This window comes from Streptomyces sp. NPDC001922 (assembly GCF_042891165.1).
In the GTDB taxonomy this organism is placed as follows: domain Bacteria; phylum Actinomycetota; class Actinomycetes; order Streptomycetales; family Streptomycetaceae; genus Streptomyces.
Map to the genome: position 1 here is coordinate 297,741 of NZ_JBIASV010000007.1, position 54,534 is coordinate 352,274.

Annotated in this window: 54 protein-coding genes and 1 pseudogene (1 of these 55 cut by a window edge); 22 read left to right on the plus strand and 33 right to left on the minus strand. The window is 73.7% G+C overall.

The window, feature by feature from the left end:
- The 4 genes from ACFYYR_RS15200 to ACFYYR_RS15215 all read right to left on the minus strand — a co-directional run.
- Positions 1–130 carry the 5' portion of a toxin Doc gene (locus ACFYYR_RS15200; protein ID WP_388852150.1) on the minus strand. The gene continues 242 nt to the left of window position 1, outside the view, so the window shows 130 of its 372 coding nt (coding positions 1–130); it begins with the start codon at positions 128–130; its stop codon lies off the left edge, out of view.
- Between the two features lie 3 nt (positions 131–133).
- A complete protein-coding gene (locus tag ACFYYR_RS15205) occupies positions 134–382 on the minus strand; it encodes a hypothetical protein (RefSeq protein ID WP_351510841.1) in 249 nt (82 codons plus the stop codon).
- Positions 383–553: 171 nt separating this feature from the next.
- Entirely contained in the window at positions 554–2,239 is a 1,686-nt protein-coding gene (locus tag ACFYYR_RS15210) for a DUF885 domain-containing protein (protein WP_388852153.1), read from the minus strand.
- 191 nt (positions 2,240–2,430) lie between these two features.
- Positions 2,431–2,913, minus strand: coding sequence for an Lrp/AsnC family transcriptional regulator (locus ACFYYR_RS15215; protein ID WP_388852156.1), 483 nt, complete (start codon positions 2,911–2,913; stop codon positions 2,431–2,433).
- A gap of 59 nt (positions 2,914–2,972) precedes the next feature.
- Here ACFYYR_RS15215 and ACFYYR_RS15220 point away from each other — a divergent pair, with 59 nt between their 5' ends.
- Positions 2,973–4,178, plus strand: a complete 1,206-nt coding sequence (locus ACFYYR_RS15220) for a trans-sulfuration enzyme family protein (RefSeq protein ID WP_388852159.1) — start codon at positions 2,973–2,975, stop codon at positions 4,176–4,178.
- Here the strand turns inward: ACFYYR_RS15220 and ACFYYR_RS15225 are convergent.
- Positions 4,114–5,505, minus strand: a complete 1,392-nt coding sequence (locus ACFYYR_RS15225; RefSeq protein WP_388852162.1) for a GNAT family N-acetyltransferase — start codon at positions 5,503–5,505, stop codon at positions 4,114–4,116. The two genes, ACFYYR_RS15220 and ACFYYR_RS15225, sit on opposite strands and share 65 nt — an antisense overlap.
- A gap of 257 nt (positions 5,506–5,762) precedes the next feature.
- Positions 5,763–7,361, minus strand: a complete 1,599-nt coding sequence (locus tag ACFYYR_RS15230) for an alkaline phosphatase D family protein (RefSeq protein ID WP_388852165.1) — start codon at positions 7,359–7,361, stop codon at positions 5,763–5,765.
- Positions 7,362–7,714: 353 nt separating this feature from the next.
- Between ACFYYR_RS15230 and ACFYYR_RS15235 the strand changes: the two genes are divergently transcribed.
- Positions 7,715–8,125, plus strand: coding sequence for a VOC family protein (locus tag ACFYYR_RS15235; protein ID WP_388852168.1), 411 nt, complete (start codon positions 7,715–7,717; stop codon positions 8,123–8,125).
- Between the two features lie 21 nt (positions 8,126–8,146).
- Here ACFYYR_RS15235 and ACFYYR_RS15240 read toward each other — a convergent pair whose 3' ends face one another.
- The 3 genes from ACFYYR_RS15240 to ACFYYR_RS15250 form a co-directional block, all read right to left on the minus strand.
- The gene (locus ACFYYR_RS15240) at positions 8,147–8,647 is read right to left on the minus strand and encodes a hypothetical protein (RefSeq protein ID WP_388852170.1); all 501 of its coding nucleotides are present in this window, start codon (positions 8,645–8,647) and stop codon (positions 8,147–8,149) included.
- A 170-nt stretch (positions 8,648–8,817) separates the two neighbouring features.
- The gene (locus tag ACFYYR_RS15245; protein ID WP_388852173.1) at positions 8,818–9,720 is read right to left on the minus strand and encodes an alpha/beta fold hydrolase; all 903 of its coding nucleotides are present in this window, start codon (positions 9,718–9,720) and stop codon (positions 8,818–8,820) included.
- A 77-nt stretch (positions 9,721–9,797) separates the two neighbouring features.
- Entirely contained in the window at positions 9,798–10,457 is a 660-nt protein-coding gene (locus ACFYYR_RS15250) for an NADPH-dependent F420 reductase (RefSeq protein WP_388852176.1), read from the minus strand.
- 109 nt (positions 10,458–10,566) lie between these two features.
- Between ACFYYR_RS15250 and ACFYYR_RS15255 the strand changes: the two genes are divergently transcribed.
- A complete protein-coding gene (locus ACFYYR_RS15255) occupies positions 10,567–11,451 on the plus strand; it encodes an RNA polymerase sigma-70 factor (protein WP_388852179.1) in 885 nt (294 codons plus the stop codon).
- A 251-nt stretch (positions 11,452–11,702) separates the two neighbouring features.
- The gene (locus tag ACFYYR_RS15260) at positions 11,703–12,470 is read left to right on the plus strand and encodes a GntR family transcriptional regulator (RefSeq protein WP_388852182.1); all 768 of its coding nucleotides are present in this window, start codon (positions 11,703–11,705) and stop codon (positions 12,468–12,470) included.
- Between the two features lie 55 nt (positions 12,471–12,525).
- On the opposite strand, the gene ACFYYR_RS15265 is transcribed toward ACFYYR_RS15260, so the two are convergent.
- From ACFYYR_RS15265 to ACFYYR_RS15275, 3 genes are all read right to left on the minus strand, one after another.
- Positions 12,526–13,683 (minus strand): ROK family transcriptional regulator, encoded by a 1,158-nt coding sequence (locus ACFYYR_RS15265; RefSeq protein WP_388852185.1) that lies wholly within the window; start codon positions 13,681–13,683, stop codon positions 12,526–12,528.
- Between the two features lie 231 nt (positions 13,684–13,914).
- Positions 13,915–14,565, minus strand: a complete 651-nt coding sequence (locus ACFYYR_RS15270) for a response regulator (protein ID WP_388852188.1) — start codon at positions 14,563–14,565, stop codon at positions 13,915–13,917.
- 4 nt (positions 14,566–14,569) lie between these two features.
- Complete coding sequence (locus ACFYYR_RS15275) at positions 14,570–15,847, minus strand: sensor histidine kinase (RefSeq protein ID WP_388852191.1); 1,278 nt, start codon at positions 15,845–15,847, stop codon at positions 14,570–14,572.
- A 108-nt stretch (positions 15,848–15,955) separates the two neighbouring features.
- Here ACFYYR_RS15275 and ACFYYR_RS15280 point away from each other — a divergent pair, with 108 nt between their 5' ends.
- From ACFYYR_RS15280 to ACFYYR_RS15290, 3 genes are all read left to right on the plus strand, one after another.
- The gene (locus ACFYYR_RS15280) at positions 15,956–16,918 is read left to right on the plus strand and encodes an ATP-binding cassette domain-containing protein (protein ID WP_388852194.1); all 963 of its coding nucleotides are present in this window, start codon (positions 15,956–15,958) and stop codon (positions 16,916–16,918) included.
- A gap of 3 nt (positions 16,919–16,921) precedes the next feature.
- Complete coding sequence (locus ACFYYR_RS15285) at positions 16,922–17,662, plus strand: ABC transporter permease (protein ID WP_388852197.1); 741 nt, start codon at positions 16,922–16,924, stop codon at positions 17,660–17,662.
- Positions 17,663–17,737: 75 nt separating this feature from the next.
- A complete protein-coding gene (locus ACFYYR_RS15290; RefSeq protein WP_388852200.1) occupies positions 17,738–18,202 on the plus strand; it encodes a hypothetical protein in 465 nt (154 codons plus the stop codon).
- A gap of 98 nt (positions 18,203–18,300) precedes the next feature.
- Here the strand turns inward: ACFYYR_RS15290 and mug are convergent, their stop codons facing one another.
- The 4 genes from mug to ACFYYR_RS15310 form a co-directional block, all read right to left on the minus strand.
- Positions 18,301–18,870 (minus strand): G/U mismatch-specific DNA glycosylase, encoded by a 570-nt coding sequence (gene mug / locus ACFYYR_RS15295; RefSeq protein WP_388852203.1) that lies wholly within the window; start codon positions 18,868–18,870, stop codon positions 18,301–18,303.
- Positions 18,871–18,877: 7 nt separating this feature from the next.
- On the minus strand, positions 18,878–20,311 hold the full coding sequence (gene purB / locus ACFYYR_RS15300; protein WP_388852206.1) for an adenylosuccinate lyase: 1,434 nt from the start codon (positions 20,309–20,311) through the stop codon (positions 18,878–18,880).
- 188 nt (positions 20,312–20,499) lie between these two features.
- A complete protein-coding gene (locus ACFYYR_RS15305; protein WP_388852209.1) occupies positions 20,500–21,270 on the minus strand; it encodes an SGNH/GDSL hydrolase family protein in 771 nt (256 codons plus the stop codon).
- A 229-nt stretch (positions 21,271–21,499) separates the two neighbouring features.
- Positions 21,500–22,132, minus strand: a complete 633-nt coding sequence (locus tag ACFYYR_RS15310) for a TetR/AcrR family transcriptional regulator (protein ID WP_388852212.1) — start codon at positions 22,130–22,132, stop codon at positions 21,500–21,502.
- Positions 22,133–22,291: 159 nt separating this feature from the next.
- Here ACFYYR_RS15310 and ACFYYR_RS15315 point away from each other — a divergent pair, with 159 nt between their 5' ends.
- On the plus strand, positions 22,292–22,750 hold the full coding sequence (locus tag ACFYYR_RS15315; protein WP_388852215.1) for an ATP-binding protein: 459 nt from the start codon (positions 22,292–22,294) through the stop codon (positions 22,748–22,750).
- 170 nt (positions 22,751–22,920) lie between these two features.
- Here ACFYYR_RS15315 and ACFYYR_RS15320 read toward each other — a convergent pair whose 3' ends face one another.
- From ACFYYR_RS15320 to ACFYYR_RS15340, 5 genes are all read right to left on the minus strand, one after another.
- Positions 22,921–23,940, minus strand: coding sequence for a hemolysin family protein (locus ACFYYR_RS15320; RefSeq protein WP_388852218.1), 1,020 nt, complete (start codon positions 23,938–23,940; stop codon positions 22,921–22,923).
- Positions 23,937–25,280 carry a hemolysin family protein gene (locus ACFYYR_RS15325; protein WP_388852221.1) on the minus strand — a complete coding sequence of 448 codons (1,344 nt, stop codon included), beginning with the start codon at positions 25,278–25,280 and terminating at the stop codon, positions 23,937–23,939. The genes ACFYYR_RS15320 and ACFYYR_RS15325 overlap by 4 nt, the downstream gene beginning before the upstream one ends.
- A 202-nt stretch (positions 25,281–25,482) precedes the next feature.
- Positions 25,483–25,908, minus strand: coding sequence for a GNAT family N-acetyltransferase (locus ACFYYR_RS15330; RefSeq protein WP_388852224.1), 426 nt, complete (start codon positions 25,906–25,908; stop codon positions 25,483–25,485).
- Positions 25,909–26,068: 160 nt separating this feature from the next.
- The gene (locus tag ACFYYR_RS15335) at positions 26,069–28,639 is read right to left on the minus strand and encodes an ABC transporter permease (protein WP_388852227.1); all 2,571 of its coding nucleotides are present in this window, start codon (positions 28,637–28,639) and stop codon (positions 26,069–26,071) included.
- Positions 28,640–28,646: 7 nt separating this feature from the next.
- Positions 28,647–29,438, minus strand: a complete 792-nt coding sequence (locus tag ACFYYR_RS15340; protein ID WP_388852230.1) for an ABC transporter ATP-binding protein — start codon at positions 29,436–29,438, stop codon at positions 28,647–28,649.
- Between the two features lie 220 nt (positions 29,439–29,658).
- On the opposite strand from ACFYYR_RS15340, the gene ACFYYR_RS15345 reads away from it, so the two are divergent.
- Positions 29,659–29,922: an antitoxin gene (locus ACFYYR_RS15345; protein WP_388852233.1), complete on the plus strand. Its 264-nt coding sequence runs from the start codon at positions 29,659–29,661 to the stop codon at positions 29,920–29,922.
- Positions 29,919–30,290, plus strand: a complete 372-nt coding sequence (locus tag ACFYYR_RS15350; protein ID WP_388852235.1) for a fic family toxin-antitoxin system, toxin component — start codon at positions 29,919–29,921, stop codon at positions 30,288–30,290. Before ACFYYR_RS15345 ends, ACFYYR_RS15350 begins: the two co-directional genes overlap by 4 nt.
- A 46-nt stretch (positions 30,291–30,336) precedes the next feature.
- Here the strand turns inward: ACFYYR_RS15350 and ACFYYR_RS15355 are convergent, their stop codons facing one another.
- The 5 genes from ACFYYR_RS15355 to bioB form a co-directional block, all read right to left on the minus strand.
- The gene (locus ACFYYR_RS15355; RefSeq protein WP_388852238.1) at positions 30,337–30,750 is read right to left on the minus strand and encodes a PaaI family thioesterase; all 414 of its coding nucleotides are present in this window, start codon (positions 30,748–30,750) and stop codon (positions 30,337–30,339) included.
- A 199-nt stretch (positions 30,751–30,949) separates the two neighbouring features.
- Positions 30,950–31,621 carry a class I SAM-dependent methyltransferase gene (locus ACFYYR_RS15360; RefSeq protein ID WP_388852241.1) on the minus strand — a complete coding sequence of 224 codons (672 nt, stop codon included), beginning with the start codon at positions 31,619–31,621 and terminating at the stop codon, positions 30,950–30,952.
- Positions 31,622–31,849: 228 nt separating this feature from the next.
- Positions 31,850–32,569, minus strand: a complete 720-nt coding sequence (gene bioD, locus ACFYYR_RS15365; RefSeq protein WP_388852244.1) for a dethiobiotin synthase — start codon at positions 32,567–32,569, stop codon at positions 31,850–31,852.
- 82 nt (positions 32,570–32,651) lie between these two features.
- A complete protein-coding gene (locus ACFYYR_RS15370) occupies positions 32,652–33,956 on the minus strand; it encodes an adenosylmethionine--8-amino-7-oxononanoate transaminase (protein ID WP_388852247.1) in 1,305 nt (434 codons plus the stop codon).
- Positions 33,949–35,187: a biotin synthase BioB gene (gene bioB / locus ACFYYR_RS15375; RefSeq protein ID WP_388852250.1), complete on the minus strand. Its 1,239-nt coding sequence runs from the start codon at positions 35,185–35,187 to the stop codon at positions 33,949–33,951. Before bioB ends, ACFYYR_RS15370 begins: the two co-directional genes overlap by 8 nt.
- Positions 35,188–35,332: 145 nt before the next feature.
- On the opposite strand from bioB, the gene ACFYYR_RS15380 reads away from it, so the two are divergent.
- Both ACFYYR_RS15380 and ACFYYR_RS15385 read left to right on the plus strand, forming a co-directional pair.
- Positions 35,333–36,487: an 8-amino-7-oxononanoate synthase gene (locus ACFYYR_RS15380; protein WP_388852253.1), complete on the plus strand. Its 1,155-nt coding sequence runs from the start codon at positions 35,333–35,335 to the stop codon at positions 36,485–36,487.
- 284 nt (positions 36,488–36,771) lie between these two features.
- Complete coding sequence (locus tag ACFYYR_RS15385; RefSeq protein ID WP_388852256.1) at positions 36,772–37,200, plus strand: ATP-binding protein; 429 nt, start codon at positions 36,772–36,774, stop codon at positions 37,198–37,200.
- A 203-nt stretch (positions 37,201–37,403) separates the two neighbouring features.
- Here ACFYYR_RS15385 and ACFYYR_RS15390 read toward each other — a convergent pair whose 3' ends face one another.
- The 4 genes and pseudogenes from ACFYYR_RS15390 to ACFYYR_RS15405 all read right to left on the minus strand — a co-directional run bounded on the left by ACFYYR_RS15390 (position 37,404) and on the right by ACFYYR_RS15405 (position 40,416).
- Positions 37,404–37,796, minus strand: a complete 393-nt coding sequence (locus ACFYYR_RS15390; RefSeq protein WP_388852259.1) for a VOC family protein — start codon at positions 37,794–37,796, stop codon at positions 37,404–37,406.
- Positions 37,797–37,957: 161 nt separating this feature from the next.
- A pseudogene (locus ACFYYR_RS15395) lies at positions 37,958–38,308 on the minus strand (C40 family peptidase); the annotation flags it as partial.
- A 1,160-nt stretch (positions 38,309–39,468) separates the two neighbouring features.
- Positions 39,469–39,780, minus strand: coding sequence for a hypothetical protein (locus ACFYYR_RS15400; protein ID WP_388852262.1), 312 nt, complete (start codon positions 39,778–39,780; stop codon positions 39,469–39,471).
- A gap of 3 nt (positions 39,781–39,783) precedes the next feature.
- Entirely contained in the window at positions 39,784–40,416 is a 633-nt protein-coding gene (locus ACFYYR_RS15405) for an ATP-dependent Clp protease proteolytic subunit (RefSeq protein WP_388852265.1), read from the minus strand.
- 84 nt (positions 40,417–40,500) lie between these two features.
- On the opposite strand from ACFYYR_RS15405, the gene ACFYYR_RS15410 reads away from it, so the two are divergent.
- The 8 genes from ACFYYR_RS15410 to ACFYYR_RS15445 all read left to right on the plus strand — a co-directional run bounded on the left by ACFYYR_RS15410 (position 40,501) and on the right by ACFYYR_RS15445 (position 48,250).
- A complete protein-coding gene (locus ACFYYR_RS15410) occupies positions 40,501–40,797 on the plus strand; it encodes a type II toxin-antitoxin system Phd/YefM family antitoxin (RefSeq protein ID WP_388852268.1) in 297 nt (98 codons plus the stop codon).
- Positions 40,798–41,389: 592 nt separating this feature from the next.
- Positions 41,390–41,692 (plus strand): urease subunit gamma, encoded by a 303-nt coding sequence (locus ACFYYR_RS15415; protein WP_388852271.1) that lies wholly within the window; start codon positions 41,390–41,392, stop codon positions 41,690–41,692.
- A gap of 13 nt (positions 41,693–41,705) precedes the next feature.
- Complete coding sequence (locus ACFYYR_RS15420; RefSeq protein ID WP_351511385.1) at positions 41,706–42,011, plus strand: urease subunit beta; 306 nt, start codon at positions 41,706–41,708, stop codon at positions 42,009–42,011.
- Positions 42,012–42,131: 120 nt separating this feature from the next.
- On the plus strand, positions 42,132–43,853 hold the full coding sequence (locus ACFYYR_RS15425; RefSeq protein ID WP_388852275.1) for an urease subunit alpha: 1,722 nt from the start codon (positions 42,132–42,134) through the stop codon (positions 43,851–43,853).
- A 272-nt stretch (positions 43,854–44,125) separates the two neighbouring features.
- Entirely contained in the window at positions 44,126–44,785 is a 660-nt protein-coding gene (locus ACFYYR_RS15430; protein ID WP_388852545.1) for an urease accessory protein UreF, read from the plus strand.
- A gap of 20 nt (positions 44,786–44,805) precedes the next feature.
- The gene (ureG, locus tag ACFYYR_RS15435) at positions 44,806–45,510 is read left to right on the plus strand and encodes an urease accessory protein UreG (protein ID WP_388852548.1); all 705 of its coding nucleotides are present in this window, start codon (positions 44,806–44,808) and stop codon (positions 45,508–45,510) included.
- Positions 45,507–46,352, plus strand: coding sequence for an urease accessory protein UreD (locus ACFYYR_RS15440; RefSeq protein ID WP_388852278.1), 846 nt, complete (start codon positions 45,507–45,509; stop codon positions 46,350–46,352). Before ureG ends, ACFYYR_RS15440 begins: the two co-directional genes overlap by 4 nt.
- 251 nt (positions 46,353–46,603) lie before the next feature.
- On the plus strand, positions 46,604–48,250 hold the full coding sequence (locus tag ACFYYR_RS15445; RefSeq protein WP_388852281.1) for an alpha/beta hydrolase: 1,647 nt from the start codon (positions 46,604–46,606) through the stop codon (positions 48,248–48,250).
- 230 nt (positions 48,251–48,480) lie between these two features.
- On the opposite strand, the gene ACFYYR_RS15450 is transcribed toward ACFYYR_RS15445, so the two are convergent.
- A complete protein-coding gene (locus ACFYYR_RS15450) occupies positions 48,481–49,197 on the minus strand; it encodes a lysophospholipid acyltransferase family protein (RefSeq protein WP_388852284.1) in 717 nt (238 codons plus the stop codon).
- A gap of 315 nt (positions 49,198–49,512) precedes the next feature.
- A complete protein-coding gene (locus ACFYYR_RS15455) occupies positions 49,513–50,385 on the minus strand; it encodes a helix-turn-helix transcriptional regulator (RefSeq protein WP_388852287.1) in 873 nt (290 codons plus the stop codon).
- 152 nt (positions 50,386–50,537) lie between these two features.
- On the opposite strand from ACFYYR_RS15455, the gene ACFYYR_RS15460 reads away from it, so the two are divergent.
- Together ACFYYR_RS15460 and ACFYYR_RS15465 are read left to right on the plus strand one after the other, a co-directional pair.
- Positions 50,538–51,935, plus strand: coding sequence for an MFS transporter (locus tag ACFYYR_RS15460; protein WP_388852291.1), 1,398 nt, complete (start codon positions 50,538–50,540; stop codon positions 51,933–51,935).
- Positions 51,936–52,238: 303 nt separating this feature from the next.
- Positions 52,239–53,222 carry a helix-turn-helix domain-containing protein gene (locus ACFYYR_RS15465; protein WP_388852294.1) on the plus strand — a complete coding sequence of 328 codons (984 nt, stop codon included), beginning with the start codon at positions 52,239–52,241 and terminating at the stop codon, positions 53,220–53,222.
- Positions 53,223–53,353: 131 nt separating this feature from the next.
- Here the strand turns inward: ACFYYR_RS15465 and ACFYYR_RS15470 are convergent, their stop codons facing one another.
- On the minus strand, positions 53,354–54,205 hold the full coding sequence (locus ACFYYR_RS15470) for a hypothetical protein (RefSeq protein WP_388852297.1): 852 nt from the start codon (positions 54,203–54,205) through the stop codon (positions 53,354–53,356).
- Positions 54,206–54,534 lie beyond the last annotated feature (329 nt).

The window sequence follows — 54,534 nt, forward strand, 5'->3', positions numbered from 1 at the left end:
ACCGGGGCGTGTTCACCCGGTGCCGGGCCACGGCCGCCACCAGGGAGGAGTAGTCGTCGACTCCGGGGTCGCCGGGCAGGATCTCCGTCTGGCGGGCCAGCAGCCAGCGGATGTCGATGTGCAGATCCACCTGTCAGACGCTCCCGCTCCGGTTCCGCCGCTCCGCCGGGGCGTCGTCCGGGAACGCCGCGTCGAACGCGTCGGCGTTCTCCCGGACGAAGGACCGGAACACCTGGGACGCCTCGGCCATGGCACGTCGCTGGGCGAGGTCGTCGGTGACGGCCTCGCGCACCAGGGCCTTGAGCGTGACCCCTCGCTCCTTCGCCGCCTCGCGGAGCTCGCTCAGCTCTTCGTCGCTGAAATCAATGTTCAGAGCGGGCATGGCGCTACGGTACTGCTCCGGTACCGGCTCGCGCAGCGATGCAGGTGGGAAAGGTTTCCCCGGGTACCGGAGGCGTCGTGCGGTCGCCCGGGGAGACGGGGAGACGGGGAGCGCCGCGGTCCCGGGCACACACGCCCGGGACCGGCCGCCGACAGGGCCGGGCTCCGGTGATCAGAGCCGGGACAGCTCGTCCACCAGGTCGTCCAGGCCCAGCGAGCCCAGCGACAGCGCCGCCATGTGCCACTGCTTGGCGTCGAAGGCATCGCCGTGCGCCGCCCGGGCGGCCTCGCGGCCGGTGAGCCAGGCGCGCTCGCCGAGCTTGTAGCCGATGGCCTGGCCCGGCATGCCCAGGTAGCGGATGAGCTCGCTGTCCAGGAAGTCCGCCGGGCGGCCGTTGTGCAGACCGAAAAACTCCCGTGCCAGCTCGGGCGTCCAGCGCTCACCGGGGTGGAACGGGGAGTCCGCGGGAATCTCCAGCTCCAGGTGCATACCGATGTCGACGATCACCCGCAGGGCCCTCATCATCTGGGCGTCCAGATAGCCCAGCCGCTGCTCGGCGTCGCGGAGGAAGCCCAGCTCGTCCATGAGCCGTTCCGCGTAGAGCGCCCAGCCCTCGGCGTTCGCGCTCACCATGCCGACCGTCGCCTGGTACCGGGAGAGCCGGTCGGCGACATGGGCCCACTGGGCGAGCTGGAGGTGATGCCCCGGGACGCCCTCGTGGTACCAGGTGGACACCAGGTCGTAGACCGGGAACCGGGTCTCGCCCAGGGTGGGCAGCCAGGTGATGCCCGGCCGGGAGAAGTCGACCGACGGCTGCGTGTAGTACGGCGCGGCGGCGCTGCCGGGCGGGGCGATGCGCGACTCCACCTTCCGGACCCGCTCGGCGAGTTCGAAGTGGGTGCCGTCCAGCTGGTCGATGGCCTCGTCCATCAGCCCCTGGAGCCAGACCCGGACCTCCTCGACGCCCTCGATGTGCGTGCCGTGCTCGTCGAGGTGGGCGATGGCCGCCCACGGCGTGGTCGCGCCCGGCAGGACCTTCTCCGCCTCGGCGCGCATCTCGGCGAGCAGCCGGTGGTACTCCGACCAGCCGTACGCGTAGGCCTCGTCGAGGTCGAGGTCGGTGCCGTTCCAGTACCGCGACCAGCGGGCGTAGCGCTCCCGGCCCACCGTGTCCGGGCTGCCCTCGACCGCCGGGGCGTAGCTGTCCCGCAGCCAGTCCCGCAGGTCCGCGAAGGCCGCGGTCGCCGTGGCGGCCGCCATGTCGAGCTCGGTGCGCAGCTCCTTCGGGCCGTCGGCGGTGAACTCCGCGAACCAGCTGCGGTCCTTGCCGACCCAGTCGTCCAGCTGCTCGATGAAGGTCGCCACCTGACGCGGCCCGGCGGGCAGCTTGCGGTCGAGCCCCTCGGCGAGCGAGGCGCGGTAGCCGTCCAGGGCGGCGGGCACCGCCTGCAGCCGCTGGACGACGGCGGCCCACTCCTCGGTGGTCCCGGTCGGTGTCACGGTCAGCACCGTGCGCAGGGCGTGCACGGGGGAGTGGATGTTGCTGACGGCGCGCAGTCCCTCCTGGGCGTCGTGCACCGCGAGTTCGGCGGTCAGCCGCTCCCGCAGCAGCCGGGCGCAGCGGCGCTCGGCGTCGGTGTCGGCGCCCGGCCGGGCCTCCGCCTCGGTCAGCCGCTCCAGGGTGTCGCGGGCCAGGTCGGCGAGTGCCTGCTGCCCCGCGGGGGAGAAGTCGGGGAGCCTGCCGGACGATGCGGCCACACCCAGGTAGGTGCCGGTGATCGGGTCGAGTTCGATGAGGGCGTCGACGTAGGCGTCGGCGACCTGACGCGGCAACGGGCTGCTGTTGATGTCGGACATGGGCTCCATCCTCGTACGCGGTCGGGCGCCGCGTCACTACCGGTCGGGGTCATGATCCGCCTTCCCGCGGCGGTCTCGCGGACACTCCGGGCGGCCCGGTCCGGTGCCTCGGCCCGCCCTGTGCGGAGAGGCACGCGTGGCTGCGCACCCGGGCCCCGGGCCGGGCGGGTGGAGCGGACTCCAGTGGTGGGTCACGCCTGCGGTGCCGGAGGCAGCAGTGGCCCGCACTCCCACTGCTGGAAGATCAGCCGCGTCTCGACCCGGGCGACCTCGCGCCGGGAGGTGAACTCGTCCAGGACCAGCCGCTGGAGGTCGGCGGTGCCGGTGACCGCCACGTGGACCAGGTAGTCGTCCGGTCCGGTCAGGTGGAACAGCGCGCGGGACTCGGGCAGTGCCCGCACCCGTTCGACGAAGGGGCCGATCAGTTCCCGGCGGTGCGGGCGGACCTGCACCAGCAGCAGGGCCTCCAGCCCCCGGCCCAGCTTCGCGGGGTCGAGCCGGAGCTCGTTCCGGAGGATCACCCCGGACCGCCGCAGCCGGGTCACCCGGTCCAGACAGGTCGACGGCGCTACGCCCACTTCTGTGGCGAGGTCCCGGTAGGTGGTCCGGGCGTCGTTCTGCAGGAGCCGCAGAATTTGCAGATCCACCGGATCCAAAGGGATGGAATCGGCCATCTGCCGAACATAGCACGGCGATTTTCTGCCAGATCCCGGTCAGCGTTCAGCATCGGGTCATGGAGACGACTGCCGCGACACCACCCCGTTCGCTCAGCACCGAGGCCGTGCACGCCGGCCGTGAGGACCTCGCGGACCTCGGTCTGCACGCGCCGCCGCTGGACCTGTCCACGACATACCCGTCCCGGGACAGCCGGGCGGAGGCCGCGCGGATCGACGCGTTCGCCGCCACCGGGGCGCAGCCGGACGGCCCGCCCGTCTACTCCCGGCTCGACAACCCCACCACCGCACGCTTCGAGACGGCCCTCGCCCGCCTGGAGGGCACCGAGAGCGCGGTCGCCTTCGCCAGTGGCATGGCCGCGCTCACCGCCTGTCTGCTGGTCCGGAGCAGCATGGGGCTCCGGCACGTCGTCGCCGTCCGCCCGCTCTACGGGTGCAGCGACCATCTGCTCACCGCGGGCCTGCTCGGCAGCGAGGTCACCTGGGTGGACCCGGACGGCATCGCCGGCGCCATACGCCCCGACACCGGTCTGGTCATGGTGGAGTCCCCGGCCAACCCCACCCTCGCCGAGGTCGACCTCGGGGCCGTCGCCCGCGCCTGCGGCGAGGTGCCGCTGCTGGCCGACAACACCTTCGCCACCCCGGTGCTCCAGCGGCCGGCCGAGCACGGGGCGCGGATCGTGCTGCACAGCGCGACGAAGTACCTCGGCGGCCACGGGGACGTGCTCGGCGGTGTCGTGGCCTGCGACGAGGAGTTCGCCCGGAAGCTGCGGCAGGTCCGCTTCGCCACCGGCGGAGTGCTCCACCCGCTCGCGGGCTATCTCCTGCTCCGTGGGCTCGCCACCCTGCCGGTACGGGTGCGGGCCGCCTCGGCGACCGCGGCCCTGCTCGCCGAGCGGCTGGCCGGTGACCCGCGGGTGACCCGGGTCCACTACCCGAAGCTGGGCGGCGCGATGGTGGCCTTCGAGGTCGAGGGGGATCCGCACGAGGTGATCGCCGGGGTACGGCTGATCACCCCCGCGGTCAGCCTCGGCAGCGTCGACAGCCTGATCCAGCACCCGGCGTCCATCAGCCACCGGATCGTGGACGCGGACGACCGCCGGTCCTCCGGAGTCTCCGACCGGCTGCTGCGGATGTCGGTGGGCCTGGAGGACGTCGAGGACCTGTGGCAGGACCTCGACGCCGCTCTGGGCGCGCCGCTCAGCGCTCGGCCGGCTCCTGCACGGGGCGCGGACGCACCGGTGCCGGATCCAGCCGTGCGGTGATCACCAGCGTGCCCTCCTCGATCTGGTAGTCGAGGGGGAGGCCGAGACCGCGCATGGCGGCGACCATTCCGGTGTTCGCCGCCTGCGTGACGGCGTAGACGCTGTCGCAGCCCGCCTCTCCGGCGAGCGCGACCAGCCGGCGCAGCAGCTCCGCGCCGATGCCGCGGCGCTGCCAGTCGTCCTCGACGAGCAGCGCCACCTCGGTCTCGTCGCCGTCCCAGAGCAGGTGTCCGAGGGCGACCAGCCGGCCGGACGCGGTCCGGGCCGCCAGGGTGCGGCCGTACCGGGGGCTGAGCAGGTGGTCGAGATACCGGTCCGCGTCGCCGACCGGACCGTGGTAGCGCAGGCTCAGGGTCCGCTGCGAGCAGCGGTCGTGCATCTCGCGGGCGGCGGCCAGATCGGTGCTCCCGGCCCGCCGCACGGTGATCTCGTTGCCCTCCGGAAGGGTCAGCACGTCCCGGCTGCCGGGCACCCGCGGGCCGAGCCGGGCGTCCAGCTCCACCAGGGCCCGGGCGCGGGCGAACTCGGTGGGTGTGAACGGCAGATACGGCCGCTCGACGGTGATGGACCCGCCGGAGGGGTCACGGAGCCGCAGCACGGTGTCCTCCAGGACGCCCTCCTCGGGCACCGGGTCGGCGAGACGCTGCCCGGTCAGTGTCCGGGCGGGCAGCGAGTGGATGGTGCAGCGGCCCAGCAACTGCCGCAGCGCGAGCGGCAGCTCGGCCGCGTCCAGGGCGGTGCGGGTGGCGAGGTTGAGCACCCGGGTCGGCGTGTCGACCAGGTCGTGGGCGTCCGCCCGCTCGACCCAGGTGCCGCTGCCGCCGGCCGCGGCGATCTCCCGGGTGAGCTCCGCGGGCGGCAGCGCCGCCGGGGCGCGCAGCAGGAACTCGTCGACCGTGCCGTCGGACAGCGGGTGGGTCTGGAGCGTCAGGATGTCAACCCGGTGCCGGGCCAGAGCGGTGCACAGCTCGGCGAGGCTGCCCGGCTCGTCCCGTACGGTCGTGCGCACGCGCCACAGGGCCGTGGCGCCGGACCCGGGCTCCGGCGCCGCGGCGCCGGGGGGCGTCGCGGCACCGGTATCGCTCCGCGTCCCGGTGCCGGGCGGGGCATGGCTGTGCCGGCGTGCCCACCAGGTGTGGAAGCCCGCCGTGGCGGCCAGGGCCACGGCCGAGGCGACCAGCAGGACCGGGCCCCTGGGGGCGTGGGCGACCGTATTGGCGACCGCGTCGGCAACCGCGACGGCGGTGAAGAGGGCGGCCAGTTCGACGAGGTCCCGCCGCCAGTGGTGCGGGCGGCGGGTGTGCTTCGCGGGATTCACGTCAGTCATGCAGCCACCCTGCCGGACCGGTGTTGCGTGATCACGAACGCTTTGTGACCGATGGGTTAAGGGCACAATTGATCGACTACTGCCTGGTTTCAGCCATTTCTTGATGGTTCACCGAGGGGGGTGAGGTGCCCCCGACGAGCCGTGACCCCTTCGGCCGGGACGCGGAACCGCCCGGCGCCGGGCCCGCGACCGCCGGGCCCGCGACCGCCGGGCCCGCGACGGACGGCCCCGGCCGGCCGCCCGCGCGGACCGCCGGATCACTGCCCCACGCGCCCCGGCCGGAGCACCTTGGTGAACAGCACCGTGCCGCCCTCCTCGCACAGCCGCACCGTCAGCTCCCCGCTGTCCCCGTCGATCTCGGCCTCGCCGTAGTACTGCCCGCCGTCCAGCGGTGAGACGTTCGCCCGCGTCGGCGCCTTCACGAAGGCCTGCTCCGGACCGAACGTGCCGTCCAGCTTCAGCGCGGGGAAGCCGCCCGCGTTGAGCGGACCCGACACGAACTCCCAGAACGGCGCGAAGTCCTGGAACGCCGCCCGGGACGGGGCGTAGTGCTGGGCCGAGGTGTAGTGCACGTCCGCCGTCAGCCAGACCGTGCCGGTGATCCGCCGCGCCTTGATGTACCGCAGCAGCTCGGCGATCTGCAGCTCCCGCCCCAGCGGTGCGCCGGGGTCGGCCTGCGCGACCGCCTCGTAGTCCGTCCGGCCGTCCGGGACCACCAGGCCCAGCGGCATGTCGGCGGCGATCACCTTCCACACCGCCCGGGAGCGGGAGAGCTCCCGCTTCAGCCAGGCCAGCTGTTCCGCGCCGAGGATCCCCCGGTCGTCCGCCGGCTGTCGGCCGGGCGAATTGGCGTTCCGGTACGTCCGCATGTCCAGCACGAACACATCCAGCAGCGGTCCGTGCCGCACCACCCGGTGGACCCGGCCCTCGCCGTTCGCCCGCAGCGTCCGGACCGGGGTGTACTCGCCGAACGCCCGCAGCGCGCGGGCCGCCAGCACATCGACCCGCTTCTCGGTGTAGCGGGCGTCGTCCAGGATCTCGCCCGGGTACCAGTTGTTGAGCACCTCGTGGTCGTCCCACTGCACGATGCCCGGCACCTGGGCGTGGAAGCGGCGCAGCTGCTCGTCGAGCAGGTTGTAGCGGAAGTTCCCGCGGAACTCCGCCAGCGTCTCGGCGACCTTCGCCTTCTCCTCGGTGGTGACATTCCGCCAGGTCCGGCCGTCCGGCAGGGTGACGCTCGGGGCGATCGGACCGTCGGCGTAGATGGAGTCGCCGCTGCACAGGAAGAAGTCCGGATTCCGGCGGCGCATCTCCTCGAAGATCGGGAAGCCGCCGCGGTCCGGGTTGATCCCCCACCCCTGCCCGGCGAGATCGCCGGACCACAGGAACCGCACCCCGTCCCGCCGCCGCACGGGCGCCGTACGGAAGGTGCCGTACACCGGCTCACCGGTGCGCCGCGGGTCGTCCGGATCGGCCAGCACCACGCGGTAGTGCACCTGCTCGCCCGGCGGCAGCCCGTGCAGCGCCGTGGTTCCGGTGCAGTCCGTGTCCGGACCGACCAACGGCCCGGGGTACCGCCGCACCGAGCGGAACGTTTCGGTGGCCGAGGCCTCCACGATCATCCGGGCCGGGCGGTCGGAGCGCACCCAGACCAGGCCCGAGGAGGTGGTGACGTCCCCGGTCTGCACGCCCCACCGCGCGGCCGGCCGGCCGCCGAGGGACTGGGCGGGCGCGGTCCGGGGCACGGCCCGCGCCGTCCCCGCCCCGGCCGCCGCCAGGGACGGCAGGGCGAGCGCCGCGGCTCCGCCCCGCAGCAGCGACCGCCGCCCGACGCCGTGCCCGGATACCTGTGCCATGGAGGACCTCCCGTTGCTCACGTTGCCCGACTGACCGCAGTGTCGTCCGTTGTCACCGGTGCGAGGTGCCGCCGAACCGAACGCCCAGTGAATTACTCACCCCCCTGTCACCGGAAGGGCCATGACGCACCGCCCGTTCACCGGAAGGGCCGCGAGCCCGGCGGTCGCAGGTCCGCGGACGGAGCCCGGCCCCCGTCTCCCGGTCTCCGTCTTCCGGCCCCGGACGCCGGTCCGCCGGCCGATCGCGCCCGGTGATCACCGGGGCTACCGTCACCAGGGGAGTCCGCGGCGCCCGCGGACCCGTACCACTCGCGCATCCGTATCACCCGCGGACCCGTACCAGAGGAGCACCGATGACCCCGGACGCACACATCCGCATCGCCCGGCCGACGCTGGGCCTCGCCGCCGCGGAGCGCTTCTGGTGCGGCGGACTGGGCCTGACGGTCCTCTTCCGCCACGAGCCCGCCCCCGGCGCGCCGCCCGGGGAGCACGCCCTGCTGATGGTCGGCCGGCCGGAGGCCGCCTGGCACCTGGAGCTGGTGCACGACGCCCACGACCCGGTGGTCCCCCGGCCGACGGCCGAGGACCTGCTGGTGATCTACCTGGGCACGAAGGTCCCCGGCGAGCTCGTCGAACGGCTGGAGGCCCACGGAGGCCGCCGGGTGCTGGCCCGCAATCCGTACTGGGAGGAGTGGGGCGTCACCGTCGAGGACCCCGACGGCTACCGCCTGGTGCTCTCCACCCGGACCTGGTCGAACGTCTGACGCCGCATCCGGGCGCCCCGCTCAGGCCCCGGCCCGCCGCGCCTGCCCCGCTGCGGGGTCGCGCGGCCGCCGGTAGCCGCTGATCGCGCCCCAGACCACGGAGACCAGGATCACGGCCGTTCCCACGGCGGCCAGCGACCCCTCGAACCGTGCCCAGCCGCTGTCCTGCAGATAGGGCGGGGCCGCTGACACCAGGTGGCTGTGGAGGAGCTCGGCCACGGCCAGGGCGGCGAGGAGCTGCCCCAGCAGGGCACCGGACAGAAAGCCGTTCCCGGCCCGCAGCCACCTCCCGGCCAGGACTGCCGCGGGCAGAGCGGCGACGAAGGCCGGCCCGGTCGCGAACTCGTTCTCGAACCGCATCAGCAGGCCCCCGCACCAGCCCCCCACCGTGATGCCGCACGCCGCGACCACGAGCACCACGGCCGCACGCCACGCGACGCCCCGGGGGGTGCGCGGAGGCAGGGTGGCGGATGTGCCGCCGTCGCTGTCCGGCCGGGATGCGGCGGGCGTGGTCTGCGTCATGGCGGGGTCGGTCCTCGGGTCCGGGTGCGCGGGGTCGGTGCGCCGCGGCCCGCACTGGCGCGCCGACGGCATCCGCCACTTCATCAGGAACGCCTGCGCCACCGCCACTCGTGGGGATCAGCGGCCGGCACCGCCTCGGACACGGTGCCCCGGGAACGGCCTCACGCGCCTCAGTCGGCCACCCGCTCCACGGGCTCCGTCCGCTCCGCGGGCCGCTGCCCGGCATCGGCGACGGGGAGGCTGCCGTCCAGCACGACCCGGGCGACCAGCGCCGGATCGTCGCTCATCGGGACGTGGCCGCAGCCCGGAAGACGGATCAGGCGCGCGCCGGGGATGGCGTGCTTGGCCCGGATGCCCTGCCGGCGCAGCAGCATCAGGTCGCGGGTGCCCCAGGCGACGGTGACGGGCAGACCGGGGATGTCGTCGTCGAACAGCACATGGCGGCCGGCCTCGAGGGTGGGGCGGAAGCCGGTCGACTCCCGCAGCGCCCGGGTCTCGGCCGCCGCGCCCTGCGGGGAACGCCGTCCGGGGCGGGCGTAGATGGAGCTGACCAGCAGGGCCCGTCCGGCGGTCGTGCGGGACAGCCGCTCGACGGCCGGCGTCGGGAGCGCCCGTGCCCCCAGGCGCATGCCGCGCAGCAGGCCGAACGCGTAGCGGCGCTCGGCCTCCGTCCAGAATCCGCCGGGGGAGAGCGCGGTCACCGAGCGGACCAGCTTCTCGCGGCCCATGCACAGGGCCAGCAGTCCGCCGAGGGAGTTCCCCGCCACGTGCGGCCGGTCCAGGCCCAGCGCCTCGCAGAGCGCGCCGAGGACGGGGACCACGGTCTCCAGGTCGTACGGCACGCCCTCCGGCAGTGCCGGGGACTCCCCGAACCCGGGCAGGTCCACCGCGAAGACGTCCCGTTCCGTGGCGAGGACGTCCAGCACCGGGTCCCACGCCTGGCGGTGGTGGCCGATGCCGTGCAGGAGCAGCAGCGGCTCGCCGCTGCCGCGCCGCTCGTAGACGACGGGCACCCGGTGCCCTCCGAGGGAGGGGGCGAGCGGGACGGAGACCGTGGCCGCCGTTGTGGGCATGGGGGAGCTCCTCGTCAACGGACGTCGATGCGATGAGACGCGGTGTCAGCAAGGATTACCGGCCAGTAGCCGGGAGTTCAAGAGGGAACGCCCTGCCGGATCTCGTAGTTGAACTGCGCATGCCCGAACTGCTGCATCAGGGTGATCCAGAACGGCATCAGCATCTCGGTGCAGCGCGCCGCCTCGATCCCGCCCAGGTCGATCACCCGCTCCGGCGGCCAGCCGAACTCGCCCACCAGCGCCACGGCCCGCGCCTTCGCGTCCGTGTCGTCCCCGCAGATGAAGAGCTGGTGGTCGCCCGGCACCAGGCCGGGGTCCACCATCACCTGGCAGTTGACGGTGTTGAGCGCCTTGACGACCCGCGCGCCGGGGAAGGCCCGCTGGATCTGGGCGCCGACGCTGTCGTTCTCCACCGGGGACAGCCGCAGCCGGCCCTCCTCGAAGGCCAGCGGATTGCACACGTCGACCAGCAGCTTGCCGTCGAGGTTCCGCACCCCCGCGGCGTCGAGCGCGGGGAGCGCCGCCCGCCCGTTGACCCCGTTCAGCACCGCCTCGCCGAAAGCCGCGGCGTCCGCGAAGGTCCCGGCGGCGGCCCGCGGACCGGCCTCCGCGGCCCAGGCCAGGGCCCGTTCGTTGTCCGGGCTGCGGGAGCCGAGGACCACCTCGTGGCCGAGCTCCACGAGCCTGCCCGCGAGGGTGCGGCCCACGTCGCCCGTGCCCAGTACGCCGTACTTCACAGCACCTCCCGTCACCGGCCGCCGCCCGCCGGCGGCCCGGGCCCATTGTGCTGGGCCGCACACCGATCACCGCTGGACACGGCCGCGTTCGTTCGGGTGGGATGAACGGGTGGGCACCGATGGCGCGACCGATGTTTTCGAGGAGCACCGGCCCGTCCTGACCGGTGTCGCCTACCGCATGCTCGGCCGGGTGGCCGATGCCGAGGACGTGGTCCAGGAGGCGTGGCTGCGCTGGTCCGGCGCCGACCGGGGGGACGTGCGCGAACCGCGCGCGTACCTCGTCCGGATCACCACCCGGCTCGCCGTCGACCGGCTGCGCCAGGTGAAGGCCCGGAGCGAGACGTATGTGGGGCCGTGGCTGCCGGAGCCGGTCGCCACCGACTACGCGGGCACCGTTCCGGACGCGGCCGAACGGGCGGTGCTCACCGATTCCGTGTCGCTGGCGGTGCTCGTCGTCCTGGAGTCCCTGTCCCCGCTCGAACGCGCCGTGTTCGTGCTGCGCGAGGCCTTCGGCTTCCCCTTCGCCGAGATCGCCCGGATCCTCGAACGCGGCGAGCCGGCCGTCCGCCGGATGGCGGTGAGGGCCCGCCGGCACGTGGCGGAACGGCCGCCGCGCTACCCCGTGGACCCGGCCGAGCAGCGCGACCTCACCGAGCGGTTCATCGCCGCCGCCGCGGGCGGGGACCTGGAGGCGCTGCTGGCGCTGCTGACCCCCGACGCCCGGCTGGTGGGCGACAGCGGCGGCAAGGCCAAGGCGCCGCTGCGCGTCATCGAATCCGCCGACAAGATCGGCCGCTTCCTGGTCGCCGTCACCCGGCAGCCGCCCCCGGAGACGGAGGTACGGATCCGGGAGATCAACGGCGTGCCCGCGCTGGTGGTCCTCTCGGCCGGGCGGCCGGACACCGTCATCTCGCTGGACGTCACCGAGGACGGCCGGATCTCCTGTGTCTACATCGTGCGCAACCCCGACAAGCTGTCCGCCGTGACCCCTTGAGCCGCCCGGGCCGGGTGTCCCGGCGGCGGTCCCGGCCCGGTTCCGCGCATGCCCCGCCCGGCCTGCGCGAACACCGTGGGATGGCTGTGCGGTTGCCCCGGCAGGAGGGTGTCCCGGGATCGAGGATTGGTCTTGACCAAGGGTGGGGTCCGCCCTATGGTCGCACGGTTAGTGCAGGAACCTTTCATAAAGAAGGGCGCACAACTTCCCCCGGGGACACCGGGATTGCGACAGGAATGGCGGAGGACAGGGTGGGGACGACGCAGCTCGCATCCGTGCCGGAGCCGAAGTACTGGCACCTGAGGACGGTGCTCAGCGAGGCGCTGGACTCGGAGTTCGCGGTGGGCGAGGTGCTGCCCAACGAGCGGGAGCTGGCGGCCCGGTTCGGTGTCGCACGGGCCACCCTGCGCCAGGCGCTGGAACAGCTCGAACTCGACGGCCGGCTGCAGCGGAGGCGCGGCGTCGGCACCACCGTGGCACCGCCCCGGGTGGGAGTCGCGGTCGGCACCGAGGAGCACACCTGGCCGGGTGCGGATTCCGATGACGCCTGGCGGCCCGTCGACTGCACGGACGCCGCACCGCCGTCCGCCGTGGCCCGGATGCTCGGCACCGGCCCCGGGGAGCAGGTGCACATCGTCCGGCGCAACCGGGTGACGCAGGGGCAGCCGGTCGCGGCCGAACTCCTCTACGTCCCGGCCGGGTCGGTGCAGGGGCACACCGCCACCGGCGGCCTCACCGGAGCGGCCCGGGCCCGCGCGGTCCTGCGGGACCTGCGGAGCCACGCCCTCGAGGGCCAGGAACGGGCGGTGGAGCTGGGCTCGGCCGGGGCAGAGGAGGCGAAGGTGCTGGACCGGCTGCCGGGCGCGCCCGTACTCGTCCTCACCACCCGCTGCTTCGCGGCCGGCCGCACCGTCGCGGTGGCCGTGGCGACGTACCGGGCCGACACCTGCCGGCTCACCTTCGGCCGGACCGGAGCGGTGGAGATCGCCGACGCGGACGAGGACCGCCGCGCGTCCTGACGGCCGTGCGGGTGTCCTGACGACTGTTCCCGGCCGGGCGGGCGTCCCCGCGGGGTCAGGACTCCGCGGGCACCGGTGCCTGCACCGCGAAGAGCTGTTCCTCGACATGGTCCAGGGCCAGCCGCAGTGCGCCCGTCGCCACCGCCGCCTCACCCAGTCGCGACAGTGCGACCTGCGGGGGCCGCAGGCAGTAGCGGCCCAGTTCGCGGCGGAGCGGCTCCAGCACGCCGTCGAGCCCGGCCGCCCAGCCGCCGACGACCACCCGCTCCGGGTCGAGCGCCAGGACCAGCGCCGCCACATCGTGGACCAGGCGCCGGAGGAACCGTTCCACGGCCTCCCGGGCCCGCGCGTCACCCGCCGCGGCACGCTCGAACACCCGCGCCACCGCGCCCTCGTCGAGCGGGGGGAGCGGCGTGCCGGTGGTCGACAGCATCTCCTCCGGAGCGGCCTCCCGGCCGAGCAGGTGCAGCGCCCCGATCTCTCCCGCCGCACCTCCGTGGCCGCGGTGCAGCCGCCCGCCGATGAGCGACCCCGCGCCGGGGCTGAGCCCGGCGAGCACGAACACCAGGTCGTCGGTGCCGGTACCGGCCCCCTGCCAGTGCTCGGCGACCGCGGCCGCGTTGGCGTCGTTCTCCACCAGCACCGGGCAGCGGAAGGACCGCCGCAGCCGCCGCCCGAGCGGCAGCCCCGTCCAGCCGGGGAGCGCCGTGCACAGCCGCACACCGCCGCCGGTCTCCACGATGCCGGGCGAGCCCACGCCCACCGCCCGCAGGGAGCCACGGGGCACTCCGGCGCGGCGCAGCAGACCGGACACGGTCGCCCGCACCTGCGCCAGGCGCTCCTCGGCCGGTGCGGAGACCGGCACCTCGCGCGCCGCGGAGCCGGTCACCCGGCCGCTCAGATCCGCCAGCAGCGCCGCGACCCGGCGCGGACCGATCTCGATGCCGAGCAGATGTCCGGCCTCCGCGTGGAAGCGGAAGCGCCGGGCGGGCCGCCCCTGACGGCGCACCGGCTCCTCCGGGGGAGCCGCCTCCGTCACCAGGCCGGTGCCGGTGAGCCCGTCGACCACCCCTTCGACGGTCGGCCGGGACAGACCGGTGAGCCGGGCCAGGTCGGCGAGGGTGGCCGGCTCGCCGTTCCGCAGCGCGTGCAGTACCACCGCGGAGTTGATGCGGCGCAGCAGGGAAGGATCACCGCCGGTGAGGCGCCCCAACGCGGGCCTCCCTCCTGTGGGTTGTGGCACGTATATGCAAGGCCGAGTCCGTGCGGGACCGGGCCTGTGCACGGTCGGGCCTGTGCGAGGTGCTGGACCTGTGGGATGTGCCGGGATCGTAGCCGCTGCTCAGTGGCGCGGCGAGCGTCCTGACCCGTACGGGACCGACGGGAGCCGCTCCGATGCGCGTTCCGCCCCCGGCGTCGCCGCGGCCGGGAGCGCGGCCGGGCGTCATCCGGGGGACACGAAGCCCGATTCGTACGCGGCGATCACCGCCTGGGTGCGGTCCCGGGCCCCCAACTTCGCCAGAACGGCGCTGACATGGGACTTGACCGTCTCCGTGCCCAGCACCAACTCCGCGGCGATCTCGGCGTTCGACAGCCCCCGGGCCATCAGCCGCAGCACCTCGCCCTCCCGCCCGGTCAGCGCGGCCCGCTCCATCGCCTCCCGGGCCCGCGGGTTGCCGTGGGACGCCGCCATGGCGCGCAGCGCGGTGGGGAAGAGCAGCGACTCGCCCTGCGCCACCAGCCGTACCGCGTGCACGATTTCCGACGGGTGTGCCCGCTTGAGCAGGAAGCCGTCGGCGCCGGCGCGCAGGGCGTCGTAGACGTACTCGTCGTTCTCGAAGGTCGTGACGACCAGGATCTTCGGCGGCGCGGGCACGCCGCGCAGCACGGAGCGGGTCGCCTCGATCCCGTCGAGCAGCGGCATCCGCACGTCCATCGCGACCACGTCGGGCCCAAGGCTGCGCACCAGCGGCAGCACCGCCGCTCCGTCGGCGGCCTCGCCCACCACCTCGATGTCGGGCTGGGCCTCGAGGATCGCGCGCAACCCGGCCCGTACGAGCGGCTCGTCGTCAACGAGCAGGACAGTGATGGGCATGGGGTCACCCTACGTGGTCGAAAGGCAGCCGGGCGCGCACCCGCCAGCCGTCAGCGCAGGGGCCGGTCTCCGCCGAACCGCCCAGCAGCGCGGCCCGTTCGCGGATTCCACGCAGGCCCCGGCCCGCGGTGCCGCCCTGTCCCGCGGCCGCTTCCCGGCCGGTGATCCCCGCGGCGTCCCGGCCGGACGCTCCGGAGTCGACCGGATTGCGCACCTCCAGTTCCACCTGCCGCCCGGACACGGCGATCCGTACCGACATCCGCACCGAAGACCCCCCGTGCCGCAGCGCGTTGGTCAGCGCCTCCTGCACGATCCGGTAGCCCTCCCGGGAGACCGGGCCCGGGACGTCCGCCGCCGCGCCCGTCACCTCGCAGGTCACCGCGGCACCCGAGGCCCGGGCCGACTCCAGGAGCCGTCCCGCGTCGGCCAGCGTGGGCCGGTCCGCCGCGCGCCGTCCGGAGTCCTCCCGCAGCAGCCGCAGTACCCGCTCCAGGTCCTCCAGCGCGTGCCGCCCGGTCTCCTCGACGGCGGCAAGCGCGCGGTCGGTGAACTCCGGGGACCCCGCGGCCCGGGCGGCACCGGCCTGCACCACGGCCACGGTCAGCGCGTGCCCGATGGAGTCGTGCAACTCGCGGGCGAGGCGGTTGTGCTCCAGCAGCCGTTCCGTGCGCTCCTCCAGCGCGGCCAGCCGTTCGGCGGGCGAGGGGCCGAGCAGCCGCCGGGCGGCGGCCGTCATCAGACCGCCCAGCGCCACGACGCACACCGCGAGGACGGCGAGCGGCAGCGGTGCCAGCAGCGCGTACCACCAGTGGTGCCCGGCCACCGCCGGGACCGGACCGCTGCCGCCCCCGTCCCCGCCCGCCGCCGACGTGAGCAGAGCGATCGTCAGCCCCGGCAACTGCACGGACCCGAAGGCCACCAGGAGGCCCGCTTCGAGCCGCAGCACCAGCCAGAGAGCGGTCCGCCCCCGGTCGCCCCAGGACGCGGACGGCGCGGCGGCGACGGCCGGCGCCGCTCCGGCCTCGCGGTGCCGCGCGTGCGGCCCCGGCAGCAGCATCACCTTGGCCTGCACCCCCTCGGCCAGCCGGGTCGCCGGTACCAGGGACGCCAGGGCCAGCAGCGGCACCGGCACCAGCGGGAGCAGCAGCCACTGGTGCGGATGGACGCCGTTCAGCCCCGGGTACACGAAGCCGACCACCGCCGCGAACAGCGCGCCCACCAGCAGGTGCAGCCAACGGGTGTAGGTGACCGTGCGGGTGAGGGGCAGCAGAAGGGCGGGCATGTGCCACATCGTGCCAAGCGGGGGCCGCCCGCACTTCCCCCGCGAGGGGGATCCGGAACGCTCCGGCGGGGGAACCGGCGCCCTCGGCCGGACGGCAGCGTGGTGGCCATGACCTCCATCGACGTACACGAGCTGACCAAGGAGTACCGGACGACCCGGGCCGTGGACCGGCTGAGCTTCACCGTCGCCCCGGGGCGCGTGACCGGCTTCCTCGGCCCCAACGGGGCGGGGAAGTCCACCACGATGCGGCTGGTGCTCGGACTGGACCGGCCCACGTCCGGAACCGCCACCCTCGGCGGCCGGCGCTATCAGGAGTTCGACGAGCCGTTGCGGCAGGTCGGGGCGCTGCTCGACGCCACGGTCGCCCACCCGGCGCGCACCGCCCGCGACCATCTGCTCGTCCTCGCCCGCAGCAACCGCATCCCGGACCGCCGGGCGGACGAGGTGCTGGAGGACGCCGGGCTGACCACGGCGGCGAAGCGCCGGGTGCGGACGTTCTCCCTCGGGATGCGGCAGCGCCTGGGGATCGCGGCCACCCTGCTCGGCGACCCCCCGGTGCTGATGCTGGACGAACCGTCCAACGGCCTCGACCCGGAAGGCATCATCTGGCTGCGGAACCTCCTGCGCCGCCTCGCGGACGAGGGCCGGACCGTGCTCGTCTCCAGCCACCTGATGACCGAGACGGCCCTGAGCGCCGACCATCTGGTCGTCCTCGGGCACGGGCGGCTGCTCGCCGACACCGGGACGCAGGAGTTCGTCGACGCCCGGGTCCGGCCCCGGGTGCGGGTCCGCACCGGCGACCCGGAGCTGCTCCGCGCGGCACTCGCCCGAGAGGGGATCGGCCCGGTCCGGGAGGCCGACGGCCGGTGGACGGTGGAGGGCGCGCGTGCCGAGGAGATCGGTCTGCTGGCCGCCCGGGAGGGCGCCACCGTTCTCGAACTCGTCGATGAGCAGGGCTCGTTGGAGGAGGCGTACCTCCGGCTCACCGCGGACTCCACCGAGTTCGCCGCATCCGCATCCGCATCCGCTTCCGCTTCCGCATCCGTACCCGTCCCCGCTCCGGAGGTCTGACCCGTGTTCACCGCCGTGCTCCGCTCCGAGTGGACGAAGATCCGCTCGGTCCGCTCGCTCGTCGTCTGCCTCGCCTCGATCCTCGTGGTCACCGTCGCCATCACCGTGCTGGTGTGTGCCCTCAGCGGCGCGGAGGACGCCACCGAACCGGACTTCGAACCCGTCTCGTTCGTCTTCTACGGCCTCAACTTCGGCCAGGTCACGGCCATCTGCTTCGGCGTCCTCGGCACGGCGGGGGAGTACGGCACCGGTTCCGTCCGGATCTCCCTCACCGCGGTGCCCCGCCGGGGGCGTCTCTACGCCGGCAAGCTGGGGGTGGCCGGGGGACTGGCGCTCGCCGTCGGCCTGCTCACCGGATTCTGCTGTCTGCTCGGCGGCCAGGCGCTGCTGGGCGAGCACGGAGTGGGGCCGGGCGCGCCCGGGGCCCTGCGCGCGGCCGTCGGCTGCGGTCTCTACCTCGCGCTGCTGACCGTGCTGTCCGCCGGGGTCGCGACGGTTCTGCGCAGCTCGGTGGGGGCGCTCGGCCTGCTCGCCCCGCTCTTCCTCGTCGTCTCGCCGGTCCTGGGCAGCCTCTCGGCGACCCGTGACGCCGCCCAGTTCCTGCCGGACCGGGCGGGGTGGCAGATGCTGCATCCTGTCCCGGAGGGCGCGCTGGGCGCATGGAGCGGGGCGGGGGTCATGGCAGCGTGGACGGCGGTCGCGGTCTGGGCGGGGTGGCGGATGCTGGACCGCCGCGACGCCTGACGGCGCCGGCTCGCAGCGGATACGAGGTGGGGCGGCCGCCGTCCCACTTGTCAGACCCCGGGGTTCACTGACGGTATGACCACCGCGGAGCAGCTCGCCACGATCGACCGCCTGCGACGGCAGCCCTTCCCCGGGCGGCCCGGCCGGCACGGCGGGACCGTCGGCGGCCCCGGCTTCCACCTGGCCGAACTCCACCGCAGCCAAGGCTTCTGGGAGGACGACGGTACCGGGTGGCTCGAGGCGCGGGATCAGTTCGCGGCGGAGTGCGAGGCCCTGGTCCTGCTGCTCTCGCGGCGCTGGGGGAGCCCGGAGCACATCGACCTCGGTGTGCACCTGGAGCGTTCCGCGGCGGGCGAGCCGGTGCCGGAGCCGCTGCTGACGCTCTGCGGGTGCGCCACGTCGGTGCACGTCTGGTGGACCGGCGGCCGGTGGATCGGGATCGGGGTGGGACAGCAGGCCCGGGAGCTGCCGTTCCAGCTGGTCGTCGCGGTAGGGGAGGGGGATGTCGTCCCGTGCCCGCCGGGCGGGTCGGACGGCTGACCCGTTCCGAGGCCGACCTTGGGCGTCCATACCTGCCGGTCAGCGGAGCGCGTCGTCCGGATCCGGCCTGCCGTCAGGGCGGCTGTGCCGGCCTCCTGTCAGCCGGTGCCCGGACCCGGGGCATCGCCCTCGTCCCGGGAGGCTGCGGCCCGCAGCCTGCCGAACTCCTCGGCCATCGCCGCCGCCGACCAATGGGCGTTCAGGCCGCTGGGGTTGGGCAGCACCCAGATCCGGGTGGCGCCGATCGTCCGCTCCTGCGGGCCGACCTTCGCCGTGCGGTCGTCGAAGGCGACCCGGTAGGCCGTCACGCCCACCACCGCGAGCCAGTGCGGCGCGTAGCGCCGGACCTTCTCCCGAAGGATCCGGCCGCCCTCGCGCAGCTCCTCCTGCGACAACTCGTCGGCCCGGGCCGTGGTCCGGGCCGCGACATTGGTGATCCCCAGCCCGTAGGTGAGGAGTTCCCGCTGCTCGGAGGGCTTGAGCTGCCGCGGCGTGAACCCGGAGGCGTGCAGCACCGGCCAGAAGCGGTTGCCCGGCCGGGCGAAGTGATGCCCGGTCGCCCCCGACATCAGCCCCGGGTTGATCCCGCAGAACAGCACCCGCAGACCGCCCGCGACCACATCCTCGATGGTGCGGTCCCGGGCGGCCTCCAGCTCCTCGGGCGTCATCGACGGGTCAGAGGATCGCCCCGGGCGTGTACGCCGCGGCCTCCGGGTGCGCGCTCACGACCTCCTCGATCCGCCGGACCACTGCTGCCACCTGCGCCGACGCGGCACCGGTGAACGACAGCCGGTCGGCCATCAGCGCGTCCAGCTGCGCCCGGTCCAGCGGCATCCGCTCGTCCTCGGCGAGCCGGTCCAGCAGCTCGTTGCGCTCCGCGCCCTTCTCCCGCATGGCGAGCGCGGAGGCGACCGCGTGCTCCTTGATGACCTCGTGCGCGGCCTCCCGGCCGACGCCCGCCCGCACGGCCCCCATCAGCACCTTGGTGGTCGCCAGGAACGGCAGGTACCGGTCCAGCTCCCGGGCGACGACGGCGGGGAAGGCGCCGAACTCGTCGAGCACCGTCAGGAAGGTCTCCAGCAGCCCGTCGAGGGCGAAGAAGGCGTCCGGCAGGGCGACCCGGCGGACCACGGAGCAGGACACATCGCCCTCGTTCCACTGGTCACCGGCCAGCTCACCGGTCATCGAGGCGTAGCCGCGCAGAATCACCGCGAGGCCGTTGACGCGCTCGCAGGAGCGGGTGTTCATCTTGTGCGGCATCGCGGACGAGCCGACCTGGCCCGGCTTGAAGCCCTCGGTCACCAGCTCGTGCCCGGCCATCAGCCGCACCGTCTTCGCCAGCGAGGAGGGCGCGGCGGCGAGCTGCACCAGCGCGCTCACCACGTCGTAGTCCAGGGACCGCGGGTAGACCTGGCCGACCGAGGTGAAGGCCTGCGCGAAGCCCAGGTGGGAGGCGACCCGCTGCTCCAGCTCCGCCAGCTTCCCCTCGTCGCCGCCGAGCAGGTCCAGCATGTCCTGCGCCGTGCCGACCGGGCCCTTGACGCCCCGCAGCGGGTACCGGCCGAGCAGGTCCTCCAGCCGGCCGTACGCCACCAGCAGCTCGTCCGCGGCGGTCGCGAAGCGCTTGCCCAGCGTGGTGGCCTGGGCGGCGACGTTGTGCGAGCGGCCCGCCATCACCAGCTCGGCGTGGTCCGCCGCCAGCTTCCCCAGCCGGGCCAGCGTCGCCACCGTGCGGTCGCGCACCAGCTCCAGGGAGAGCCGGATCTGCAGCTGCTCCACGTTCTCGGTGAGGTCACGGGAGGTCATGCCCTTGTGGACGTGCTCATGTCCGGCGAGGGCGTTGAACTCCTCGATGCGCGCCTTCACATCGTGCCGGGTGACCTTCTCGCGCTCGGCGATCGAGGCCAGGTCCACCTGGTCGAGCACCCGCTCGTAGTCGGCGAGGGCCTGCTCCGGCACCTCGATGCCGAGGTCCCGCTGCGCGCGGAGGACGGCGAGCCAGAGCCGCCGCTCCAGCGTCACCTTGTACTCGGGGGACCACAGGAGGGCCAGCTCCGCCGAGGCGTAGCGGCCGGCCAGGACGTTCGGAATGCGGGGCTTGGAGGTCACGTGACCTGAGTCTACTGGGCGTCGGCGCAGGCCAGAGCCCCGGCCTGGGCGACAGCTCCGACCCGTCGCCGCACCGGGTCTTGTGCGTACCTACGAAGCGGTGCGGGTTCCCCCAGGTCACGCCGGGTGACGCGGTACCGCCGTCCGCCGGTCCTTGTGGGCGGCCGGCCCGCAGGGGCCGTCCCGGGTCATGCCTCGTAGGGCAGCAGCTCCGCGCGCTTGGGCGGCAGCCCGTCCCCGGACGACCGGCCCGTCAGCCGCCGTCCGATCCAGGGCACGAGGTGCTCGCGGGCGAACCGGGCGTCGCCCGCCCGCCGGACGAACCAGCCGGCCGGAGCAACGGCGGGCGGCGGCACCGTCCAGTCCTCCTCCGCCGGGTGCCCCAGGGCCTGCCAGACGGCCTCGGCCACCCGCCGGTGTCCCTCGGCGTTCAGATGCAGCCGGTCGTCGGCCCACAGTCGCGGGTCGCCCAGCGCGGCCGAGCCGTACAGATCCACCACCCGTGCGCCGTGGCGCGCCGCCACGTCGTCGATGAAGGCGAACAACTGCTCCATCCGCGGCCGGAACCGGGTCGCCACCGGGCCGCGCCGGGCGGGGCTGCGCATCAGGACGAGCTGCCGGCAGCTCGGCGCGAGCCGGGTCACGGCCTCCTCCAGCCGGGCGCAGACCAGGCCGATGTCGCACTTCGGGCGCAGCGTGTCGTTGAGTCCGCCGACGAGGGTGATCACGTCGGCTCCCATCAGTGCCGCCGGTTCCACCTGCTCGTCGACGATCTGCCCGATGAGCTTGCCGCGGACCGCGAGGTTGGCGTACCGGAAGCCGGGCGTACGCGCGGCCAGCCGCGCGGCGAGGAGGTCGGCCCAGCCGCGGTACGTGCCGTCCGGCAGGGCGTCCGACATGCCTTCGGTGAAGGAGTCGCCCAGAGCGACAAGACTGGTGTATGGGGCATTGATCTCCATGGCGGAAGGATCCTACTCCCGTCATGTACGCCGTATGGCACCGGGACCGGTTCCCGCCCGGGGCCCTCGGGTCCCGTGCGGGGCCGAGGGAGGCTCCGGCGGGCACTCGCCGGGCGACCGGGCGCGGGCACTCGTCACCCGTCCGCGCCGGGCACACCCGGAATCGCGTCAACTCGCGGAAATGCGCCGGAGAATGACGAGGCGACGGCCTGCGCCCCGCGGTGCGTCCTCACGAGGATTCCGGCCCCGGCTGCTGATCGTCGATTTTCTCGGCCGGGCCGGAATCGATGTTCCGGAGGGCGGCCACGGTGAAAGCGCTCGCGAATTCCGCCCCGGACGCCACGTCCAGGGAATCCGTCATCAATGCGTACCGGGCGCCCTCGACCGTCAGGCCGACGATCAGGGTCGCGCACAATTCCGCGCTCGCTCCCCACCGCCGGCTGTCGTGACGGTCGGTGAAATCCCGGATGCGTCCGGCGATCTCCTGCGCGGCCGCGCCCATCAGGCGCTGCCGGGACACCGTGATCGTCCCCACCGGGTCGGCGCCGAAGAGCAGCCGGAACTCGGCCGCGTGCTCGCTGGCGTACCCGAAGAGGGTCAGCGTGCCGGCGCGGACCTGCTGCTCCAGCGTCGGCGGGGCGGACGCATAGGCCTGGGAGAGCCGCCGGCCGAGTGCTTCGGCGGCACGCTCGCCGCAGTGCCGGTAGAGGTCGTCCTTGCTGCCGAAATGGGAATACAGCGTGGGTTTCGTCGTCCCCGCACGGGTGGCGATGTCCTCCATCGTGGCCGCGTGGAACCCGATGTCGGCGAATACCGCGGAGGCCACGGCGAGCATGCTCTCGTCGGTCGGGCGAACGATCATGAATGCCACTTTACTTCGTGGTAAAGCCGAATTAGGGTTTTGCGCGGCAGTCGAGCGTCGAATGATCGATTTCCCCGGAGGCGGGGGATGGTCCGGGCGGTCGCTGCCGGGCCGGCACCCCAGGGGGCCGGCCGCCCCTTGCCGTAGTGGAGAGAGCTCATGCACCACGCGCAACACCCCGGGCACCCGGAGGATGCCCTCCCGCACATACCCGAGGGTCCGCCCTGGCTGGTCGGCAATCCGAGCCCGGGCAGCCGCACCGCGGGCCCATGGCAGCTTCCCTCCAGCCCGGCCGCCTGCCGCCGGGCCCGCGTCGCGGTCCGCGAGATCCTCGCCGACTGGGACCTCGAACACCACACCCACACCGCGGAGCTCCTGGTCAGCGAATTGGTGGGCAACGCACTGCTGCACGCCGGCGGGCCGCTGCACCTCCGCGTCGAACACCGGAACATCCTGCGCTGCCATGTGACGGACGGCAGCACCCGTCCGCCGCTGCTGCGCTCCGCCGCACCGGACGACGAGAACGGCCGCGGGCTGGAGCTCGTCCATCTGCTCTCCCACAACTGGGGTGTGGAGCACACCGCGCGCGGCAAGTCCGTCTGGTTCGAGCTGGGCTGACCCCGCCCGCTCCCGGACGGCCACCCCCGTCACCACCGGCCCGGCCGCCGGCTCACCCCCACTCCGGCAACTGCCCCGGACGGCCGCCCCGCCGGCCACCTCGGGGGTGCCGGCGGGTCCGTTCGGCCGGGCCGCCGCTCCGCGCTCGGCGGCGGCGCGCCGTCCGCTGCTCAGGCGGAGGGCGCCCGGCCCACCAGTTCCCGCAGCACGTCCTCCATGGTGACGAGTCCGACGGGCCGTCCGTGCTCGCCGATCACCGCCGCCAGATGGGTCCCGCTGCCCCGCATCGCGGCCAGCACGTCGTCCAGCGGGGCCGACGCCTTCACCCGGGCGATCGGCCGCATGGCCGGCGGTGCGAACGGCACATCCCGCTGCCGCGCGTCCAGCGCGTCCTTGACGTGCAGGTAGCCGAGAATCCGGCCGTCCTCGTCGGTGACGGGGAAGCGGGAGAAGCCGGACTCGGAGCACAGCCGCTCCAGCTCCTCGGGCGTGACGCCCAGTGACGCCGAGACCACTCGCTCCACCGGCAGCACGACCTCGCCCACCGGGCGGCGGCCCAGCTCCAGAACGTCCCGGAGGCGCTCGGTGGAGCGGTCGTCCAGCAGGCCCGCCGCGCTGGAGTCGGCCACCATCCGCGCCAGCTCGTCGTCCGAGAACGAGGCGGACACCTCGTCCTTCGGCTGCACCCGCAGCAGCTTCAGCAGGGTGTTGGCGCAGCTGTTGATCGTGAAGATCACCGGCCGCAGGGCCCGGGCCAGCGCCACCATGGGCGGGCCGAGCAGCAGCGCCGAGCGGACCGGCTCGGCCAGCGCCACGTTCTTCGGGACCATCTCGCCGAAGAGCATGTGCAGATACGTCGCGGCGGTGAGCGCGATGACGAACGAGATGGGGTGGACCAGCCCGTGGGTCACGCCGACGGCGTCGAACAGCGGGGCCAGCAGATGGGCGATCGCGGGCTCGGCGACCACACCCAGGACCAGGGTGCACAGCGTGATCCCGAGCTGCGCCGCGGCCAGCAGCGCCGACACGTGCTGCAGGCCCCACATCACACTGCGCGCCCGCCGGTCGCCCTCGTCGGCGAGCGGCTCCACCTGACTGCGCCGGACCGAGATCATCGCGAACTCGGCCCCCACGAAGAAGGCGTTGGCGACCAGCGTCAGCAGGCCGATGAAGATCTGGAGCGCGGTCATCGGCCGGCCTCCTCGGAGCTGTCGCCGTCGCTGTCGGGGAGAGGGGCGTGCAGCCGGACCCGGGCCGCCCGGCGGCCGGAGGCGTCGACCACGCCGATCCGCCACCCGACGACCTCCACGGTGTCACCGGCCACCGGGATCCGGCCCAGCTCGGTCGCCACCAGTCCGGCCAGCGTCTCGTACGGCCCCTCCGGGGCGCGCAGTCCGATGGCCCGCAACTGGTCGACGCGGGCCGCGCCGTCGGCGTCGTACACCGCGCGGCCCTCCTCGTCGGTGCCGGCCGGGGCCAGGTCGGGGGTCTCCAGCGGGTCGTGCTCGTCGCGGACCTCGCCGACGACCTCCTCGACGATGTCCTCCAGGGTGACCACGCCGGCCGTGCCGCCGTACTCGTCGATGACGACGGCCATGCCCTGCTTGCCGGAGAGCTGGTCCAGCAGCCGGTCCACCGGCAGCGACTCCGGCACGAGCAGCGGTTCGCGCAGGACCTCGGAGACCGGGTGCCGGGGGCGCCGGCCGGCGGGCACGGCCAGCACGTCCTTGAGGTGCGCGATGCCGACGACCGTGTCCAGGCTGCCCCGGTAGACCGGGAAGCGGGACAGGCCGGTCGCCCGGGTGGCGTTGGCGATGTCCTCCGCCGTCGCCTGTACCTCCAGCGCGACGACCTGGACCCGCGGGGTCATGACGTTCTCCGCCGTCAGATCGGCGAGCGTGAGGGTCCGGACGAAGAGTTCCGCGGTGTCCGCCTCCAGCGCCCCCTCCTCCGCGGAGTGCCGGGCGAGGGCCACGAGCTCCTGCGGGCCGCGGGCGGAGACCAGTTCCTCGGTGGGCTCCAGGCCCATCCGGTGCACCAGGCGGTTGGCGCTGTTGTTGAGATGGCCGATCAGCGGGCCGAAGAGCTTGCTGAACGCGCGCTGCGGCCCGGCGACCCGCTTGGCGACGGGCAGCGGGCGGGAGATGGCCCAGTTCTTGGGGACCAGCTCACCGACGACCATCAGCAGCACGGTGGAGATCGCGGTGCCCAGGACCAGCGCGGTCGAGGCGGAGGCGGACGCGGGCAGCCCCACCGCCTCCAGCGGGCCGGTGAGCAGCCGGCCGAGGGACGGTTCGGCGAGCATGCCGATGACCAGACCCGTGACCGTGATGCCGAGCTGGGCGCCGGAGAGCTGGAACGTCAGCGTCCGCACCGCCTGCAGCGCGCTGTCCGCCCCGCGCTCCCCGTCGGCGGCGGCCCGCTCCAGCACGCTGCGCTCGATGGTGGTCAGCGAGAACTCGGCCGCGACGAAGACGCCGCAGGCGAGCGTCAGGAGCAGAGCGAGCGCGAGCAGCAGCACTTCGGTCATCGGTTCACCTCCGTCCCATGATCCGGCAGGGAGGTGCGGACGGCGCGATGTACGCGACGGTGATGACGGTATGCGCGACAGTGATGACGGGGAGGCTCGCCCATGGGCGGACGCTCACGACCTTTCCGGAAGCTGCGGCGGAACACCATGGTAAAGGATCGGCAAAGTCCGTGTGGGGTGTTCACCGCGCACCGGCCGAGGGTCAGTTCTCCAGGGGCCTGACCCAGCGGCTCCACTGCGGCTCCGGCCCGTATCCGGCCGCCCGCCACGCCGGGTGGGCGGACGCGTTGTCGTCCAGCACCATCGCGTCCGCCCGCCGGCCGCCCAGGGAGACGAAGCGCTCCTCGGCCGCCCGGAGCAGCGCCGTCGCCACGCCTCGCCGCCGGTGGTCGGGGTGCACGGCGAGCCGGTAGAGGTGGCAGCGCCATCCGTCGAAGCCCGCGATCACCGTTCCGGCGAGGTCCCCCGCACGCTCGGCGAGCAGCAGGGAAGCGGGGTCGCGCTCGATGAGCCGGGCGAGGCCGCCGGGGTCGTCGCTGATGCTGGTGCCCTCTGCGGCCTCCTTCCAGAAGGTCAGGACGGGGTCGATGTCGGGGAGGGCCGCGGGCCGAATACGAAGATCACTCACTGCTTCATCCCAACAGCCCGCAGTCCGGGGCGGCAACCGGATTCCGGTTGGTCCCACGGGCCCTCCCGGCCGGTGCCGGGCGCCGTCGTCGGGAAGGGCCGTCGGCTGCGTCAATGCCCGGCCCGGCGCCCCTTTCGGATCACTCGTGGGCCATGGCCGCTCACTCGTGGGCAATGGCCGCCAGGACGTTCATCCTCGACGCCCGCAGCGCGGGCAGCAGTGCCGCGGCGAGCCCGACCACCACGGAACCGACCACCACCGCCACGACCGTCGTCCAGGGAATCGCGAGCGCCTTCATCCCCTGGAGCGCCAGCACCTGCTGGATCGCCAGCCCCCAGACCAGCCCCAGCCCCAGGCCCAGCACCGCACCGAACACCGCGATCACCACCGACTCCAGGCGGATCATCCGGCGCAGTTGCCGCCGGGACAGTCCGATGGCCCGCAGCAGACCGATCTCCCGGGTGCGTTCGACGACCGACAGCGCCAACGTGTTCACCACCCCGAGCACCGCGATCACGATGGCCAGCCCCAGCAGCGCGTACACCAGGTACAGCAGGACGGCGATCTGATCGCGGACCAGGTCCTTGTAGTCGGCCCGGTCCCGCGCCTGCACCTGCGGGAACGGCGCCAGCGCCCGCTCCAGCCGCTCCCGCAGCACCGGCGGATCCGTGCCCGGCGCCGCATTGACGTACAGCGCGGAGTCCAGGCCGCCGGGCAGGTACTTCTCCAGGGTGCCCATGCCCAGGAAGAAGCCGCCCCGGGTGCCCAGCCCTTCGGCCGTCTCCTGCTCGGTGAGCGCGGCCACCGTCAGCCGGGCCGTGCGGTGCGTCCGGAAGGAGACGTCCAGCACATCGCCCCGGTGGATGCCGTGCCGCTCGGCGAACCGGCGTTCGACCGCGATCCGGTCCGGCGCCAGCGCCGCGGCGGTGTTCCCGGCCGCGTACTCCACGTTCGCGACCCGGTCGAGCCCCGGATCGAATGCTCCCGCCGAGGTCCGGATCCGGCCGCCGCCGGGCAGTTCGACCCGCATCGGCGCGAACCGCTGGCGCACCACGAGCCCTGCGCCCCGCACCGCCCGCGTCCGTTCGGCGATCTCCTCCGGGAACGGCTGGAAGGTGCGGTTCTGCACCACGAAGTCGGAGCCGAGGGTCTTGTCGATCTGCTGGTCGAAGGACCGGGTCATCGATGCGCCGGCCACCGACAGCCCGGTGACCAGGGCGAGCCCCACCATCAGCGCCGCCGCGGTCGCCCCGGTGCGGCGCGGATTGCGCAGCGCGTTGCGCCGGCTCAGCAGCCCCACCGGCCCGAAGAACCGGGGGAACGCCGCCCCCAGCACCCGGATGACCGGACGGACCAGCAGCGGGCCCGCCACGACCATCGCCACCAGCGTCAGCCCGACCCCGAGCAGCAGCAGGAACGCCGCCGCCGACGTCTCCGTCGCCGCCGCGCAGCCCGACAGCGCCGCCGCTCCGGCCGCGCCGAGCAGCGCCCCCGCGACCGCCCGGATCCGCAACGGCCGCCCCACGCCCGCCACTTCGGCATCGGCGAGCGCCGCCATGGGGGAGACCCGGGCCGCCCGCCGGGCGGGCAGATACGCGGCGACGAACGTGACCCCCACGCCCACCGCGTACGCCGACACCGGCGCCGTCCACCGGATCACCATGTCCGCCGCGTCCAGCCGCATGCCCAGCAGACTCATCAGCGCGATCAGCCCGGCCGCCAGACCGATGCCCCCGACCAGCCCGAGCGTGGAGCCCGTCAGGCCGAGCAGAACGGCCTCCGCGAGCACCGAACGGCGCACCTGCCGGCGGTCCGCTCCCAGCGCCCGCAGCAGCCCCAGCTCCCGGGTGCGCTGGGCGATCAGCATGGAGAAGGTGTTGACGATCAGGAAGATCCCGACCAGCACCGCGACCCCGGCGAAGCCCAGCATCACGTACTTGATCACGTCCAGGAAGCCGCCCAGCTGGGCGGTGGCGGACTGGGCCTGCTCGCCGCGCGTCCGGATGTCGTAGCGCGGCCCGAGCTCCACCGCGATGCGCTGCTTCAGCGCCCGGTCACCGGTCCCCGGCGCCGCCGTGATCTTGATGGAGGTGGCCGCCCCCGCCCTCCCCAGCAGCCGGCTCTGAGCCGTCGGCGTGTCGAGGGCGATCAGCGCCGCGCCCGGGTTGGTCGTCGTGAAGGTCATGATCCCCACGACCCGCACCCGGAACGAGCCGGGGGCGGCGACCAGCCGCAGGGTGTCGCCGACGGACACGCCCTTGCGCCGCGCGGTGTCCGCGTCGATCAGCGCCTCGCGCGGGCCGTGCGGGGCGTGGCCGCTGGTCAGCTCCACGGGGCGCTGCTCGCCGGGGCTCCAGTCGGTGGCGACGGTGGGGGCGCCGGTGGTCGGCCCGACCGGCTCGTTCCGGGCGTTGACCGCGGTGATGTTCTGCACCCGCACGTCGGCCCGGGCGTCCGCCACGCCGGGCACCCCCACGACCCGGTCCCGCAGCCGCGCGGGCAGCGTCGGGATCTGCCCGGACATCGGCCCGCCCGACTCCTCGAACGCCGACTTCGGCGCCACCGTGACATCCGCCGCCGTGGAGGCGAACAGCCGGTCGAACGTGCGGTTGACGGTGCCCGAGAAGATCAGGCTGCCGGCGACGAAGGCCACCGACAGGGTGACCGCGAGCGCCGACAGCAGCAGCCGCCCCTTGTGCGCGAGGAAGCTGCGCAGCGTGGTCCGCAGCACCGGGCGCTCAGCCCTTCCCGCTCGTGGCCACGGAGTCGAACCGCTTCATCCGCTCCAGCACGGCCTCCGCCGTCGGGTGCGCCAGCTCGTCCACGATCCGCCCGTCCGCCAGGAACAGCACCCGGTCGGCGTGGGCCGCCGCCCCGGGGTCGTGGGTCACCATCACCACCGTCTGATCCAGCGTGTCCACCGCCTCCCGCAGGAAGCGCAGCACCTCCAGCCCGGACCGCGAGTCGAGATTGCCGGTCGGCTCGTCCGCGAAGATCAGCTCCGGGCGGGACGCCAGTGCCCGGGCGCAGGCGACCCGCTGCTGCTGCCCGCCGGACAGCTGGGCCGGCCGGTGCTGCAGCCGGTCCCGGAGCCCCAGGGTGTCGATCACCCGGTCCACCCACTCCCGGTCCGGCGCGCGGCCCGCGATGTCCATCGGCAGCGTGATGTTCTCCGCCGCGTTGAGGGTGGGCAGCAGGTTGAAGGACTGGAACATGAAGCCCACCCGGTCCCGCCGCAGCCGGGTCAGCTCCCGGTCGCCGAGTCCGGTGATCTCGGTACGGCCCAGCCACACCTGGCCCGCCGACACGGTGTCCAGCCCCGCCAGACAGTGCATCAGCGTGGATTTCCCGGACCCCGAGGGCCCCATCACCGCCGTGAAGCGGCCGCGGCCGATGGTCACGTCCACCGCGTCCAGCGCGAGGACGGCCGTCTCGCCCGAGCCGTACGCCTTGGTCAGTGCCGCGGCCCGCGCGGCGACGTCCGGTGCCGCCGCCGCGCCGGACGACGGATCCGCCGCAGATGTGGACAAGGCCGCCTCCCCGAACCGGGATGTACCGTCCGTACGCGCCTGAGCGTAGGCCCGTACCGGCCCGAGCGGCATCCCCTCGGCGGGCGGATTCGGCGCGTCGCACGCACCGTCCGCCCCCGGGGCCCCGGCGGACCGGCGCGTCCCCCGCCGCCCCGGGCTGCCGGACGGCCGGCGCGGGCCGCGCTTGCCGGAGCTAGCAGGGGAGCGCTAGCTTTATGGGGTGGCGAAGACACAGCTCAACGTGCGGGTGGACGAGAGCACCGCGGAGACGGCCCGGCAGCGTGCTCTCCAGAGAGGGCTCAGCATGAACCGTTACATCGAGGAGCTCGTCCGGCAGGACGCCGGTGAGGTCGGCCATACCTTCGTCGAAGCCGCCGCCGACTTCATGAAGCAGTACGAGAACGTGTTCGCCGAGGAGTTCGGCGAGGAGCGCAGGACCCGGCAGAACTCGCTTCCCGGAGACGACCCCCGCACCACCACGTGACGCTCCGCATCGATCTCGCCTGGCTCCTCATGATCGCTGAGCGCAACACCCCCGGAGACCCGCAGGTCACCGACTGGGGTGCCCTGGTGGCCGCGGTCAGTCGGCACGACGCCGAGATATTCGGAGTACCGGTCTACGCCGATCCCCAGGACCGTGCCGCCGCCCTGCTGCAACTGCTGCTGCACGTACCGGCCCTGGAACGCTCGAACGCCATGTTCGCCGCCGCCGTCGCCTACGCCTATCTCGTCGCCAGCGGCCTCAAGGTCACCACCTCGCCCGAGCAGGTCCGCGACCTGGCCCGGCTGGTGAAGGACGGCACCGCCGACGTCCGCGCCATCGCCGACGAACTGCGCACCTGGAGTCTCTAGGCGAGGCCCCCGAGCGAGGCTCTCGGGCGGCGGCAGGCCGGACGCGTCAGGTCCCGTTCCGCTCCGGTGGCCGGACGTAGGTCAGGGTGTGGTGGGAGACGAGCTTGCCGTCGGTGCCGGTCGTGGCGGCGGTGCCGTAGACGATCAGGCGACCGGGCCGGACGATCGTCGACTCGCAGACCAGATCGGTGCGCGCCGGGCCGAGGAAGGTCGTCGTCATCTGCTGGGTGACGGACGGATCGTCCTCGCCGAACAGCGACATGATCGCGATCCAGCAGGTCACATCGGCGAGCGTCATCGCGCACCCGCCCTGGAGAACGCCGCCGGGGCGGAAGAGTTCCGGGCGCCGGCGCAACGAGACCCTGGCCTCGCCCTTTCCGACGGCTTCCACGGTGAATCCCCACCAGGGTCCGAACGGGCTGTTGTCGAGGACGGCTTGGGCTGCGCCGACATCCATCATCGAAACAACATAGCGTCATTCGGTATGCCGGCCGCGCCGTTCCACCGCAGAACGAACCGCACGACCACCTGTGCCCAAGTGGTCGCGCCGGCACGGCACGTGTTCGGCGGGCACCGGTACTCGGCGCCGATGTCGCGATGGGCATGCCCGGCCGTCCGTCGCTCCACCCGACGGCACGCACGCCGCCGGCCGGGGACCGTCAGGTCCGGGGTTTCCTCGCCGTCCCCAGCACATGGAAGGAGACCGGCAGGGCGGGGCCGCCCTCGGGGACGCGCAGGCGCCGGTACTGCGCAGGCTCGAACCCTGCCGCCCGTACCGCCGCCAGGGTGTCCCGGCCCGTATGGCAGCCACCGAACAACAGGGGCCAGACCGTACGGTCGAGCGCCTGCTGGGTGAACGCCATGGCCCGGCCCTCCGCGCGGACGTGCTCGAAGATGCGCAGCTCACCGCCGGGACGCAGCACCCGGTGGATCTCCCGGAGCGCCCGCGGCAGATCCCGGACGCTGCACAGCACGAGGGACGCGACCGCCGCGTCGAACGCCTCGCTCTTCACGGGCAGCGCCTCCGCCGTGCCCGGTACGACATCGACCGGGACGTCCGAGCGCAGCGCGGCCTCCGCGGCCAGCTTCCGCAGATGGCGTTCCGGCTCGATCGCCACCACCTCGGACACGGCCGCGGGGTAGTGGGCGAAGTTCAGTCCGTTCCCCGCACCGAGCTCGATCACCCGCCCGGACAGCCCGGCGAGCAACGCGTCCCGGTGCGCGGCGATCCCGCCCCTGTCCTCGGCGGCGGTGCTGAGCCGGGCGTAGAAGCGGGCGAAGAGCGGGTGGTGCACGGCATCCCGGGGAACCGTGCTGCGGCGCAGACCCATGACAGGTCCCTTCTCCCGGCGGCGGGCGTCACCCGGAATTCTCCCCCGGCGGGGCGGGCCTGCACCGTTCCGTACGGAGGAGGTGTCCGGCCCGTGTCGGCCGGTCCGGCGGCCGGCCTCAGCCGCCAGAGAGCACCGTGTCCTTCGGCCGCGCTCCGGGGCGCCGTGCCTGCCGTACGCGCAGTGCCCCGTACGCGCAGTGCCCCGTACGCGCCGCACCGGCCGGGCCTACTCCGGTGCCATCCCCGCGGTGAAGCTCCGCGCGCACCAGGTGCCGCCCAGCTCGGGCCCCAGCCATCCCGGCGCCCCGGCGCGGAATTCCGCGGGGCTCAGCGCCCCGGCCCGCTGCGGAACGGCGCCCGCCAGCGGCGCGCCCGCCACCTCCGGCAACTCCGCCAGGTTGCAGCGGTCCGCCAGGTCCGGATCGTCGGGCCAGCTGCCGATCACCACGCCCGCACAGGTCAACTGCCGTGCCCGCAGGGCCTCCGCGGTCAGCGTCGTCGTGTTCAGCGTGCCGAGCCCCGCGGTGGTGACGACCAGCACCGGGGCGGACAGCAGCCGCGCCGCGTCGGCCAGCGTCGCCCCCTGCTCGTCGAACCGGACGAGCAGCCCGCCCGCCCCCTCGACCAGGACGAGGTCGTGCTCGGCCGCCAGCTTCTCCGCGGCCTCGGCGATCCGGTCGGGGCGGACCGGGGCCAGTCCGGCGCGCCGGGCGGCCGTGGAGGGCGCCAACGGCTCCGGAAAGCGGGCCAGTTCGGCCGTGGTGAGCGGACCGGCGAGCCGCGCGACCTCCGCGGTGTCGCCGGGCTCGTCCGGGCCGACGCCGGTCTGGGCCGGCTTCAGCACCGCCACCGAGCGGCCCGCAGCCAGCGCCGTGGCGGCCACGGCGGCGGTCACCACCGTCTTGCCGATCTCCGTGCCCGTCCCCGAGACGACCACAACTGCCATGTCGTTCCTCCGCCTTCCGGTCCGCCGGGTCCCCGGGCGCACCGCCGTGCTCCGGCCCCACCGGAAGCGGTGGGGCCGGCCGTCAGCCCGCGGCTGCGGCCGCGCACACGGCCGCACCGATCCGGGCCAGATCCTCGTCACCCGTGATGTAGGGCGGCATGGTGTAGATGAGGTCGCGGAACGGCCGCACCCACACCCCTTCGCGGGCCGCCGCCCGGGTCGCCGCCGCCATGTCCGCCTCGTGGTCGAGCTGGACGACCCCGATCGCGCCGAGGACGCGTACGTCCCGGACCGCGGGGAGCTCCCCGGCCGGCGCCAGGCACTCGCGCAGCCCGGCCTCGATGCGCTTCACCTCGCCCTGCCAGTCGTGGGAGAGCAGCAGGTCGACCGAGGCCAGCGAGACGGCCGCGGCGAGCGGATTGGCCATGAACGTCGGGCCGTGCGCCAGCACGGGCACCTCGCCCCGGGAGATGCCGTCGGCGACCCGGGAGGTGCAGAGCGTGGCCGCCATCGTCAGATAGCCGCCGGTCAGGGCCTTCCCCAGGCACATCACGTCCGGGGAGATGCCCGCGTGCTCCGCCGCGAACAGCGTGCCCGTGCGGCCGAAGCCCGTGGCGATCTCGTCCAGGATCAGCAGGACGTCGTGCTCGTCGCAGGCCTCCCGCAGCACGCGCAGACAGTCGGGGGAGTGGAAGCGCATCCCGCCCGCGCCCTGCACCACCGGTTCGACGATCACCGCGGCCAGCTCGTCGGCGTGCCGGGCGATCAGCTCCCGCAGATGCCGTGCGTACGCCTCGTCGGGCTCGGCGTCGAAGCCGGCCGGCGGGGCGTCGGCGAAGATCTGCCGCGGCAGGGTGCCGGACCACAGGTGGTGCATCCCGCCCTCCGGGTCGCACACCGACATCGGCTGCCAGGTGTCACCGTGGTAGCCGCCCCGCCAGGTCAGCAGGCGCTGCTTCGCCGGGCGGCCGACCGAGCGCCAGTACTGGCGGCACATCTTCACCGCGACCTCGACCGACACCGACCCGGAGTCGGCCAGGAAGACGTGCTGCAGCGGTTCCGGGGTGATCTCCACCAGCCGGGCGGCCAGCCGGACCGCGGGCTCATGGGTGAGGCCCCCGAACATCACATGGCTCATCCGGTCCAGCTGGGCGTGCGCCGCCTCGTTCAGCACCGGGTGGTTGTAGCCGTGGACGGCGGACCACCACGACGCCATGCCGTCGATCAGCTCGGTGTGCCCCTCGACCGGTTCCGCCAGGCGCAGCCGGACCCCGGCCGCGGACTCCACGACCAGCGGGTCCTGCCGCCCCGGCATCGGGCCGTACGGGTGCCAGACGTGCTGCCGGTCCAGGGCGAGGAGCTCACCCGTGGTCAGCGGCTCAGGCATTGGGCGCGACGTCCGTCCCGGCCCCGCGCCGGCGCACCGCGACCAGGTCCGACCGGACGTCGCCCGGCGCGGCCTGCGAGGGCACCGACTCGGCCCCGGCCTCCGCGACAGGCTCGGTCCCGGCCTCCGCGGCCGGTGCGGGGGCGGCCTCGTCGCCGCCGTCGCCACAGGGCGCGCAGCCGCCGGAGTGCGAGCCGCAGCCGCCGCCCGCCGCCGCCAGGGCGTCGGCCCGGTGCTCGGGCAGCGTCGTCGTACCGGCGCCCTCCACCTCGAAGCCCGCGTCGGCGATCATGTCGAGGTCGGCCTGGCCGGCCTGGCCCTCACTGGTCAGGTAGTCACCGAGGAAGATCGAGTTGGCCAGGTGCAGCGCCAGCGGCTGCAGCGACCGCAGGTGCACCTCACGCCCGCCGGCCAGCCGCACCTCGACGTCCGGGCAGACGAAACGCACCATGGCGAGGATCCGCAGCGCCCGCTGCGGGGTGAGGTTCCACTCCTTGGCGAGCGGGGTGCCCTCGAACGGGATGAGGAAGTTCACCGGCACCGAGTCCGGGTCCAGCTCGCGCAGCGAGTAGACCACGTCGACCAGGTCCTCGTCGGTCTCGCCCATGCCCGCGATCAGACCCGAGCAGGCGGACAGACCCGCGGCCTGGGCCTGCTGCACCGTCGACACCCGGTCGGCGTAGGTGTGCGTGGTGGTGATCTCGCCGTAGGTGGCTTCCGAGGTGTTGAGGTTGTGGTTGTAGGCGTCCGCGCCCGCCGCGCGCAGCCGCTCCGCCTGGCCGTCGTTGAGCAGCCCGAGGCAGGCGCAGACCTCGACGTCCTCGTTGTTCTCCTTGATCGCCTCGATCGTCTTCGTGACCCGGTCCACGTCCCGGTCGGTCGGCCCGCGTCCGCTCGCCACCAGGCACACCCGCTTGGCGCCGCCGGCCACACCCGCATCCGCCGCCGCGACGGCCTCGTCCGGCTTCAGCCAGGTGTACTTCAGGATCTCGGCCTTCGAGCCGAGCCGCTGGGAACAGTACGAACAGTCCTCCGGGCAGAGCCCGGACTTCAGGTTGACCAGGTAGTTCAGTTTCACCCGGCGGCCGAACCACTGGCGGCGCACCTTCCCGGCCGCGGCCACCACGTCGAGCAGCTCGTCGTCCGACGTGGCCAGTACCGCAAGCGCCTCGTCCCGGGTGGGCAGCTCGCGACGCAGCCCCTTGTCCACCAGCGTGTTCAGCAGTTCCATGGCGCAGATCCTTGCCTACCGCACCGCTCCCGGCCAAGGAGGGACGGCACAAGACGCCCCTATCGGGGTGTGTGTATTGCCACACCCTGCCCGGCGCATCCCCCGACTACGGTTTGGGCAGACCCCACAGACGCGAGGACGGCCGATGCCCCACGACCCGTTCGACTGGATCGACGAGCAGGCGCGGGCGCGCCACCGCGCCGGGCTGGTCCGCACCCTGCGGCCGCGTCCGGCCGGCTCCCCGCTGCTGGATCTGGCGAGCAACGACTACCTGGGGCTGGCCCGTCACCCCGAGGTCACCGAGGCGGCCGCCGCTGCCGCCCGCCGGTGGGGCGCCGGCGCCACCGGATCCCGCCTGGTCACCGGCACCACCGAGCTGCACACCGAGCTCGAGGGGGAACTCGCCCGGTTCTGCGGCTTCGAGGCCGCTCTGGTGCTCTCCTCCGGGTATGCCGCCAATCTCGCGGCCGTCACCGCGCTGAGCGGCCATGGCACCCTCCTGGTCTCCGACGCGGGCAACCACGCCTCGCTCATCGACGGCTGCCGCCTCTCCCGGGCCGGGACCGCCGTCGTCCCGCACGCCGACCCGGCGGCCGTCCGCAAGACCCTCGGGGCGCACGAGGGCCCGGCCGTCACCGTCACCGACTCCGTCTTCTCGGTCGACGGCGACGCCGCACCGCTGCCCGAGCTGGCCTCGGCCTGCCGTGCGCACGGGGCGGCCCTGCTGGTCGACGACGCCCACGGGCTGGGCGTCCTCGGCGAGGGCGGGCGCGGCGCCCTGCACGCCGCCGGCCTGGCCGGCGCGCCGGACGTGGTGGCCACGGCCACCCTCTCCAAGTCCCTCGGCAGCCAGGGCGGCGTGGTCCTCGGCCCCGCCCGGGTGATCGAGCACCTGGTGAACACGGCCCGGACCTTCATCTTCGACACCGGGCTCGCGCCGGCCGCCACCGGCGCCGCGCTGGCGGCCCTGCGGCTGCTCGCGCGCTCGCCGGAGCGGGCGGAGCGGGCCCGCGCGGTCGCCTCGGGCCTGCACGGACGGCTCACGGCGGCCGGCCTCGCCGCCGTCCGGCCGGACGCCTGTGTGGTCTCGGTGCGCGCCCCCTCCCCGGAGACGGCCGTGCGATGGGCGGCCGACTGCCGCGCCGCCGGGCTGGTCGCCGGCTGTTTCCGTCCCCCGTCGGTGCCCGACGGCATCTCCCGGCTGCGGCTGACCGCACGCGCCGACCTGACGGACCGGCAGATCGAGGAGGCGGTCGCCACCATCGTCGCGACGGCCCCCGACGGGGCGGCGGCCGGCTGACCCCGCCGCAACGCCCGGGCTCCGGACCGCGTGCGGGGACGGCCGCCCGGACGGTCCGCGAGCCCCTGCCACGGAGTTGTCCCGCCGGGGTCATGCGCTGTCCACATCCGGTCTTCCGTCGGACGGTTCACTGCTTCGGGCGACAGAATTCCGTACATCTTGGGGGATCACCCCCGACACCGCAGTATCAGTGGCACTCTGACGCGAAGCGGCCGTCCGAACCCGAGCCCGACCCCGTCGTGCAACGCGTCGGACCCCGGATGGTGGGAAGGGACAGCGTTGCCATGGCAGACCACCTGGAAGCCTCCGTCACCTTGCCGAGCGATCCGGTCTCGGTCGCCACGGCCCGCCGCCGGGTGTCGGAGGTGCTGACGGAGTGGGGCCTGCCGGAGGGCGCGGAAGCGGCCGACACCGTACGCCTCATCGTGTCCGAGCTGGCCACCAACGCCATCCTGCACACCTTCGGCCAGTCGCCCACCTTCACCGTCGTCCTGCAGCTCGAACGGGACGAGACCCTGCGCATCGGGGTCACTGACAGTCACCCCCGCTGGCCGCAGCGGCTGCCCGCGGCGGTACAGCAGGACAACGGCCGCGGCCTCGTGATCATCAGGTCGCTCACCGCCGAATCCGGCGGCAAGCTCTCGGTCACGCCCACGGCCGACGGCGGCAAGACGGTCTGGATCCGGCTGCCGTGGACCACCCCGGCCCCCTGACCGCCGCCGCGCCCCGTCGTCCGCGTCCCGGGGCCCCGTCCCGTCCGGCACGGGGCCTTCGTCCGGCGCACGTATCGCCCGACGGGCACCCGCGATCCGGGGCACCCGCGATCCGGGCACCGGAGCCGGTGCCCGGATCGCGGGCACGGCCTGTCGTGTCTCGGCCCCGCCTGTCGTGCCTCAGCCCGGCACGGCGCACCCGCTCATGCCGTCAACCCGCGCTCCACAGCACTCCGTTCCACACAGAACTCGTTGCCCTCCGGGTCCTCCATCACCACCCAGCCCAGCCCCTCGCCGTCGCGGTGGTCGGCCACGACCGTGGCGCCGAGGGCGGCCAGCCGCTCCACCTCGGCGTCCCGGGTGCCGGTGGCCGGCTGGATGTCCAGGTGCATCCGGTTCTTCACCGACTTCCCCTCCGGCACACGGATGAACAGGAGCCCGGGCACGCCCGGTTCGCCCGCGGTGAGCAGCGCGAAATCGTCCGCCGGGTCGGCGTCCTCGACGCGGTAGCCGGTGAGCGCCGACCAGAAGCGTGCCTGCGCGTGCGGGTCACGGGAGTCGACGGTGATGTGCCGGACGGGGTTGAGGAAGGACATGGTGCTCCCAGGTCGCCGGGGTCGGAGGTCTTCCGGTGCCACCGAAGCTGCTCCCGGGCACCGACAGCCGATACGGGAGCCACCGTAGGCCGCCGGTGCCGTCGTGCGGGCCGCTTCCCCGGAACGGCCCATCCGCTGGTCGGTTCAGGTGTGCCCGCTCGTCAGTTCACCCGTGCGTAGGTGACGTTACGGGTCCAGATCGTCTCCAGACGGACCCGGGTGCCGGTCCGCGGCGAGTGCCAGATCTTGTTGTCGCCGGCGTAGATGCCCACATGGTTGATCCCGCCCGGCGAGCCGAAGAAGACCAGGTCACCCGGCTGACGTCGGGACGCCGGGACGTGCGGGGCGTGGTGGTACTGCTGAGCGGCGGTGCGCGGAAGCTGCTTGCCCGCCAGCCGGAACGCGTACTGGGTGAGCCCCGAGCAGTCGAACTGGTACGGCCCCTCGGCACCCCAGACGTACGGCGAGCCCTGCTTCGAGGCGGCGATCTGCAGCGCACGCATCCCGGGCGACAGCGTGGTCCGCTTGTGCCGGGGCGCCTTCGGCTTCGTCGGCTTGGCGGGCCTGGGCCTGCGGGGAGCCGGCCGCGCGGGCTCCTCCCGGGGCGCCTGGGTCTTCGGTGGTTCGCTCCGTGGCGGCTTCCTCCTGGGCGGCTCGGCTTTCGGCGGCTTCGGCCGCGGCAGCGTCCCCGAGGCGTCGGCCTTCGGGGGCCGGGCCGCCGGCGTACCCGTCCCCGGAGCCGGCGGGCCGGCCGGTCTGCCCGGGGCGTCCGGCGGGCCGGTCCGATCAGGGGGCGGTTCCATCCCGGGCGCGGCCTTCTCGACCATGGGCGGAGCCATGCCGGGCGGGGCGGGCGGTCCGGAGCGGGGCAGCTCGGTGCCGGGCGGCGCCGTCGTGCCCCGGGGCGGCCGGACACCGCTGCCCGCCATGGCCGTGCCCCCTGCTCCGAATTCCGGGGAGACCGTGCTGACCTGGGATGTCTCCGGAACGGGAGCAGCCTGGGCCGGTGCGGAGCCGGGGCCCAGCAGGGTGCCGCCCACAGCGGCGAGGGTGAGCGCCGACGCGGCGCCCGCCCGGGAGAACAGCGAGGGGACGTGCGTTGGTGCGGCCATGTGCGACCCTTCGTCAGCCGCCTGTGAGGGATGGCCTGTCGGGTTCGGGACGGCGAAGTGGCCCGGCCGCGTGCAGCGGCTTCACCCCAGGAGCGGACCATTGCCCGGCCCACGGCCGCGGTCCGCTCCGCACTGCTCGGGTCCTCCACTCCTGCCGAAAGCACTTTCTGTCGGCCCGTCATCCGGGACGGCGGCAGGATTCGGCGTCCGTCCGGACTGCCCCGCCGCGGCGGCGGGGGCTTGTCGTTTTCCGGATGCTCCCTGCCGCCGCCGAGGATTCGGGACCGACGCGACCCTGTGTGACCTTCATCACGTATGTGTCGTTCGGGTGAGTAGTGCTCTTTTCTGCCTTCCTGTCTTATGCGGGAAATCCTGGTGCCGACGGGGTCGTGCCGGGCCTGCACCCGCTCCGCCCTGCGCGCAAGTCGATCAGTGCGACGGCCTGCTCGAAGGTCCATCGATTGAGCGAGTCCGTTCAGCCGCAACTGAGAGCCCATCAGGTGGCGATCCGTCAGATTGCGTCGGACGGGCGCCGGTGCGATCTGTCAGGTGGCGCCCCGTCAGCCCGCGCTCTCGGGCGGCAGGGTGGCCCGCGCCGCGCGGCGCTCGCCGTCCAGGACCCGCAGGGCCCGCGTCAGCGTCGTGGTGTGCAGGTGGCTCTCCCCGCGGTCGTGCATGAGGGCCAGCGCGTCCCGCAGGGCGGTGGCCCTGCCGACCAGGGCCTGTGCCGCGCGCAGGCCGCTGTAGGTGTGGGTGGCCCGCCCCGGGTTGATCCGCCCGACCAGATCCAGCACCTCCAGATACCGGTCGACCAGTTCGCCCTCCGCCCTGGTCAGGGCGGGCAGCGGGGGCAGCTCGGGCAGTGGCTTCATGGTTCACCCGGCCCGGCGGAGGTCCGACTGCTTGCGGCTGCCCAGGATGTGGTCGGCCAGCCCGTAGGCCACCGCGTCCTCGGCCCCGAAGATCGTGTCCCGCTCGATGTCGCCGGCGATCCGCTCGCGCGGCCGGCCGGTGTGCCGTGCGAGCAGCTCCTCGAGCAGGTCGCGCAGTCGCAGCAGCTCGTTCGCGTGGATCTCCAGTTCCGACGCCTGTCCCTGGATCGGCTCGGAGAAGGACGGCTGGTGGATGAGGATGCGGGAGCCGGGCAGCATCAGCCGCTTCCCGGGTGCCCCGGCCGCGAACAGCACCGCGGCCGCGGACGCGGCCTGTCCCAGGCACACGGTCTCGATGTCGCAGGTGACGTACTGCATCGTGTCGTGGATCGCCGTCATCGCGGTCAGCGATCCGCCGGGGGAGTTGATGTAGAGCGAGATGTCGCGGTCCGGGGCGGCGTGCTCCAGGTGCATGAGCTGCGCGATGACGTCGTTGGCCGAGGTGTCGTCGACCGGTGAGCCGAGGAAGACGATCCGCTCTTCGAGGAGCTTGGAGTACGGATCCGTCGTGCGGACCCCCGAGCCGGTGCGCTCGGAGAACTGCGGCAGGACGTGGCGGGCGGTGGGGCGGTCCATCGGTACACCTCTCGTCGGTGCTCCGGAAGGAGCGAAGCGTCTGTAAAAAATGTACAGGACGTACATCCCGTTAGAATGGGGAGCATGGCCTACGAGATTCCGGTGACGCAAGCCCGCGCAGAGCTCGCGGAACTGATCAACCGCGTCGTGTATGGCGGTGAGCGGGTGGTCGTCACCCGCCACGGCAAGCCCCTCGTGGCGCTGGTTTCAGCAGCTGACCTGCAACAACTCGAAGAGGCGGAGAGCGCCCCGGACGACCGCGTGATCAGCACGGTCTCGGTGGTGCGCCCCGGCGAGTCCGCTGCCGGCGAACGCCGCCGCTTCGGAATCGCCGCGGAACACCGCGGTCCGGAGGCCGGGGACCGCAACCGGGGCGGCTGACCGCGCAACTCCGTTGTCGTGCCGGGCCGTTGGTGGAGTGCCGCCCGAGTGCCGCCCGAGTGCCGCCTGGGTGCCGGTGGGTGCGGGGCACGGCCGGGCCCGCCGGCCCGCACGGGCAAGAAGGCACATGACCGCGAAGCCGTACGCCTCCGTCCGATGTGGCGAAGGGTGTACGGCCGCTCGCGACCGCCGCCGGCCGATGGGCGGTCGGCCGCGGCGGGGCAGCAACGCGCGGTGTGCGGTGGGAGCTTCGCTGCACGGTGCCCGCCGGTCGGCCGTCGCGAGGACGGTGAGGACCGGGGCCGATCGCAGGAAGAGCGCCGCGGCGCGGCCCCGCGCCGCTGCCGACGCCCGTGCCGGAGGACGGGACTGTGCCGCGGACCGGGAGAGTTAACGTCCCTGAAACGCCCCTGAAGTAGCCTGCGGCAACGAACCCGGAACGGCCGTCCCCGCGGGCCGGTGTGGCAGGGCGGCCACCGACACGGTGTGTGGTGCGCCTGTTTCCGCGACGCGACGCGCCGCAGCCCGGGGACGGCATCCGGGCAGCTCCCGCCGCAGGACCGGGAGCGTCGACGACGGTGAGGTGGGAAGCGTGCAACTGACCCCGCACGAGCAGGAACGGCTGCTCATCCATGTGGCGGCGGACGTCGCCGAGAAGCGCAGGGCCCGCGGGGTGCGGCTGAACCACCCCGAGTCCGTCGCCCTCATCACCGCGCACATCCTGGAGGGCGCCCGCGACGGCCGCACCGTCGCCGAACTCATGCGGTCCGGCCGCAAGGTGCTCACCCGGGACGACGTCATGGAGGGCATCCCCGAGATGATCCACGACGTCCAGGTCGAGGCGACCTTCCCGGACGGCACCAAGCTCGTCACCGTCCACGAGCCGATCAGCTGACGGGGGTGCGCGGATGATCCCCGGAGAGGTGCTGTTCGAGGACGCGCCGGTGCCGCTCAACGCCGGCCGCCCCGTCACCCGAGTCACCGTTCTCAACGCCGCCGACCGGCCCGTCCAGGTCGGCTCCCACTACCACTTCGCCGAGGCCAACCCCGGTCTCGACTTCGACCGTGCGGCAGCCCGCGGCCTGCGGCTCAACATCGCCGCCGGCACGGCCGTCCGCTTCGAACCGGGCATCCCCGTCGAGGTCGAGCTCGTGCCGATCGCCGGGCGGCGGATCGTTCCCGGACTGCGCGGCGAGACCGGAGGTGCCCTGTGACCGGCGGACACCGGCCGGTCGGAGCGGGCTCCGGACGGGCCGCGGGCCCCCGGCACCCCGGCGACGCGGCCGGTACGCAGCGCAGCCGCACCCGCGGCGGAATCCACGACGAGGTGCACCATGGCTGAACTCTCCCGTGCCGCATACGCCGATCTCTTCGGTCCCACCACGGGGGACCGCATCCGGCTCGCCGACACCGGCCTCCTGATCGAGATCGAGCGCGACCTGGCCGGCGGCCCCGGAGCCGCGGGCGAGGAAGCCGTCTTCGGCGGCGGCAAGGTGATCCGCGAGTCCATGGGCCAGGCCCGTACCACCCGTGCCGAGGGCGCCGCTGACACCGTGATCACCGGCGCCGTCGTCCTCGACCACTGGGGAGTGATCAAGGCCGACATCGGCATCCGGGACGGCCGGATCACCGGCCTGGGCAAGGCCGGGAACCCCGACACCATGGACGGCGTCCATCCGGCCCTGGTCATCGGGCCCGAGACCGAGATCATCGCCGGGAACGGCAGGATCGTCACCGCGGGCGCCATCGACGCGCACGTCCACTTCATCTGCCCGCAGCTCGTCGACGAGGCCCTGGCCTCGGGCATCACCACGCTCGTCGGTGGCGGCACCGGACCCGCCGAGGGCACCAAGGCGACCACCATCACCCCCGGCCCCTGGCATCTGGCCCGGATGTTCGAGGCGATGGAGGCGTATCCGGTCAACATCGGGCTGCTCGGCAAGGGCAACACCACCTCCCGCGAGGCGATGCACAGCCAACTGCGCGGCGGCGCCCTCGGATTCAAGATCCACGAGGACTGGGGTGCCACGCCCGCCGCCATCGACGCCTGTCTGGGCGTGTGCGAGGAGACCGGCGCCCAGCTCGCCATCCACACCGACACCCTGAACGAGGCGGGATTCGTCGGGGACACCCTCGCGGCGATCGCCGGCCGCACCATCCACGCGTACCACACCGAGGGAGCGGGCGGCGGGCACGCACCGGACATCATCACCGTGGTCTCCGAGCCCCATGTGCTGCCCAGTTCGACGAATCCGACCCGCCCGCACACCGTGAACACCGTCGAGGAGCACCTCGACATGCTGATGGTGTGCCATCACCTCAACCCGGCGGTGCCGGAGGACCTGGCCTTCGCCGAATCCCGCATCCGGCCCAGCACCATCGCCGCCGAGGACGTGCTGCACGACCTCGGAGCGATCTCGATCATCTCCTCCGACTCCCAGGCGATGGGGCGCATCGGCGAAGTGGTGCTCCGCACCTGGCAGACCGCCCACGTCATGAAGAAGCGGCGGGGAGCCCTGCCCGGGGACGGCCGGGCGGACAACCACCGCGCCCGGCGCTACGTGGCGAAGTACACCATCAACCCCGCCGTCGCCCAGGGCCTGGACGGCGAGATCGGGTCCGTGGAGACCGGCAAGCTCGCCGACCTGGTGCTCTGGGACCCGGCGTTCTTCGGCGTCAAACCCCGGCTGGTGCTCAAGGGCGGGCAGATCGCCTGTGCGCAGATGGGGGACGCCAACGCCTCCATCCCCACCCCGCAGCCGGTGCTGCCCCGCCCGATGTTCGGGGCGACCGGCCGGGCCCCGGCGGCCAACTCCGTCAACTTCGTCGCTCCCGCGGCGCTCGAGGACGGGCTGCCCGAACGGCTCGGTCTGGACAAACGGTTCGCCGCCATCAGCAGCACCCGGGGCGTCGGCAAGGCCGACATGCGGGAGAACGACGCGCGCCCGCAGGTCGTGGTCGACCCGGACACCTTCACGGTCACCATCGACGGCACGGCCGTCGAACCGGAGCCCGCGGAGGAACTGCCCATGGCCCAGCGGTACTTCCTCTTCTGAACCCTCTGAAACGGGCGGCCCGCACGATGAGCACCTCCCTCGGCCCGCCGGCACGGCAGGCCACCACCGGTGTCGCGGTGGACTCCGCGCCGTCCGCCGGTCCGCCGCCCGCGTCCGGCACCCGCGGCGGCACCGCGTCCGGCCCCGGCGGGCCCCTCGCCGACCGCGGGGAATCGCCGGACGAGCCCGTGCACGGCCCGGTCACCGGGGGCCGCGGCCGAGCGGCCGCAGACGCCCCGGACGGGGCAGGACCGTCCGCGGGCCGCGCCGCGCTGCTGGTGCTCGCCGACGGGCGGTTCCCCGCGGGCGGGCACGCCCACTCCGGCGGAGCGGAGGCCGCCGTCGACGCGGGCCGGATCCGCGACGCCGCGACGCTGAGCGACTTCTGCCGCGGCCGGCTGCACACCGCGGGGCTGGTGGCCGCCGCGCTCGCCGCCGCTGCGGCCGCCGGCCTCGACCCGCTCCTGCTGGACGAGGCCGCCGACGCCCGTACCCCGTCCCCCGCTCTCCGCGTCACCGCGCGGCGGCTCGGGCGCCAGATGATGCGGGCGGCGCGGGCCGTCTGGCCCTCCCCGGAGCTCGACGCCCTGGCCGCCGCCCGGCCGCGCGGGGTCCATCAGCCCGTCGTCCTCGGCCTCGCCGCCCGCGCCGCGGGGCTGACGCCGCTCGACGCCGCGCACGCCGCCGGGTACGAATCCGTCAGCGCTCCGGCCACCGCCGCGGTGCGGCTGCTCGGCCTCGACCCGTTCCAGGCCACCGCGGTCCTCGCCCGGCTGGCACCCGCGCTCGACCGGGTCGCCGGGCAGGCCGCCGTCGCCGCGCAACAGGCCCTCCACGACGGCGTGGACGCCCTCCCCGCGGCCTCCGCGCCGCTCCTCGACATCGCCGCCGAGCGGCACGCCGGCTGGCCCGTACGTCTCTTCGCCTCATGACCCGAACCCCTGGAGCCGAGATGCACCTGGATCACCCGGAAACCTTTCCCCAGCGGCACACCTGGAGCGCGCCCGGGGCCCTGCGGCCCGACGGTACCCGCCGTGCGCTGCGCGTCGGCCTCGGCGGTCCGGTCGGCTCCGGCAAGACCGCCACGGTCGCCGCGCTCTGCCGCGCCCTGCGCGACGAACTCTCCGTCGCCGTCGTCACCAACGACATCTACACCCGTGAGGACGCGGCGTTCCTGCTGCGCAACGCCGTCCTGCCGCCCGAGCGCATCACCGCGGTCGAGACCGGGGCCTGCCCGCACACCGCCATCCGCGACGACATCTCCGCCAACCTCGAAGCCGTCGAGGAACTGGAGGAGGCCCTTGCCCCCGCGGGCGGGCTCGACCTCGTCCTCATCGAATCCGGCGGCGACAACCTGACGGCCACCTTCTCCAAGGGGCTGGTCGACGCCCAGATCTTCGTCATCGACGTCGCGGGCGGTGACGACATCCCGCGCAAGGGCGGACCGGGCGTCACCACCGCCGATCTGCTCGTCGTCAACAAGACCGACCTTGCCCCGTACGTCGGCTCCGACCTGGACCGCATGGCCCGGGACGCCGCGGAGCAGCGCGGCGCACTGCCCGTCGTGATGACCTCCCTGGTCGCCGAGGACGGCGTCAAGCCGATCGCCGACTGGGTGCGGGAGCGGCGCGCCGCGTGGCTCGCGGAACCGGTATGAGCGGAAGCGGTGACAGCGGGGCCCGGGTGGGTGGTGCACGGGTGAACGGAGCCGGGGCGACCGGCTCGCGGGGGAGCGGTGCCGCCGTCCGGGCGGCCGCCCGGATCACCGCCGCTCCGGACGGGCGCGGCGGCACGGCCCTTCCCGTTCTCGACGGGCACGGCCCGCTCGCCCTGCGCCGGGTCCGGGCACCGGGGTCCGCCGCCGGTGTCTGTGTCATCGGCGCCATGAGCGCGCCGCTGGGCGGCGACCGGATCCGGCTCGACGTGGCCGTCGAGCCGGGGGCGGCACTGCGGGTGACCGCGGCCGCGGCCACCGTCGCCCTGCCCGGCCGTGCCGCGGGGCCCGCGACGTACGACGTCGACGTATGGGTGGGGGAGGGGGCCGAACTGCACTGGCTCCTCGAGCCGTTGATCTCCGCGGCCGGCAGCGAGCTGCTTCTCACCACGCGCGTCCGGCTCGCGCCGACGGCCCGCCTCGTGCTGCGCGAGGAGCAGGTGCTCGGCCGCTCCGGCGAGCGGCCGGGCCGTCTCGTCACCCGGCTCACCGCCCGTCACGGCGACCGGCTGCTGCTCGACCAGGAGACGACCTACGGTCCCGGGGCCCCCGGCTGGGACACCCCGGCCGTCCTGGACACCCACCGCGCCGTCGGCCAACTCCTCGTCGTCGACCCGGCCTTCGAGGAGGACGTCCCCGAGGTCCGGTGTCTCGGTGGCGGGCCGGCGGACGGCGAGGGGGTTGTCACCCCGCTCCCCGGCCCCGCGGTCCTGGCCACCGCACTGGCCCCGGACGCGCTGCGGCTGCGGCGGATGCTCGACTCCGCGCTGCCCGGCCCGGGGTGAGCGGAGCCGGCGGTCCCGTCGACCGGCGGTGCCGGTCGTGTCCGAGGGCGTCCCGTGCCGGGCAGGGGCGGCCCCGGACGGACCCGAGCATGCGGATGCCCTGGTGGAGGGTGCGGAGGGACGGAAGTTGACGTCTTGGTAAAGATTCCGTCGCACGATCTATCGCACAACCGGGCGGAGACGGAAGGATCCTCCTGCAAGCTCTGTGATCACCGCCGCCCGAGCGGCGTACCCAGCAGGGGGAAACAATCGTGAGACGCACAGCAGTGCTCGGCTCGGCCGGCACTCTGATAGCGGGAACGCTGATCGTCGGGGCCATGACCGCCCCCAGCGCCAGCGCCGACGCACAGCAGAACAATGGCGGCAACGCCGAGGCCCGGGGTGTCCGGGCCGCCGCGGCACGCGCCGCGCAGCAGGGCATCGACTGGAAGGACTGTCCTGCGGACTGGAGCCTTCCCAAGCCCATTCAGTGCGGCTACGTCAGCGTTCCGCTCGACTACGCCAAGCCGAACGGCCGCACGATCAGGATCGCGGTGGACCGTATCGGCAACACCGGCACGGCCGGGGAGCGCCAGGGCGCCCTGATCTACAACCCGGGTGGCCCCGGCGGCTCCGGTATGCGGTTCCCGCTCCGGGTCACGAGCAAGAACCCGCTGTGGACCAAGACCTCCAAGGCCTACGACTTCGTGGGCTTCGACCCGCGGGGTGTCGGCCGCTCCACGCCCATCTCCTGCGTCGACCCGCAGGAGTCCGTGAAGGCACCCAAGCTGGACCCGGTGCCCGACAGCGAGGCCGACAAGCGCGTCCAGCGCAAGCTGGCCAAGGACTACGCGGACGGCTGCAAGAAGCGCAGCCGGACGATGCTCCCGCACATGACCACGCCCAACACCGCACGCGACATGGACGTCATCCGTGCCGCGCTCGGCGAGAAGAAGCTCAACTACCTCGGCGTTTCGTACGGCACCTACCTGGGCGGTGTGTACGCCACGCTGTTCCCGAAGCACACCCGCCGCATGATCGTCGACAGTGTGGTCAACCCGTCGCGCGAGAAGATCTGGTACCAGGCCAACCTGGACCAGGACGTCGCGTTCGAGATGCGCTGGGACGACTGGAAGGCGTGGGTCGCCAAGAACGACGCCGCCTACCACATCGGCAACACGCCGCAGAAGGTCCAGAAGCAGTGGGAGAAGCTCCGCGCCGCGGCGAAGAAGAACCCGATCGGCGGGGTCGTCGGCCCGGCCGAGCTGCTCGGCTTCTTCCAGAGCGCGCCGTACTACGACTCGTCCTGGCCCGAGGTGGCCGGGGTGTGGAGCAAGTACCTCGCCGGTGACGAGAAGGCACTTGTCGAGGCGGCGGGCCCGGACATGTCCGACACCGCCGGCAACATCTCCGCGGAGAACGGCAACGCCGTCTACACCGCCGTCGAGTGCGCCGACGCCAAGTGGCCCACCAGCTGGAAGAAGTGGAACCGGGACAACACCCGGCTGCACCGGGACTACCCCTTCCTCACCTGGTCCAACGCCTGGATGAACCTGCCGTGCGCCACCTGGGGCGCGCCGCAGCGCACCCCGCTGAACGTCGGCACCGGCAAGGGCGCGACCAAGGTGCTCATCGTGCAGTCCGCCCGTGACGCCGCCACGCCGTACGACGGCGCCGTCGAGCTGCACCAGCGGCTCAAGGGCTCGCGGCTGATCACCGAGCGGAACGCCGGTTCGCACGGCGTCACCGGCCTGGTCAACCCGTGCATCAACGAGCGGGTGGACGACTACCTGCTCAAGGGCACGCTCGGCCGTCGCGACGTGACGTGCGACCCGCACGCCACGCCGAAGCCCGCCGAGGCGAAGGACGCTGCCAGGACCGCCGCCAAGGCGGCGGCGGATCTGCCCACCGTGCACTGACCGGCAGGACCGCACAGCACTGAGGGGACGGCCCGGAGTTCCGGGTCGTCCCCTCGTCCGTGCCCGCGGCCCGCCGTGGGCCGGTGCACGGTCGGCGCCCGGCCACGTCGGGCCGGTGGTGCGTGGCCCGTCCGTGTGCCGGTGCGGTCCGCGCCCGGGCCCGGCCGCGTACCGGTGCGGCCTCTGCGCGACCGGGCCGCGCGCCGGTGTCCCTGCCGTGCGCCTTCGCGTCAGTGCACGAGCCGGTGCCGGTGCTGCTCCGCCGTCCCGGCCTTCAGCTCGGCCTTCACCTCGGTGGCGTACCGGTCGACGTACTCCTGGCCGGACAGCCGGAGGATCTCGTACATGATCTCGTCGGTGACCGCTCGGAGGGCGGCGCGTTCGTCGGCCATCCCGGCGTAGCGGGAGAACTCCATCGGCTCGCCGAACCGGATCGTCACCCGCTTGATCCGCGGCAGCACCCGGCCGGGAGGCTGGATCTCGAACGTGCCGACCATGGCGCAGGGCACCACCGGGACCTGCGCCTGGAGGGCCATGGACGCGACCCCGACCCGGCCCTTGTAGAGCCGCCCGTCATGCGACCGGGTGCCCTCGGGATAGATGCCGAGCAATTCGTCCTTGCGCAGTACACCCAGTCCTTCCCGGATGGCGTTCTGGCCCGCCTTGCCGCCCGAGCGGTCGACGGGGATCTGTCCGGCGCTGCGGAAGAAGGCGGCCGTCAGCCGTCCCTTGAGGCCCGGCCCGGTGAAGTATTCCGCCTTCGCGAGAAAGGTGATCCGGCGGCGCAGAATCGCCGGCATCAGAAAGTGGTCCGAGAAGGACAGATGATTGCCGGCGACGATCGCCGCCCCCTCCTCGGGTACGTGCTCGAGACCTTCGATCCGTGGTCGGAACAGCAGTCGCAACAACGGTCCGAGGATCACGTATTTGAGCACGTAATAGAACACAGGTTCGCTCCCAACTGTACCGGATCGGCTCCGGGGCTGTGTTTGCCAGGTCAACCGGTGTTGCGGGGTTGGTCATTCGGTGTGCAATTATCGCCGCTTTCAACCACCATCGATCGGAGCTCATGCCGACTCGTTGCTGAAATTGATGATGGCTTGTCAGGTGAGATTCTAACTACGCGCTGTGGCGATCCGTTAGTGGACAATGCCGATCCCGGGCCGTTTCTCCGGTGGCGACGTGCCGCGCCGCACCACCTCGGTACCTCGGCGGTGGCCGCTCGGCACGCCCCGGAGTACGCCTTGCGCGACCCGGGCCGGCTACCGCTCGGCCCCTTCGTGGAGCGCCGCGTCCTCGGGGCTGGCCATGTCCAGCAGGAGCATCGCATCGTGGTCCGGGGTGCCGGGCCGGGCCTGGTAGGTGACGAGGCGTTGGCCGTCGGTGCGGAGGATCGCCATCACCTCGAAGGTGAGGCGCATCGAGCCGACCTCCGGGTGCTGGAAGTGCTTCCGGCCGCCACCGCCTGCCCGTACGTCGTACCGATCCCACAACCGGGCGAACTCCGGGCTCTTCAGCATGAGTTCACCCACCAGCCGGGCCAGCTCCGGCACGTCCGGGTCGGCGCCCGCGATCGCCCGAAGATGGGCCGCACTGTGGGCCGCCATCGCCTCCCAGTCCCGGTACAGCGTGCGGCCCACGGGGTGCAGGAACATGTAGCGCGTGGTGTTGCGGCGCTCCCGCGGCCAGTCCGTGATGCCGGGGAAGAGGCGCAGGCCGGGCCGGTTGGCGGCCAGCAGGTCGTTGGTGCGACTGACGACGTACGCCGGTGACGGACGCAGGGTTTCCAGCAGGGCGCGGACCGACTCGCGCACCGTACGCGCCGGGCCCGCGGACGGCGCCGGCACCTGGCCCGCCGCGAGCGCCACCAGCTCGTGCAGCCGGTGCAGCGCATCGTCGGAGAGCCGGAGCGCCTCTCCGAGTGCGGTGACGACGGCGGGTGAGGGCCGGGTCTCGCGACCGCGCTCCAGCCGCGTGTAGTAGTCGATGCTGACTCCCGCCAGCGTCGCCAGCTCCTCGCGGCGCAGTCCCGGAGTGCGGCGGATGCCGGTGCCGACGGGCAGCCCCACGTCCTGCGGGCGGATCTGCGCACGGCGCGCGCGGAGGAAGCGGCCCAGTTCCGTGCCTTCGCTCATCCGTCCACTATCGCAAAGGGCCCTCCGGTCAGGGAGGCCGTATCAGGGCCCGGCACCGTGCTCCCCCGTACCGCTCGGCCTGCCGGAGGCCGCACGCGCCGAGCACGCTGTTCTCCGCATCCGGCAGGTCGAACAGTGAGGAGCAGAGCACCATGAGCGTGACGCGGTCCGGGGCAGGCGCGGGAGTCGGGGCGAGGGCCGGCACCCGGGACGAACGGGAACGGCCGGGCTCCGCGGTCGCGGCTCTGGTCGCCGCGGTCCTCGGCTTCTTCGTGATCACGGTCGACGTCTCCGGTGTCAACATCGCGCTGCCCGCCGTGCGGGAGGACCTCGGTGGCTCACTGTCCGGCCTCCAGTGGGTGGCCGACAGCTACACCCTGATGTTCGCGGCGCTGATGCTCTCCGCCGGTGCGCTCTCGGACGCGGTCGGCGCGCGACGCGCCTACGCCTGGGGGCTCGCCGCGTTCGTCCTCGCCTCGCTGGCCTGCGGGGCGGCCCCGACGCTCGAGGTGCTGACGGCGGCGCGCGTGGTGCAGGGAAGCGCGGCAGCGGTGATGGTGCCCTCCTCGCTCGCGCTGATCCGGCAGGCGTTCCCCGAGCCGGGCGCGCGGGCGCGTGGCATCGCCCTGTGGACGGTCGGCGGTGCGGTGGCCATCGCTGCCGGGCCCGTCCTGGGCGGACTGGTCACCACCGAGTGGAGCTGGCGCGCCGTGTTCGTCCTCAACGCGCCCGCCGGCCTCGCCGGTCTCCTCTTCCTGCTGCGGGCGGCGCGCTCCCCGCGCCACTCCGCTGTGTTCGACCTGCCGGGACAGCTGACGGCGGTGCTGGCGCCGGCCTCCCTGACCTTCGCGGTGATCGAGGGCGGGCACGACGGGCTCACCGGCCGGGTGCTCGTCGCGGCCGGGGTCGCGGTGGTGTCCGGGGCCGGCTTCGTGACCGTCGAGGCGCGACGGCGCACGCCGATGCTGCCGCTGGAGCTGTTCCGGCAGCGTGGCGTCACCGTGCCGGTCGTCGCGGGCTTCGCCCTCAACGCTGCCTTCTACGGCGGAGTGTTCGTCCTGAGTCTCTTCTTCCAGGACCAACGGGGGCAGTCGGCGCTCTCGGCCGGGCTGATGTTCGTGCCGATGGCGGTGATCACCGCAAGTGTCAACTACCTCTCGCCGCGCGCGGTTTCCCGCTTCGGGCCGCGGACGGTGATCGTCGCGGGGCTGCTGACCGCCGCGCTGGGCTGCGGCGTTCTGCTCGCCGTCGACACCGGTACGGCCGCGTGGCCGGCGGCCCTGCTGATGATCCCGCTGGGCGCCGGCGGCTCCCTCGCCATGCCGGCGCTGACCTCCCTGGTGCTCGACAGCGTCGCCGCCGAGCGGGCCGGGACAGCGGCAGCGCTGCTCAACACCAGCCGCCAGACAGGCGGAGCGGTCAGCATCGCCGTCTTCGGCGCGCTCCTTCTGGGGGACTTCGCGGCGGGGATGCGGACGAGCTTCCTGCTCGCCGCCTGCCTGCTGGTGGCCGCGGCGCTGGGCGCGGCGGCACTGCTGCCACGACGGTGAGGCCGGGGCTCGGCGGCAGGGCTTCCGCGACCGTGGCCACCGCGGTCTTCCGCCCGGCATCCGGAACACCCGGAGTGCGAGGGGGCGATGCCGCCCCTGGACGCAGTCTTGATGAGCCGCCCTGATGAGAGGTGCCGTCGTGACGTCGACGGCCGGTGGGCACCGGCAACGGCCACCGGCCGTCCCGGCCGGGACGCAGTGTCCGGGCAGGCCACGGATGTGTCCGGGCCGTGTCCCGACAACGGGGACATGGCGAGATCCGCCGTTGTTCCTCCTGCCACGGCCGTAGCAGGATGGCGTTCCATGGGGCACCCGGGGGAGTCGTCACCGTTCGAAGTCCAGGACGCCGCCGGCTTCGTCCTGTTGATGCGGCAGCTCAAGGACCGTTCGGGACTGACGTACCGTGAATTGGAGGAGCGGGCCACCCGGAACGGCGATGTGCTGGCACGCAGCACGCTGGCCGACATCCTCCGACGGACGAGCCTGCCCCGCCCCGATGTGCTGGCCGCCTTCGTCCGCGCCTGCGGGGACGGGCAGCGGGCCGGGGACTGGCTGGAGGCCAGAAACCGGATCGCCGCGGAGAGCGCTGCCGAGCCCGTCACGGCGCCCGGTCCCGAGGCCGGGGTCCCATCGCAGCCCCCGGAGCACCAGCGGCCCCCGGAGCCCGCGGACTCGCGGTCGGGCCGCGCCAAGAGCCGCACGGTGGCGCTCGCCACCGTCCTCACGGTCCTGCTCACCGCCCTGGCCGCCTGGGTGCTGCTCCCCGACGGCTCCGACGCCCCGGGCGCACCGGGTGCCGCGGCCACCACGCCCACCGGGCCCGCCACACCCCGGGCTCCCGCCGACGGCTGGGTCACCATCCGCCCCGCCCGTACCCCCGACCTCTGCCTGACCGACGGACGCGACCGGAACGCCGCGTACCCCAGCGCCGTCGCCGTCCAGCTCCGCTGCGCCCGGGCCACCGTGCCGCGCACCTACCTCGAACCCGCCGGCGAGGGCCTCTATCGGATCCAGTGGCACCATCCGCAGCTGGGGAAGGGGTGCCTGACGGTCATGACGGCCGGCCCGGTCAGGAACATGCTCGAACCCCGGGACAAGTGTGCCCGGGCCACCTTGTTCCGTCTGGAGCCCACCGTCACCGGCGGCACCGCAGGCTTCCGGCTGCGCCCGGACCACAGCAGCCGGTGCATCGGCATCGTCGACAACGACATCACCGAGGGGGCCGAGGCGACCCAGGAGCCATGCACCGGCGCGGCCGACCAGCGGTTTCTCGTCCGGGCGGGCTGATGGTCGGTTTCCTGTCCGGGCGGGCCGGCGGTCCGCACCGGAGCGCCGACGAGGGCGAGTGGCGGTGCACCGGATGAGGTGACGCGGGCTGCACCGAACCGTGCGGCGGCGCACGGAAGCCCTGATCTCCCCTATGCGTCCCGTGCGAAGGCCTCCGGGTCCCGAGCCACACGGACGACCAGCCGAGTCGCCACATGCTGACGGAACGCACCGCCCACCTCGAAGCCCTGCTCCTCGATGCTCGACACCAGGTCCTGCGTGTAACCGAAATCGCGGCTCGGCCGGAGGGTCGCGGAGGCTTCGGCCGCCGTGCCGTCGAACAGGGTCCGCACGATGTCCAGGATCAAGGGGTCAGCGGACAGAAGGGGGTGCGACAGGGGACTGGCCGTGCGGTCGACGCGAGGCGGTCCCTGCCGCTTCCACCGGTACGCAACCTCCGCCCGCTGGTGCCGGGTGGCCGGGAGGCCGGCGTCCGGCTGCCCGGGGAGAACGCCCGGTTCCGTGACCAGGGGCAGGCCGAGGGCCGAGCGGAGTTCCTGCCGGCCGGCGGTGTCCGCCGCCTGGACGAGCAGGCATCCGGCACCTGCCGCGCGAAGAAGGTCCGCCAGGTCCTGAATCCATGCCCTCAGCAGGTAACCGTGGACCTCGGTCAGCGGATAGTAGATGTCGTGCGCATAGGGATGAACCGCGTACACCGTGCCGAGGCTGGGATGTCCGTCAGGGTACGTGAAGACGCCCGCCTCCTCCCGGGTGACCGGCAGGATTCCCAGAGCCTGACGACGAATTCTCCTGCGGCTGCCGGCAAGGGCAGTCCAGATTCCCAGAGCGCCGGCAACCAGCGTTCCGTCCGGCCCGGTGGGATTCTGCCGGGGCTTCACCTGACGTGCCGTCAGTAGGGGTGCATTCCGGCTCTCCGAACGATGCCCTGCTCGGCCCACGGCGAGCAGGGTGCGCTTCTCGAACGGAACATCGGCCAGGGGCATGCGTCTTCGTGCCGTTCGTCGATCGCTGCTGACCCCGGAAAGCCCGGCCCGACCGTCGATGGACGGCCGTCGACGTGCGTTGGCGCCCACAACTCCCCCTGTGCCGTGCGCCGGCGTACCGATTCCGAGCCGTCGGCCCTCTCGACCCCGGCCCGCAGGGGCAGGGGCGACCCCCGGTCGACAGCACGTCACGACGTTATGGCTGGGGTGGCCGATTGTCAGCGGCGTGGGGAAGGCAGGATGCGCGCTCCAGGCGCACGCCCCCAGCCTCCCCAACCTGAGCGGCCCCGTCCGAGCGGTCCCACCGCGAGCCGGCCCGGCCCACGACC

What these genes read in the sequence shown, in the direction of transcription:
- ACFYYR_RS15355 (WP_388852238.1), bottom strand. Translation starts at nt 30,750, where the DNA reads ATGATGGATGTCGGCGCAGCCCAAGCCGTCCTCGACAACAGCCCGTTC.
- ACFYYR_RS15310 (WP_388852212.1), bottom strand. Translation starts at nt 22,132, where the DNA reads ATGATCGTTCGCCCGACCGACGAGAGCATGCTCGCCGTGGCCTCCGCG.
- ACFYYR_RS15240 (WP_388852170.1), bottom strand. Translation starts at nt 8,647, where the DNA reads ATGACGCAGACCACGCCCGCCGCATCCCGGCCGGACAGCGACGGCGGC.
- ACFYYR_RS15235 (WP_388852168.1), top strand. Translation starts at nt 7,715, where the DNA reads ATGACCCCGGACGCACACATCCGCATCGCCCGGCCGACGCTGGGCCTC.
- ACFYYR_RS15205 (WP_351510841.1), bottom strand. Translation starts at nt 382, where the DNA reads ATGCCCGCTCTGAACATTGATTTCAGCGACGAAGAGCTGAGCGAGCTC.
- ACFYYR_RS15380 (WP_388852253.1), top strand. Translation starts at nt 35,333, where the DNA reads ATGCCCCACGACCCGTTCGACTGGATCGACGAGCAGGCGCGGGCGCGC.
- ACFYYR_RS15275 (WP_388852191.1), bottom strand. Translation starts at nt 15,847, where the DNA reads ATGCCCGCCCTTCTGCTGCCCCTCACCCGCACGGTCACCTACACCCGT.
- ACFYYR_RS15405 (WP_388852265.1), bottom strand. Translation starts at nt 40,416, where the DNA reads ATGGACCGCCCCACCGCCCGCCACGTCCTGCCGCAGTTCTCCGAGCGC.
- ACFYYR_RS15425 (WP_388852275.1), top strand. Translation starts at nt 42,132, where the DNA reads ATGGCTGAACTCTCCCGTGCCGCATACGCCGATCTCTTCGGTCCCACC.
- bioB (WP_388852250.1), bottom strand. Translation starts at nt 35,187, where the DNA reads ATGGAACTGCTGAACACGCTGGTGGACAAGGGGCTGCGTCGCGAGCTG.
- ACFYYR_RS15465 (WP_388852294.1), top strand. Translation starts at nt 52,239, where the DNA reads ATGGGGCACCCGGGGGAGTCGTCACCGTTCGAAGTCCAGGACGCCGCC.
- ACFYYR_RS15410 (WP_388852268.1), top strand. Translation starts at nt 40,501, where the DNA reads ATGGCCTACGAGATTCCGGTGACGCAAGCCCGCGCAGAGCTCGCGGAA.
- ACFYYR_RS15315 (WP_388852215.1), top strand. Translation starts at nt 22,292, where the DNA reads ATGCACCACGCGCAACACCCCGGGCACCCGGAGGATGCCCTCCCGCAC.
- ACFYYR_RS15225 (WP_388852162.1), bottom strand. Translation starts at nt 5,505, where the DNA reads ATGACTGACGTGAATCCCGCGAAGCACACCCGCCGCCCGCACCACTGG.
- ureG (WP_388852548.1), top strand. Translation starts at nt 44,806, where the DNA reads ATGCACCTGGATCACCCGGAAACCTTTCCCCAGCGGCACACCTGGAGC.
- ACFYYR_RS15460 (WP_388852291.1), top strand. Translation starts at nt 50,538, where the DNA reads ATGAGCGTGACGCGGTCCGGGGCAGGCGCGGGAGTCGGGGCGAGGGCC.
- ACFYYR_RS15420 (WP_351511385.1), top strand. Translation starts at nt 41,706, where the DNA reads ATGATCCCCGGAGAGGTGCTGTTCGAGGACGCGCCGGTGCCGCTCAAC.
- ACFYYR_RS15385 (WP_388852256.1), top strand. Translation starts at nt 36,772, where the DNA reads ATGGCAGACCACCTGGAAGCCTCCGTCACCTTGCCGAGCGATCCGGTC.
- ACFYYR_RS15280 (WP_388852194.1), top strand. Translation starts at nt 15,956, where the DNA reads ATGACCTCCATCGACGTACACGAGCTGACCAAGGAGTACCGGACGACC.
- ACFYYR_RS15230 (WP_388852165.1), bottom strand. Translation starts at nt 7,361, where the DNA reads ATGGCACAGGTATCCGGGCACGGCGTCGGGCGGCGGTCGCTGCTGCGG.
- ACFYYR_RS15215 (WP_388852156.1), bottom strand. Translation starts at nt 2,913, where the DNA reads ATGGCCGATTCCATCCCTTTGGATCCGGTGGATCTGCAAATTCTGCGG.
- ACFYYR_RS15290 (WP_388852200.1), top strand. Translation starts at nt 17,738, where the DNA reads ATGACCACCGCGGAGCAGCTCGCCACGATCGACCGCCTGCGACGGCAG.
- ACFYYR_RS15455 (WP_388852287.1), bottom strand. Translation starts at nt 50,385, where the DNA reads ATGAGCGAAGGCACGGAACTGGGCCGCTTCCTCCGCGCGCGCCGTGCG.
- ACFYYR_RS15320 (WP_388852218.1), bottom strand. Translation starts at nt 23,940, where the DNA reads ATGACCGCGCTCCAGATCTTCATCGGCCTGCTGACGCTGGTCGCCAAC.
- ACFYYR_RS15370 (WP_388852247.1), bottom strand. Translation starts at nt 33,956, where the DNA reads ATGCCTGAGCCGCTGACCACGGGTGAGCTCCTCGCCCTGGACCGGCAG.
- ACFYYR_RS15440 (WP_388852278.1), top strand. Translation starts at nt 45,507, where the DNA reads ATGAGCGGAAGCGGTGACAGCGGGGCCCGGGTGGGTGGTGCACGGGTG.
- ACFYYR_RS15305 (WP_388852209.1), bottom strand. Translation starts at nt 21,270, where the DNA reads ATGGAGATCAATGCCCCATACACCAGTCTTGTCGCTCTGGGCGACTCC.
- ACFYYR_RS15390 (WP_388852259.1), bottom strand. Translation starts at nt 37,796, where the DNA reads ATGTCCTTCCTCAACCCCGTCCGGCACATCACCGTCGACTCCCGTGAC.
- ACFYYR_RS15220 (WP_388852159.1), top strand. Translation starts at nt 2,973, where the DNA reads ATGGAGACGACTGCCGCGACACCACCCCGTTCGCTCAGCACCGAGGCC.
- ACFYYR_RS15210 (WP_388852153.1), bottom strand. Translation starts at nt 2,239, where the DNA reads ATGTCCGACATCAACAGCAGCCCGTTGCCGCGTCAGGTCGCCGACGCC.
- ACFYYR_RS15325 (WP_388852221.1), bottom strand. Translation starts at nt 25,280, where the DNA reads ATGACCGAAGTGCTGCTGCTCGCGCTCGCTCTGCTCCTGACGCTCGCC.
- ACFYYR_RS15270 (WP_388852188.1), bottom strand. Translation starts at nt 14,565, where the DNA reads ATGCCCATCACTGTCCTGCTCGTTGACGACGAGCCGCTCGTACGGGCC.
- mug (WP_388852203.1), bottom strand. Translation starts at nt 18,870, where the DNA reads ATGACGCCCGAGGAGCTGGAGGCCGCCCGGGACCGCACCATCGAGGAT.
- ACFYYR_RS15245 (WP_388852173.1), bottom strand. Translation starts at nt 9,720, where the DNA reads ATGCCCACAACGGCGGCCACGGTCTCCGTCCCGCTCGCCCCCTCCCTC.
- ACFYYR_RS15360 (WP_388852241.1), bottom strand. Translation starts at nt 31,621, where the DNA reads ATGGGTCTGCGCCGCAGCACGGTTCCCCGGGATGCCGTGCACCACCCG.
- ACFYYR_RS15470 (WP_388852297.1), bottom strand. Translation starts at nt 54,205, where the DNA reads ATGCCCCTGGCCGATGTTCCGTTCGAGAAGCGCACCCTGCTCGCCGTG.
- bioD (WP_388852244.1), bottom strand. Translation starts at nt 32,569, where the DNA reads ATGGCAGTTGTGGTCGTCTCGGGGACGGGCACGGAGATCGGCAAGACG.
- ACFYYR_RS15400 (WP_388852262.1), bottom strand. Translation starts at nt 39,780, where the DNA reads ATGAAGCCACTGCCCGAGCTGCCCCCGCTGCCCGCCCTGACCAGGGCG.